The sequence below is a fragment of the Shewanella sp. 1311 genome, assembly GCF_059338235.1.
This window is the reverse complement of sequence record NZ_CM181686.1, coordinates 4,379,441-4,437,111: the sequence shown is the minus strand read 5'-3', so window position 1 is coordinate 4,437,111 and position 57,671 is coordinate 4,379,441. Positions and strand designations below refer to the sequence as shown.

49 protein-coding genes and 4 pseudogenes (2 of these 53 running past the window's edge) are annotated in these 57,671 nt (G+C 45.2%); 16 read left to right on the top strand and 37 right to left on the bottom strand.

Annotated features, from left to right (window positions below; translation table 11 throughout):
- Positions 1-1,286, top strand: partial view of an aerolysin family beta-barrel pore-forming toxin gene (locus AC5YB3_RS19460; RefSeq protein ID WP_259523653.1) — the 3' portion only. Its footprint begins 7 nt before the window's first position; the window shows 1,286 of its 1,293 coding nt (coding positions 8-1,293); its start codon lies beyond the left edge, outside the window; it ends in the stop codon at positions 1,284-1,286.
- A 115-nt stretch (positions 1,287-1,401) separates the two neighbouring features.
- Here the strand turns inward: AC5YB3_RS19460 and AC5YB3_RS19455 are convergent, their stop codons facing one another.
- The 7 genes from AC5YB3_RS19455 to AC5YB3_RS19425 all read right to left on the bottom strand — a co-directional run bounded on the left by AC5YB3_RS19455 (position 1,402) and on the right by AC5YB3_RS19425 (position 8,861).
- Complete coding sequence (locus AC5YB3_RS19455; protein WP_006081090.1) at positions 1,402-2,115, bottom strand: helix-turn-helix transcriptional regulator; 714 nt, start codon at positions 2,113-2,115, stop codon at positions 1,402-1,404.
- A gap of 109 nt (positions 2,116-2,224) precedes the next feature.
- Positions 2,225-2,674: a GyrI-like domain-containing protein gene (locus AC5YB3_RS19450; protein WP_347096826.1), complete on the bottom strand. Its 450-nt coding sequence runs from the start codon at positions 2,672-2,674 to the stop codon at positions 2,225-2,227.
- Between the two features lie 101 nt (positions 2,675-2,775).
- Positions 2,776-3,159, bottom strand: a complete 384-nt coding sequence (locus AC5YB3_RS19445) for a VOC family protein (RefSeq protein WP_006081088.1) — start codon at positions 3,157-3,159, stop codon at positions 2,776-2,778.
- A 173-nt stretch (positions 3,160-3,332) separates the two neighbouring features.
- A complete protein-coding gene (locus tag AC5YB3_RS19440) occupies positions 3,333-5,054 on the bottom strand; it encodes a phospho-sugar mutase (RefSeq protein WP_494525980.1) in 1,722 nt (573 codons plus the stop codon).
- Between the two features lie 170 nt (positions 5,055-5,224).
- The gene (locus AC5YB3_RS19435; RefSeq protein WP_259520930.1) at positions 5,225-6,763 is read right to left on the bottom strand and encodes a hypothetical protein; all 1,539 of its coding nucleotides are present in this window, start codon (positions 6,761-6,763) and stop codon (positions 5,225-5,227) included.
- Positions 6,764-6,997: 234 nt separating this feature from the next.
- Positions 6,998-7,984: a TerC family protein gene (locus tag AC5YB3_RS19430; RefSeq protein ID WP_126492323.1), complete on the bottom strand. Its 987-nt coding sequence runs from the start codon at positions 7,982-7,984 to the stop codon at positions 6,998-7,000.
- Positions 7,985-8,237: 253 nt separating this feature from the next.
- Complete coding sequence (locus AC5YB3_RS19425) at positions 8,238-8,861, bottom strand: hypothetical protein (protein ID WP_494525979.1); 624 nt, start codon at positions 8,859-8,861, stop codon at positions 8,238-8,240.
- 523 nt (positions 8,862-9,384) lie between these two features.
- Here AC5YB3_RS19425 and AC5YB3_RS19420 point away from each other — a divergent pair.
- Complete coding sequence (locus AC5YB3_RS19420; RefSeq protein WP_494525978.1) at positions 9,385-11,004, top strand: peptide MFS transporter; 1,620 nt, start codon at positions 9,385-9,387, stop codon at positions 11,002-11,004.
- 38 nt (positions 11,005-11,042) lie between these two features.
- Here AC5YB3_RS19420 and AC5YB3_RS19415 read toward each other — a convergent pair whose 3' ends face one another.
- From AC5YB3_RS19415 to AC5YB3_RS19390, 6 genes are all read right to left on the bottom strand, one after another.
- A complete protein-coding gene (locus tag AC5YB3_RS19415) occupies positions 11,043-11,282 on the bottom strand; it encodes a DUF3624 domain-containing protein (protein WP_259483168.1) in 240 nt (79 codons plus the stop codon).
- A gap of 105 nt (positions 11,283-11,387) precedes the next feature.
- Positions 11,388-12,596, bottom strand: coding sequence for an NAD-dependent epimerase/dehydratase family protein (locus AC5YB3_RS19410; protein ID WP_494525977.1), 1,209 nt, complete (start codon positions 12,594-12,596; stop codon positions 11,388-11,390).
- Between the two features lie 149 nt (positions 12,597-12,745).
- Complete coding sequence (gene oleC, locus AC5YB3_RS19405) at positions 12,746-14,647, bottom strand: olefin beta-lactone synthetase (RefSeq protein ID WP_494525976.1); 1,902 nt, start codon at positions 14,645-14,647, stop codon at positions 12,746-12,748.
- Positions 14,647-15,555: an alpha/beta fold hydrolase gene (locus tag AC5YB3_RS19400; protein ID WP_494525975.1), complete on the bottom strand. Its 909-nt coding sequence runs from the start codon at positions 15,553-15,555 to the stop codon at positions 14,647-14,649. Before AC5YB3_RS19400 ends, oleC begins: the two co-directional genes overlap by 1 nt.
- 170 nt (positions 15,556-15,725) lie before the next feature.
- A complete protein-coding gene (locus AC5YB3_RS19395; RefSeq protein ID WP_006081078.1) occupies positions 15,726-16,775 on the bottom strand; it encodes a 3-oxoacyl-ACP synthase III in 1,050 nt (349 codons plus the stop codon).
- 253 nt (positions 16,776-17,028) lie between these two features.
- Positions 17,029-18,438 (bottom strand): methyltransferase, encoded by a 1,410-nt coding sequence (locus AC5YB3_RS19390; protein WP_494525974.1) that lies wholly within the window; start codon positions 18,436-18,438, stop codon positions 17,029-17,031.
- Between the two features lie 164 nt (positions 18,439-18,602).
- Between AC5YB3_RS19390 and AC5YB3_RS19385 the strand changes: the two genes are divergently transcribed.
- Positions 18,603-18,836 carry a DUF1289 domain-containing protein gene (locus tag AC5YB3_RS19385; protein WP_006085323.1) on the top strand — a complete coding sequence of 78 codons (234 nt, stop codon included), beginning with the start codon at positions 18,603-18,605 and terminating at the stop codon, positions 18,834-18,836.
- Positions 18,837-18,891: 55 nt separating this feature from the next.
- Here the strand turns inward: AC5YB3_RS19385 and AC5YB3_RS19380 are convergent, their stop codons facing one another.
- From AC5YB3_RS19380 to AC5YB3_RS19370, 3 genes are all read right to left on the bottom strand, one after another.
- Positions 18,892-19,254 (bottom strand): YajD family HNH nuclease, encoded by a 363-nt coding sequence (locus tag AC5YB3_RS19380; protein ID WP_006081075.1) that lies wholly within the window; start codon positions 19,252-19,254, stop codon positions 18,892-18,894.
- 156 nt (positions 19,255-19,410) lie between these two features.
- A complete protein-coding gene (locus tag AC5YB3_RS19375; RefSeq protein WP_006085322.1) occupies positions 19,411-21,387 on the bottom strand; it encodes a BCCT family transporter in 1,977 nt (658 codons plus the stop codon).
- 397 nt (positions 21,388-21,784) lie between these two features.
- Complete coding sequence (locus AC5YB3_RS19370) at positions 21,785-22,366, bottom strand: DUF502 domain-containing protein (RefSeq protein WP_006081073.1); 582 nt, start codon at positions 22,364-22,366, stop codon at positions 21,785-21,787.
- Positions 22,367-22,553: 187 nt separating this feature from the next.
- On the opposite strand from AC5YB3_RS19370, the gene AC5YB3_RS19365 reads away from it, so the two are divergent.
- The 5 genes and pseudogenes from AC5YB3_RS19365 to AC5YB3_RS19345 all read left to right on the top strand — a co-directional run.
- Positions 22,554-22,949, top strand: a complete 396-nt coding sequence (locus tag AC5YB3_RS19365) for a VOC family protein (RefSeq protein ID WP_126492336.1) — start codon at positions 22,554-22,556, stop codon at positions 22,947-22,949.
- 683 nt (positions 22,950-23,632) lie between these two features.
- On the top strand, positions 23,633-24,058 hold the full coding sequence (locus AC5YB3_RS19360; protein WP_063883186.1) for a GNAT family N-acetyltransferase: 426 nt from the start codon (positions 23,633-23,635) through the stop codon (positions 24,056-24,058).
- 119 nt (positions 24,059-24,177) lie between these two features.
- On the top strand, positions 24,178-24,552 hold the full coding sequence (locus tag AC5YB3_RS19355) for a nuclear transport factor 2 family protein (protein WP_494525973.1): 375 nt from the start codon (positions 24,178-24,180) through the stop codon (positions 24,550-24,552).
- 159 nt (positions 24,553-24,711) lie between these two features.
- Positions 24,712-25,143 (top strand): GNAT family N-acetyltransferase, encoded by a 432-nt coding sequence (locus tag AC5YB3_RS19350; protein ID WP_494525972.1) that lies wholly within the window; start codon positions 24,712-24,714, stop codon positions 25,141-25,143.
- Between the two features lie 81 nt (positions 25,144-25,224).
- Positions 25,225-25,485: pseudogene (locus AC5YB3_RS19345) on the top strand (transposase); the annotation flags it as partial.
- Between the two features lie 7 nt (positions 25,486-25,492).
- Here the strand turns inward: AC5YB3_RS19345 and AC5YB3_RS19340 are convergent.
- Positions 25,493-26,670, bottom strand: a protein-coding gene (locus AC5YB3_RS19340; RefSeq protein WP_086010626.1) for an IS3-like element ISSba5 family transposase whose coding sequence is annotated in 2 segments (ribosomal slippage) — positions 25,493-26,412 and positions 26,412-26,670 — 1,179 coding nt in all. Because the reading frame shifts where the segments join, the coding sequence is not laid out codon by codon here.
- Between the two features lie 75 nt (positions 26,671-26,745).
- On the opposite strand from AC5YB3_RS19340, the pseudogene AC5YB3_RS19335 reads away from it, so the two are divergent.
- Positions 26,746-27,465, top strand: a pseudogene (locus AC5YB3_RS19335) (transposase); the annotation flags it as partial.
- 419 nt (positions 27,466-27,884) lie between these two features.
- Here the strand turns inward: AC5YB3_RS19335 and AC5YB3_RS19330 are convergent.
- Positions 27,885-28,757, bottom strand: coding sequence for a hypothetical protein (locus AC5YB3_RS19330; protein ID WP_494525971.1), 873 nt, complete (start codon positions 28,755-28,757; stop codon positions 27,885-27,887).
- 496 nt (positions 28,758-29,253) lie between these two features.
- Positions 29,254-29,488, bottom strand: a pseudogene (locus tag AC5YB3_RS19325) (transposase); the annotation flags it as partial.
- Between the two features lie 65 nt (positions 29,489-29,553).
- On the opposite strand from AC5YB3_RS19325, the gene AC5YB3_RS19320 reads away from it, so the two are divergent.
- Positions 29,554-30,414: a restriction endonuclease gene (locus AC5YB3_RS19320; RefSeq protein ID WP_494525970.1), complete on the top strand. Its 861-nt coding sequence runs from the start codon at positions 29,554-29,556 to the stop codon at positions 30,412-30,414.
- Between the two features lie 460 nt (positions 30,415-30,874).
- Here the strand turns inward: AC5YB3_RS19320 and AC5YB3_RS19315 are convergent, their stop codons facing one another.
- The 5 genes from AC5YB3_RS19315 to AC5YB3_RS19295 form a co-directional block, all read right to left on the bottom strand.
- Entirely contained in the window at positions 30,875-31,957 is a 1,083-nt protein-coding gene (locus AC5YB3_RS19315; RefSeq protein WP_494525969.1) for a DUF3137 domain-containing protein, read from the bottom strand.
- Positions 31,958-32,439: 482 nt separating this feature from the next.
- Complete coding sequence (gene phoU / locus AC5YB3_RS19310) at positions 32,440-33,150, bottom strand: phosphate signaling complex protein PhoU (protein WP_011846414.1); 711 nt, start codon at positions 33,148-33,150, stop codon at positions 32,440-32,442.
- Between the two features lie 81 nt (positions 33,151-33,231).
- Positions 33,232-34,050, bottom strand: coding sequence for a phosphate ABC transporter ATP-binding protein PstB (pstB, locus tag AC5YB3_RS19305; protein WP_006081067.1), 819 nt, complete (start codon positions 34,048-34,050; stop codon positions 33,232-33,234).
- Positions 34,051-34,083: 33 nt separating this feature from the next.
- Positions 34,084-35,742: a phosphate ABC transporter permease PstA gene (gene pstA, locus AC5YB3_RS19300; RefSeq protein ID WP_107947003.1), complete on the bottom strand. Its 1,659-nt coding sequence runs from the start codon at positions 35,740-35,742 to the stop codon at positions 34,084-34,086.
- Positions 35,743-35,801: 59 nt separating this feature from the next.
- On the bottom strand, positions 35,802-38,060 hold the full coding sequence (locus AC5YB3_RS19295; RefSeq protein ID WP_494525968.1) for an ABC transporter permease subunit: 2,259 nt from the start codon (positions 38,058-38,060) through the stop codon (positions 35,802-35,804).
- Positions 38,061-38,260: 200 nt separating this feature from the next.
- Here AC5YB3_RS19295 and AC5YB3_RS19290 point away from each other — a divergent pair, with 200 nt between their 5' ends.
- The gene (locus tag AC5YB3_RS19290; protein ID WP_259520947.1) at positions 38,261-38,761 is read left to right on the top strand and encodes a glycine cleavage system transcriptional repressor; all 501 of its coding nucleotides are present in this window, start codon (positions 38,261-38,263) and stop codon (positions 38,759-38,761) included.
- 130 nt (positions 38,762-38,891) lie between these two features.
- Here the strand turns inward: AC5YB3_RS19290 and AC5YB3_RS19285 are convergent, their stop codons facing one another.
- Both AC5YB3_RS19285 and AC5YB3_RS19280 read right to left on the bottom strand, forming a co-directional pair.
- Positions 38,892-39,779, bottom strand: coding sequence for a DMT family transporter (locus AC5YB3_RS19285; RefSeq protein WP_259215542.1), 888 nt, complete (start codon positions 39,777-39,779; stop codon positions 38,892-38,894).
- Between the two features lie 100 nt (positions 39,780-39,879).
- A complete protein-coding gene (locus tag AC5YB3_RS19280) occupies positions 39,880-41,034 on the bottom strand; it encodes an alpha/beta hydrolase (protein WP_494525967.1) in 1,155 nt (384 codons plus the stop codon).
- A gap of 371 nt (positions 41,035-41,405) precedes the next feature.
- Between AC5YB3_RS19280 and AC5YB3_RS19275 the strand changes: the two genes are divergently transcribed.
- Positions 41,406-42,227 (top strand): DUF2797 domain-containing protein, encoded by an 822-nt coding sequence (locus AC5YB3_RS19275; RefSeq protein WP_259520950.1) that lies wholly within the window; start codon positions 41,406-41,408, stop codon positions 42,225-42,227.
- 218 nt (positions 42,228-42,445) lie between these two features.
- Here the strand turns inward: AC5YB3_RS19275 and AC5YB3_RS19270 are convergent, their stop codons facing one another.
- A complete protein-coding gene (locus AC5YB3_RS19270) occupies positions 42,446-43,165 on the bottom strand; it encodes a DUF4136 domain-containing protein (RefSeq protein ID WP_494525966.1) in 720 nt (239 codons plus the stop codon).
- 401 nt (positions 43,166-43,566) lie between these two features.
- Here AC5YB3_RS19270 and AC5YB3_RS19265 point away from each other — a divergent pair, with 401 nt between their 5' ends.
- Positions 43,567-44,160: a LysE family translocator gene (locus AC5YB3_RS19265; protein ID WP_115335073.1), complete on the top strand. Its 594-nt coding sequence runs from the start codon at positions 43,567-43,569 to the stop codon at positions 44,158-44,160.
- A gap of 27 nt (positions 44,161-44,187) precedes the next feature.
- On the top strand, positions 44,188-44,736 hold the full coding sequence (locus AC5YB3_RS19260; RefSeq protein ID WP_494525965.1) for a DUF1415 domain-containing protein: 549 nt from the start codon (positions 44,188-44,190) through the stop codon (positions 44,734-44,736).
- Positions 44,737-45,355: 619 nt separating this feature from the next.
- Here the strand turns inward: AC5YB3_RS19260 and AC5YB3_RS19255 are convergent.
- From AC5YB3_RS19255 to AC5YB3_RS19235, 5 genes are all read right to left on the bottom strand, one after another.
- The gene (locus AC5YB3_RS19255) at positions 45,356-46,669 is read right to left on the bottom strand and encodes a DUF6844 domain-containing protein (protein ID WP_494525964.1); all 1,314 of its coding nucleotides are present in this window, start codon (positions 46,667-46,669) and stop codon (positions 45,356-45,358) included.
- A gap of 10 nt (positions 46,670-46,679) precedes the next feature.
- Positions 46,680-47,951 (bottom strand): CsgG/HfaB family protein, encoded by a 1,272-nt coding sequence (locus AC5YB3_RS19250; protein WP_494525963.1) that lies wholly within the window; start codon positions 47,949-47,951, stop codon positions 46,680-46,682.
- 74 nt (positions 47,952-48,025) lie between these two features.
- Entirely contained in the window at positions 48,026-48,703 is a 678-nt protein-coding gene (locus AC5YB3_RS19245) for a hypothetical protein (protein ID WP_259542944.1), read from the bottom strand.
- 9 nt (positions 48,704-48,712) lie between these two features.
- Positions 48,713-49,801, bottom strand: coding sequence for a hypothetical protein (locus tag AC5YB3_RS19240; RefSeq protein WP_012088765.1), 1,089 nt, complete (start codon positions 49,799-49,801; stop codon positions 48,713-48,715).
- Positions 49,792-50,406 (bottom strand): hypothetical protein, encoded by a 615-nt coding sequence (locus AC5YB3_RS19235; protein ID WP_494525962.1) that lies wholly within the window; start codon positions 50,404-50,406, stop codon positions 49,792-49,794. The genes AC5YB3_RS19240 and AC5YB3_RS19235 overlap by 10 nt, the downstream gene beginning before the upstream one ends.
- 35 nt (positions 50,407-50,441) lie before the next feature.
- Between AC5YB3_RS19235 and AC5YB3_RS19230 the strand changes: the two are divergent.
- Positions 50,442-51,403: pseudogene (locus tag AC5YB3_RS19230) on the top strand (IS5 family transposase).
- Here AC5YB3_RS19230 and AC5YB3_RS19225 read toward each other — a convergent pair.
- Together AC5YB3_RS19225 and AC5YB3_RS19220 are read right to left on the bottom strand one after the other, a co-directional pair.
- Positions 51,381-51,971 carry a hypothetical protein gene (locus tag AC5YB3_RS19225; protein ID WP_494525961.1) on the bottom strand — a complete coding sequence of 197 codons (591 nt, stop codon included), beginning with the start codon at positions 51,969-51,971 and terminating at the stop codon, positions 51,381-51,383. The pseudogene AC5YB3_RS19230 and the gene AC5YB3_RS19225 sit on opposite strands and share 23 nt — an antisense overlap.
- Before the next feature lie 26 nt (positions 51,972-51,997).
- Positions 51,998-52,357 (bottom strand): hypothetical protein, encoded by a 360-nt coding sequence (locus AC5YB3_RS19220; protein WP_494525960.1) that lies wholly within the window; start codon positions 52,355-52,357, stop codon positions 51,998-52,000.
- Between the two features lie 801 nt (positions 52,358-53,158).
- Here AC5YB3_RS19220 and AC5YB3_RS19215 point away from each other — a divergent pair.
- Positions 53,159-54,391: a serine hydrolase domain-containing protein gene (locus tag AC5YB3_RS19215; RefSeq protein ID WP_494525959.1), complete on the top strand. Its 1,233-nt coding sequence runs from the start codon at positions 53,159-53,161 to the stop codon at positions 54,389-54,391.
- Positions 54,392-54,612: 221 nt separating this feature from the next.
- Here the strand turns inward: AC5YB3_RS19215 and AC5YB3_RS19210 are convergent, their stop codons facing one another.
- The 3 genes from AC5YB3_RS19210 to lepB form a co-directional block, all read right to left on the bottom strand.
- Complete coding sequence (locus AC5YB3_RS19210; protein ID WP_494525958.1) at positions 54,613-55,443, bottom strand: enhanced serine sensitivity protein SseB C-terminal domain-containing protein; 831 nt, start codon at positions 55,441-55,443, stop codon at positions 54,613-54,615.
- A gap of 217 nt (positions 55,444-55,660) precedes the next feature.
- Positions 55,661-56,947 carry an acetyl-CoA hydrolase/transferase family protein gene (locus AC5YB3_RS19205; protein WP_446444487.1) on the bottom strand — a complete coding sequence of 429 codons (1,287 nt, stop codon included), beginning with the start codon at positions 56,945-56,947 and terminating at the stop codon, positions 55,661-55,663.
- Positions 56,948-57,226: 279 nt separating this feature from the next.
- Positions 57,227-57,671 carry the 3' end of a signal peptidase I gene (gene lepB / locus AC5YB3_RS19200; RefSeq protein ID WP_494525957.1) on the bottom strand. It continues 515 nt past the right edge of the window, so only the last 445 of its 960 coding nucleotides appear in the window; its start codon lies beyond the right edge, outside the window; its stop codon occupies positions 57,227-57,229.

Genomic DNA, 57,671 nt, shown 5'->3' with positions numbered 1-57,671 from the left:
CAAAATCTAGCCTGAGTATATTAACTTTATCCTGTTTAACCGCACTTGGAACTGTTTCTTTGTTGGCCGAAGCTGCTATTCCGAATACTATTCCAAAACTGTCAATGGTAGAACACGCTGCCCCTGATCTTGATTCGCTTAAAAATGATGCGATTAACGATCCCTCGTTTATCAGCTCGTTATTCTCCTTGGGACACCATCTTGGATATGCATGGGCTGGCGGTACGGCATCCCAGTATGTTGGTGAAGACATCGAAGTCAGAAGAGAATCGAGCAACGAATACAGTCTTAAAGCCCGCTATAACGGCAATGATCCTTATGCAAGCGGCTACAGAGCGAATGAACGTTTGAAGGTGAATTTACAAAATATCCATTTCGTGACTAATCCTCAAAACCTAAAGTTAGGTTCACCTCAAGTTTATGATCGTGAAACTATTTATACCGCTCCAGTAGTGATTTACAACTGGGGCGATACCGAAGATACCGGTGTAGCCACCCTAAACTATGATTACACCACTAGCTGGGCCAAAACCGATAATTTCTCCTTCTCCGAGAAAATTGGCGTAACCAATAAATATGAAGTGGGTATTCCAGGAATAGGTGGGGCGAGTTCTGAAATCAGTGCCGAATTTTCCGCCAGCCAAGGTTGGAGTGAAACCGACGGTAAAAGTACAACGATTTCTAGTCAGGCACAGTACCGAGCAATTATGCCGCCTCGCAGCAAACGTTATATCTCAATCACTCTGTTTAAACAAAAAGCGGATGTCCCATACACCTCAAGTTTATATATGATGTACGATATAAAATATGAGAACTTCTTAAAATGGGGAGGTAATGCGCATATTAATCATCCGACAAATAGACCTAACTTCCCTTACACCTTTGGCGGAGCGAATGCGAATAATCTTAATGGGCCAGAAGCCTTAGTCGATCAATATCTTCATCAAGATATAAATGGTTATGGTGTTTGGGATTGGCCTGCAGCGATTAATTCGGCACAGTCAAAAAGTGGCTTTGAGTGGCAATTAGCGAATATTGTTAGACAACATGGCGCACCTATCAGCGGTAAATTTACCGCAATAGATTCGAGTCAATTTAATATCGATGCCAGTGAATCCTATCCGCTAACGGATGAAGATATTGCTAATCGTCCTAAAAGCGCTCAAAAATTAGGACTGAGTCGTAATATTCAAGTTGCCGTCGGCGAGATCCAAAATAATGATGAAGATGGTTTAATCAAAAAACTGAATATTTCGCAATCAAGCGAAGTTATGTTAAACAATTAAAATGGTGAGCTTAGGCTCTTAATAATAGCTATGACACTAGTATCAGAGAGATCTCGATACAACTAGCGAATTGCTAGAATGTTACTAGCAAATTAGAAATGTATTAAAAAGCCACTCATTCGAGTGGCTTTTCTTTTGCTTCGGCTCGCGCCTTCGCATGTTCATCCATCAGGCAAATATAATCTTCCAGCTCTTGACCAGGTGCTTGTTCAAAATGACGGTTCAACCGCACAAGGCCTGTGATGCGATCAACCCTGAAATTACGAAAAGCCGAACGCAGCTCACACCAAGTCAGTAAGGTCCAAGTGCCACGCCAAAAATAGATGGCGAGCGGGCGCACTTCACGCTCGGTGACATCGAGTTTGACGTCTTGATAGAAGAGTTTGACGTATTCGCGGCGCTGAGCTGAATTACGCAGCGGATCGAGGAATTGGAACTCATTGGAGTCGAGGTAAAAATCCGGTGAAAACATCAAGGATTGATAGGCTTGTAGTCGTTTTGGTAGTACGGCTTCGACTTTAATCATCGCCTGCCTCGCGGCGCTACCAAGCTCCTTGCCACCCCAAGTTTGCACCATACGCATGCCAACTTGAATCGCTTCGAGTTCGGCTTCGTTAAACATCAAGGGCGGAACATTTACCTCGTGGCGCAACAAATAGCCGACACCCGCCTCCCCTTCAATGGGAATGCCACTTAAACACAAATCCTGCACGTCACGGTAAATCGTGCGCGTGGACACCTCTAACCGTTCAGCCAACTCTTGGGCTGTGGTCAGGCGTTTATGTTTAAGAATTTGCACTATTTGAAATAGGCGGTCGGCGCGGCGCATTGACTGTGATTCAATCCTTTAGTTGCCTATCAGTTGATTAAGCATTGTGAGTTTACATAAATCACTGACATATCCTGATACTCACTTGAGTGATATTTTACGATTTAAATCATAAAATCCCGATATAAATCTCAACCTCAGTGGCGCTGAGATAGACTTCAAAATCAGTTTGATAACGTCGCTGATGCGGACAATCGTTAGCACTAAAATAGCCCCACACTTGTCCCCAAAGATCGATAACACACTGGGGCATGTCACCTTGACCGGTGAATTTAAGGTATTTACCGGCTTCAAGATCCAGCGACGTGAAGTAGTTTGCCTCAACAGGGGCATCAATTGCCTTACCCACCAGCACAGCAAACTCACCATTCATGTCTGACTCATAGTCATAATACACGCCATACATGGGCGAATTGAGCATGGCGGTGAGCTGTGATGATTCAAAAAAAGCTTGCCATAAACTGCCAATTTTAGCGCTATCGGCGGACATTTCGGCCCGATTATTCGTGCGGGTACTCAGTCCAAGTAGTGGTCGAGCATCAATATAAACCACGTCCATCTTTGTTTCTTCCATAGAAATCTAAACCCATGCTTTAGTTAATTGCGTGATTTTAGCGTCGTGCCTTAAGGCCACGACGCTAATACATTAATCACTCGAGACTACTTATCCTTAGACCACAGACCCACTTTGTTACCTTCGCTATCGGCAAATAAGGCGATATAACCACACTCACCGTCTTTTATCGGTGTGACTGGCAGGATAATCGTCACCTCTGCTGCGATAAGTTTATCCACTAAAGGTTGCAATTGTGCGCTGAAATGCAGATACACAGTGCTGCCTTGCATCGATGGCTGGCTCATACTGCATTTGACTAACCCTATGCTCGCCGCGCTCGCATCTTCGGTGACTATAGTCGCATATTCCATGTCTTCCATATCGTCACGTTTAAACTCAACCCCAAAATGCTGCTGATAAAAAGCAACGGCACGGTTCATGTCACTGACAGGAATTTCACCCCAAACTAACGGTGCAATAGATAACATTTTCACTTTCTCCTTGTTGAAAAATATCAATGATTCAAAACCTTTTTTATAAAATTCAGGGCTGAATCATTAACGGGCGACAACAAGAATAAAACAAGGCTACTGACAGCATGATGTCAGTAGCCTTTTAATAAAAGTGAATGTTGAGGGTTTTGGCTTAGCTGTTAAAAGCGTTACTTTGGCAAACTGGCTTGATGGGCCTGAATAAAATCATCCATGGCTTTGCTCGCTCTCGCTTGGGCACTGGCTAAGGTATCCGTATCGACCATAGTTTCGACCACTTCGTAGTAGCACTTAATTTTGGGTTCAGTGCCCGAAGGCCTAACGATTACCCGAGCGCCACCCGCTAAGCAGTAGGTTAATACATCGCTCGGTGGCAAGTCGATTTTCTCAACGCTACCATCGGCAAAACGACGCTCAAGGGCTTTTAAATCATCGGTTGAGAGCACGTCATGCTCACCAATCTTCACGGGGGGATGTTCGCGTAAATAGGCGCCAATATTAGGCGTGTCAGGTTTTAGTGCAATACTCACCTGCGCATTGAGATGGAAGCCATGCTCACGGTAAATTTGCTCGAGTCTGTCCCAAATCGTTTGCCCCTTCGCCACTAGCTCGGCAGTTAATTGGGCAAATGCCACCAGCGCCGACAAGCCATCTTTGTCCCACACCATGCTCCCAACTGTGTAACCAAGGGCTTCTTCATAGGCAAACAGGAACTGATCCTCAGGGGACGTTTTCGCGATACCCACATTCATCAACCACTTAAAGCCGGTGAGCGTGGTAAAGCTTTGCGTGCCAAAACCTTGAGCAATCTTAGATAACAGACTCGATGACACTATCGTGGTACCCGTAAGTCGCTGATTATCTTTAGCATGAGATAACAAATAATGCCCAAAGAGCACACCAACTTGATCGCCCGTTAGCATCTGGTATTCGCCATCCTCACGGCGCACAGCGACCGCAAAACGGTCGGCATCGGGATCGTTAGCACAGGCGAGCATAGCGCCGTGTTTTTTCGCCTCGGCGATCACTAAATCCATCGCGCCCTTTTCTTCCGGATTGGGGAAGTTCACCGTCGGGAAATCCCCATCGGGTTCGCGCTGGGAGGCTACCGAATACACTTGGGTGAAACCCGCATCTTTCAATACGGTTTCAGCCATTTCAGCTCCCACGCCGTGCATGGCGGTATAGGCTAAACTGACCTTTTCTGGAGCCGTATGGTTTTGCAGCACCTCAGCTTGCTGCACGCCATGGCGATAGCTTTGGTAAAAATCGTCCTGCAGGAGTGCCAACTTACCTTGTTTTACCGCCTCATCATGTTTTAAAAACGGAATCGCTTGATTCGCGGCGCGCTCAATTTGCGCGGCAATGCCAGAATCGTGGGGCGGAATAATCTGCGCGCCATTGTCCCAATACACTTTATAGCCATTGTATTGCGGCGGGTTATGACTCGCGGTCACTACAATGCCTGCTGCCGCATTAAAATGTTTCACCCCAAAGGCCACCAGCGGTGTCGGCGCCACTTTAGACGTTAAGCGCACCTTAATGCCCATAGCGGTCAGCACGCTCGCCGCATCATGGGCAAAATTGAATGAGTCGTGGCGACCATCATAACCAATCACCACACCACGCTCGGCGGCATCTTTAATCTGATCAAGTAGATAAGCCCCAAGACCTGCCGAGGTTTGACGGATCACCAGACGGTTCATCCCCATAGGCCCCGCGCCGACAACACCGCGTAATCCTGCGGTACCAAACTCTAAGCGACCAGCAAAGCGCGCCGCGAGTTCGGCTTCATTGCCACTATCGACTAGGGTTTGTAATTGGGATTGAGTGCGAGGGTCAGGATCATTTTCAAGCCAATGGTTTACCTGTAACTGCAGATAGGTATTCATAACACGCCTCATTGAAAATCATTTGCAATCACATTAGGAAAAACAGCGGCGAAGAACAAGCTAATTTGCATTAATTTCAAAATGAGCCAAGGGTATTGCCATAAAAAACGCACAATCTGGTCATTCATGCCGGATAGTGCGTTGGTGTTAACCTTAAACAAACTTCAACATTAGCGAGAAGGTAAAGTGCCCTCGAATACGCGCACTTTGATGTTCTTTTTCAGGTTATCTTGGTCTTCTTGCCATTCTTGCCACTGGGTGAGACTGATGCTGAGCTGTAATGAAAAGTCAGTTGAAATCCACTCTTTTTGCCCTTGGGCATATTTAGGTACGGGGACTATGTTGCTTGGCCCAACAAAAGATGCTGAGCACATAAAGGTTTTGAAATACACTTGGTCAATCGATAAATCGAGGGCGCTGGGCGATGTTAAGCATTGACCACTGCCCGGCTCTTGATACGAGGCAAATTGGTACATGATTGCCGGAGTATTATTAGTGCTATCAGGAACGGATGCGGTTTGATGGCAAGATAAACAGCTACTTAATGCGTTATCCGCGGGGCCATTTAAACGCCCGTTACACCCTAAGTGTCCCGCATTGGTGTGCTCATTCAAGCGGCCAACGACCTCTTGAAATACCGCGCTATCCTTAAGCCCTGTGATTGGGTTTTGAGGGAATGCTGCCGCTCCCACTGTGGCAGGCGGCGTATCATTACCCCACATTAATCCCAGTGGAGAGATACGATCCCAAGGATTTTTCTCTTTCGCTTTAAACTGACCATCGGCGACAAAAGTGCCATAGGCCCAGCCCACGGGCGAGCGGCTGTCACGCACTGCGATGTCAAACTGTAATAAGTACACATCGGCGACAGAGCGCGGGCATTGCTCTGTTTCCTGTTGGAAACTGCAAGCACTGCCATCGGCATTTTTACATTCGCAGAAATCACTGGCGCTGATATTGGCTTGCCAAACGGGTACGTTTTCGAGGAAAGGATAATTATTGGGCGTTGCTGTGGTGAACAGTAATTTGCCGATCACACTGCCTTCATTAAATACAAAGTTTTGCTGCGGCATCACAGGTGACGGCGCTCCCGTCCATACCTTGCCAATGCTATTAGCCGCCTGAGGATTATAAAACCCCACCGCCCACATAGTCGTTTTCAAATCGCCTTGGCCTTTTATCTCCATAGTGACGGGGGCTTCGCGAGTCAAGCCGTGGATAAATTCCCGCCCACTCATAGGATCATAGGTCTGATAGGGGATATGGTACCAAGAGCGTACCTTGTTATTACACAAATCCCAGTCCTTACTGATATCGCCTTTGTCGATGTTCCCCTCTTGAATGTACTTCATCACAGCCCAAAGGTATTTCCACGCTTGGGTATTTTTATCTGTCTCACTCAGACTTTTATCGAAGGGATTGAATTCAAGCCAAGGTGCAGCATTATCTTGCTGCGCACTCGAATAGGCGTCGCTCAAGCTAAAAATAGGTCCCTTCCAGCCCGAATAAGCTTGGTTGATGATGACTTGATTGTCCCACATACCTGTTTTATTGAACGCGGGGTCTTGGAAGTAACTTGGGTAAGCTCCAGTACAAGTGGAAGTTACGTTAGATGCTGTATCAGTTGCTTGTTTGTCTGCAGCTTTTGCACTGACAGTGGTCAATGAACAAACTGAGAGCATGAGTATGGCGGCAATGTTAAGTTTCATAATATCGTCCTTGAAGAGTATTAGTCCTAAAAACTCCCTTTGTGAGTCTCGGCACCAGCGGCGACTCAAAGTAAGCATAGACTAATTTTTAGTATCCTCATTTTTTAACATCCTCTGTAAAGCTCAACGATTCGGATAGTAAAAATATAAAAAAGGCCGTTTAGCATGGGCTAAACGGCCAAGAGATTCGTTATTGGACTCGCCACGAGTCACGCAAACTATTTCTCTATTTCTCTATTTATCGATTTCTTGGCCGCGCGTTTTCCACAACGAGAATAAGACCCCTGCGACTAACAGGCCGAACGTCACCCCAAGAGACAGTGCGGTTGGAATAGTAAAGTCCACTATTCCCTCGTGATTGAAATACACTAAGCCCACTTTCACCCCGATAAATACTAATACCACCGACAACGCGTATTTAAGGTACTCGAAACGGTGCACCATGGCCGCCAAGGCAAAATACAAGGCACGTAACCCCAAAATCGCGAAGATATTCGAGGTATAAACGATGAAAGGATCTTGGGTAATCGCAAAAATGGCTGGAATACTGTCGACCGCAAACACTAAATCTGCGGTTTCCACTAAGATCAACGCTAAAAATAACGGCGTCGCCCACCATCCTTTTGATAACTGATGATCTTCACCCCGTACCCAGAACTTCTCCATATGCAGTGTCGGCGTAAAACGCATCTTAGTGCGTAACCATTTGTAAAACTTATTATCTTGGATATCACTGTGCTCGTCATTGGAGAAGAGCATTTTCACGCCAGTGAAAATCAAGAAGAGTCCAAATAACACAAGTACGCCTTGATACTGGGCAACGAGCACTGCGCCAAGGCCAATCATAATTGCGCGTAGCACTATCACACCCAAAATACCCCAGAAGAGCACTCTGTGTTGGTATAAACGTGGAATGCCTAAACTACTGAAGATTAAGGCGATAACAAAGACGTTATCCATAGACAGCGATTTTTCAATCAAATAACCCGTCAGATATTCCATACCCGCCGTTGAGCCCTTGTACCACCACAGCCAAGCCCCAAACAGTAAGCCCATACAGATATAAAAAGCTGAAAGTTTTAAACTTTCGGCCACAGTAATTTCATGCTGCTCCTTGTGTAATACGCCAAGATCGAAGGCCAATAACGCCAGAACAAAGCCGAAAAACATCAACCAAACCCAAAGCGGGTAACCCACAAATAGGGTGGTAAAAAACTCCATAAGTCTCCTTAACAACCAATAAAACGGCTGAGCGAAATCAGCATAACTGAATCTGAAAACCCATAGGAATCCTAGGTATCAAAACAGTGACTATCCAGATAAATCATTCTTAACATCAAAAGCTAATTGATTAAAATTGCGCTTATATCCACCGCCATTGGCATCTAATACCTATTTCATTCAACACTGTTGTGCAACCGATACGCAAGTCTCTGATGCAGAGCTAAACAAGCCCTTTACCTTGCTTTCGGGCCTAATGTAACGTCCTAACGCTAACGAACGGTTGTTTTACTATTTCTAGTCGCTGCCAAACTTCGACTTCTTTTAACTCACCATTTTCAACTCTTTGAGTATGTAACTCTTGGCCCTTAATGGCATAACTAAACACAAACTCCGCACCTTTAGCTGCACCAAAAGAGTTCAGCTCTGGCCGCTCTGTATACTCAGTCGCCGTTGCCTGATAAGTCCCAGAGCCCGCCGCCCAGAACTGGCTGACACCGTCCACATTCTTCATGGTGGTAAAACTAAAGTGCCGCGCTGATATCACTTTAATTGCACTCAAATTGAGGATCTGATAATCCACCCATTCGTGCTTTTCATTCAAATAACGACCTGAGACTAGTTGCCAACTTCCCACTAACGCAAGAACTTGCGCGGGAACTTGCGCTGCTAATCCAGTGGCCGTATCGACACTCGCTTCAGTGCTCGCTGTTTCAGCACTCATCACTACTGAACTGGCAGTATCAGCATAGGCATTTTGTATCCCAATAAAGCCACTCGCACTGGTGAGCACGGCTAAGAAGGTAAAAGCCTTCACATTCTGGCGAACCGCACTCATCACACTAACAGCACTAATGGCACTAATAGAAAATCCCATGAAAATATCCCTTTATACAAAGTACAAAGCCGCTAGCGCTAAGTTCTCATGTTGTGGAAGTATCTTCAACAGCACAGAATCGATATCAAGCACGCGCTTAAAACAAGGGATAAACAAGAGCTAAACAAAATCTTTAGCAATACTCCCTAAATATCAAATTGGCACAGAATCAAAGCCCTAAAGCCATCTTTAAAAACTGTCGCTGTCAAATTCTGGCCACTATGTAGCACTCATTGATTAACTGAAAATGAATTAATTGAGCCATTTAATCTGACTCAAAAGCAGGTTAAACACAGTTTCAAAGAACGGAAAAATGGTGAAATAAGCAAAATATTCATCAGTTTCAAGCCCCTTGGCTGTTCCATAGCATCCGAGTGTGATTAACTGCAGCTACTGCGGCGTCTTTTAGCAATCAACAAGGCTGCAATAACCACTAATAATGAAAAATAATTAATAAAATTCATTACGATAAAATGAATCAATCGAAGCTTGGTGCATGAAGCGCCAGCAATGGGAGTCTTAAGTGTCAACAGAACAACATCCTCCGCACGCTATGCAAGGCCCACAGGGTTCGCCCCCACCCGAAATGCTCTTTGGGCATCCTAAGGGCTTGTTTGTCTGCTTTTTTACCGAAATGTGGGAACGCTTTTCCTTCTACGGCATGAAAGCGTTACTGTTTCTTTATCTGATTAAATATCATCTGTTTACCGACGAATTTGGCTATAACGTCATTGGTGCTTACGGTGCCTTAGTGTACGCCATGCCCGTGGTCGGTGGTTTATTGGCCGACCGCTATATCGGCATGCGTAAAGCGGTGATCTTCGGTGGTATTTTGTTGGTCCTCGGCCACTTAGGCATGGCCTTTGAAGGCCATCAAGCGGTTATCGTCGCCGGTGAAGTTCAGCGCGATGAGCAAGCACTGCAGGTATTCTATTTATCCCTCGCCTTAATTATTGTCGGAGTGGGCTTTTTAAAACCCAATATTTCCACCATAGTCGGTCAGCTGTATCCAGAGTCATCTCCAAAGCGGGATTCAGGCTTTACCATTTTCTACGCTGGCATCAATTTAGGCGCCACCTTGGCCCCACTGATTTGTGCTTATTTAGGTGAAACCTATGGCTGGAAGTACGGCTTTGGTTTGGCAGGTTTAGGCATGTTAGCGGGGTTGTTGGTGTTTATTCGGGGTAAGAAACACCTGCAAGGTTTCGCCGAACCCAGAGATCCCGCAAGAATTTTGAAGAAAACCGCCGGCATCATCACAGAGCAATGGATTTATTTAAGCGCCATCGGCAGCGTAGTGCTGGTCTGGGGCTTAATTCAAACCCACTCCCTTGTGCTTTCTATTAGCAGTTTATTACCCGCTGTGAGTCCAGTGATCTGGTTCTTGCACTCAGTATCTCTGGTGCTCGCCATCGGGATAGGCTGGTTTATGGTGAAACACTGCAACCCGATTGAACGTCAACAGATGTCGGCCTTACTGCTGTTCATCGTTGCAGGTTTGGTCTTCTTCGGCTTATATGAGCAAACCTACGGCTCATGGGTAGCATTTTCGGACCGCGTGATGGACCGCAACATGCTAGGCCTCGAATGGAGCGCGGGACAGTTAACCTTCCTCGGCGCCTTCTTTGTGATCAGTTTATCGCCCATCTTTGCTTGGCTCTGGCCTGCCCTCGCCCGTAAACATTGCGATCCGAGTAAACCAGTTAAAACGGCACTCGGCATTTTGTTCGCAGGTTTATCCTTTATGGTGCTAGTGCTCGGGATCCAAATGCCGCTAAGCAGTGGCTTAGTGAGTATTTGGTTTTTAGTCGCGGCTTATTTTGTATTAGAAATCGGCGAGTTATTGCTGTCACCCATAGGCTTATCTGCCGTAACTCAGCTGTCGGTAAAACGCGTGGTCAGTCTGATGATGGGCGCTTGGTTCCTCGGCACTTCATACTCTGAAATCTTAGCCGCCGAATTAAACAAGCTCGCCGCGATTGATACCCAAGGCGGCGTAATAAGTGACGTACCGAGTGCGATGGCGCTATATGAGCAACTGTTTATCTTCTCGGCGCAAATTGGCGTGGTAATGGCGTTAGTCTTCTTTGCCCTTGCGCCATTAATGAAGAAAATGATGCACGAGAACACAGCAACAAATTAAGTCTAAGCCCAAGAGTTTAAAAGGAAAGGAAACTTGGCTTACTCTCGCCCTCTGAGGCGACGGTAAGCCAAGACAATAAGATGTAAAGCCAATAACCCCGTAAAAGCGGTGCAGAAAAACAGTAAGGCAATCGAGTTCACATCCCGCGGCGCATCATAATAGAGCCACCACCACAGCGGCCAACCGATAGCCGACAAAGCGGTAAGCTGCCACATACAGCGTTTACAGCGACCAATTTTTTGCCTGAAAATCTCCGTTTTACAATCACCGCAACTCATAAGTCCCCAGCTAAACTATGCCCACAATAAGAGTGCCAATAAGAGTGCAAATAAGAGCATGCATATTGAATATCAAGCACACTCCGAAACTCACGCCTAATAACACTAGAGTGACGCTTTAAGTCTTGCCATCCCTTCATTGATAGAGATAAGTGCACGATAGCCTAAATCTCGCTTGGCTGCGCTGATATCAAAATAATGGCTGCAGGATAACTGCCTTGCCACGAAGCGCGTCATCATGGGCTCTTCTTGCTTCTTTAGCAGAAAATACACAGTTTCCAACACTGCGCCTGCCACATAGGCCACAGATTGCGGCACACGCTTAGTAACTGGCGGCAAAGCATCGCAGGCCAAAATCAGATTGAGCATTTTTGCCATAGTGATGGGTTCATCGTTACTCAAAAAATAAGCTTTCCCCTGGCACTTAGGCTTTGCTTGGCACAGTTCAAGCGCGGCCAGCACATGGGCATAGGCGGCGTTGTCTATGTAGATGGTATCGACCAGCTTATCTTCACGGCCAACTAGTTTAAGCTTATCTAAACGGCCGCGCGCCAGTACTCGAGGTACAAGATGGGGATCACCAGGACCCCAGATCAAATGTGGCCTGAGCGCGACAGTTTTTAACGCATAGAGTGCAGTGGCTTGAGTCGTGACCGGAATAGAGACTTGAGTGCTAGCTGAATTAATGTCTGAAATAGTGGCTGTCGTGGCTTGAGTTGCTTGAGTCACTTGAGTTACAGCGGTATTTTCAACCGATACGTCACCCACTTGATTGGCATCAAGCATCATCTTTTCGGCGATGGCTTTGGAATGGGCGTAATAATTAAGGAAGGATGTGGCATAGGGAGTGGATTCATCTATACCGGATTCATCCTGCCCAGCAAAGGTCACACTCGGGGTACTGGTGTAGACTAACTTATTTATTTTTAATGCCTTACAAGCAGCAATCACATTTGCGGCGCCCTTAACATTCGGGCAAAAATAACTGTCTCTATCGCCCCAAACGCCAGCTTTAGACGCCACATGGAACACGATATCGCAGCCTTGCATCGACTGTTGCAACTGGTCTTTATTGACTAAATCCCCTTGCAACATGACTACGCCCAGCGCTTCAAGTTCGGGATAATGCCCACGGGCAAAACCTGTGACCTTAATGCCCGCGGCTAACAATCTCAAACAAATCGCTTTACCTAAAAATCCCCCCGCTCCCGTCACAAAGGCGTGTTGCACCTTAAGGGCGAGCTGCGCGAGTGCAGTTTGTTCAGCCGCATCAAATTGCGCAAGCGTCGTGCTCTTGATTGGGTTTATCGTCATTTAGGTATCCATTTCAGCACATTTACATGAACTTAAAGTCGGTGTAAGAAGTTTAAAATAAGCACAAGGGCTTAAAAATAAGCGAGTTTGTTCAAATGAACACAGAATATAACGTAAAAAATGCAGGAAAAAAGCCGCGGAGTTTTAAATCAACCTTTCGTTTGTGATTGTGCCCAAACAGCTAATTTTTCTCTAAAAATCTTGGCATTATGCCGCACATCCACAGGGAAATCAGGATGGATAAGAAAACGTCTTATGCCCTGCGTCTGGGCAAATTGCTCAGCGATGGTAATCAAATCTTGATACAGCTGTTGGCTCTTATTGCACACCAATGATTGGTCGAGTTCGATACAGATCAAGGGCTCTATCTCGTTCGCCACTTTCACTCCAACTAAGGCAGAGCGCTTCACATTTGGATGGGTATTAAAAATGCGCTCGCAGGGAATAGAATAATAACGCTTTACCAATTGGCCTTTACGGGTGGCATCGACTCTGTGGGCCTTGCGACCGCACATCCACAGCTGGCCTTGATCATCGAGATACCCGAGATCGCCCATGCGATGCCTAGCGCTATTGGTGGCGGAGTCCCACATCTTGGCCGCCGCAGTCGCGCTATTGCCTTGGCTATCGTGCTGACTATCGTTTTGCCTATCATGTTGACTATTATTTAGATAATAGGACTGACTCACCATAGGCCCTTGCACCACGATTTCGCCGATTTCACCGTTATTCAGCACTAAGGCCTCATCCCACTCGGGGATAACGGCTTCGCTGATGCCGATGATGCGAATCGTCACGCCATCGATAGCGCCGCCGACACAAATTCCGCCGCCGTTATCTGTGATATCTGTGGTGGCAAATAACGCATCGCTGGCAATCATACTAATAGGCAAAGATTCGGTTGCACCGTAGGAATTTAAAATCGGCACGCCTTGGCTCAGCATCTTGCTAAATCGGGCGATGGAAGCAATGGTGGCTGGCGCACCCGCAGAAATGACCCGCTGCACGCTGGGCAGTTTATGCTGTTTTTGTTCACCTGCGCGGCCTAAACGTTCAAGCAAGGCGGGATTAACAAAGATGTTGCTGCATTGATATTTTTCAATCGCGGCAAACAGGAATTCGGGATTGGCAGTGATGGGTTTGCTGGCATCCATTTCTGGAACGATCGACGCCATACCAAGCGCGGGGCCAAAGAGTGAAAACAGCGGAAACGTCGCTAAATCGCGCTCTCCATGGCAAATGCCATAATCGTTTTTTAACGCTTGAATTTGCGCCTCAAACATCCCATGGCTATACACTACGCCCTTAGGCGTGCCGGTACTGCCACTGGTGAATAAAATGGCCGCCATCTCATCAGATTTGAGCATCACCATGGGATATTCAGCATGTTGCGCTGATGCATGTTGCGTCGAGGCGTTTAGTGAAGATGAGTGTCGTGAAGAGCTGTTTTGCAGCAGAGTCGATAAACTGATGGCGCCAGTAGCGATGCGGATTAATCGTGCAGCTAAGCCAGTTTTACCGCCATCAACATTGAGCAATGACTTAATGCTGCCCTTACCCCAACCAAATAAACGTCTGGCGATATGGGCTTTGGGAATGCCGATAAAAGCATCGGGCGCGGCTTCAGCAAAACATTGCTTAAGATTGTTAATACCCATGCCGGGATCAACTAAGATAGGAATAATCCCCGCTTTAAACAGCGCAAAGGTGAGTGCAAAAAACTCCAGACTCGGCGTGACCATAAGCACAGCTTTCATGCCACGCTCAATGCCATGGGCGTTCAGCGCAAAGGCTATCGCATCGCTTTGTCTGTCTAGATTGAGAAAGTCCAACTCGCTGTAACGCAAATTCGCCACAGAAGCGCCCTGAGCACTTTGTACTGCTACTGCAAGATGGTGGGGAATGGCATGGGCGGCTTGCTTGAGATGACGACAAATATTGGCGTCACTGGCCATTGCTGACGCAGAAGTGCCCGTTAAAAGTGACGTATCCAACGGCGTCACTACAGCAGCCAACAAAGGAGTCACTTCAGTCTCAAGCAAGGTCGACATTAACCTGCGGCCTGTTCGGACGGCGCCGCTGCTTGGTCGTCGGCCATAAAGCCCTTGATATGAGCAATCACTTCATCGCTGGCATCTTCCAGAATGTAGTGACCACAATCGGCAAATTCATGCACGGTCGCATGGGGCATGTGCTGACGCCATTTTGCTAAAAAGTGCTTATCGAATACAAAGTCCTTCAGGCCCCAGCAAATCAAAGTCGGCACTTTGGCAAACTGCGGTAAACTCGCAGCGATATCAGAGACTAACTGATAGTTTCTATCGCCTTCACGCAGCGGAATATCCTGCACAAAACGCAGCGTCGAAATGCGATTGGCCCAAGAGTTAAACGGCGCGACATACGCCTCACGAATGTATTTGGACATAGGCTGGCGCTTCACGCCCACATATGAGGCGATAGACGAAAAGGCATTAAAACCACGCACCAGCACTGTGCCTAGCAGGGTATTACGACAGATCCACAGCGGCCAAGGAAACGGCTTAGTCTCGGGCAAATGGAAAGCGCCGGTGTTCAAAATCACTAGGCGTTTAATGCGCTCAGGATGACGCGCCGCATAACCCATACCTATCATGCCGCCCCAGTCGTGTACGACTAAGGTAATGTTTTCTTTCACATTCAGGCTATCGAGCAAAGCTTCGAGATCGTCGATACGGTTCTTAAGGGTATAGTCATAGCCGCTATCGTCGGGCTTATCCGACAGACCACAGCCGATATGATCTGGCACTATGCATTGATGCGTGTCTTTTAAGGCGCTCACGAGATTGCGGTAGTAAAACGACCAGCTAGGATTACCGTGAACCATCACCACAGGTTCGCCTTGGCCCTCGTTGATATAATGCAGCTTGTTGCCATTACGGCTAAGAAAATGACGTTTAAAAGGCAACAGAGTGTCTAACATGACGCTTCCTATCTTTTGTTCAATTTATGAGAGCGAATAATGGTTTATTTTTAGCAGGCTTAGCTTATCGACTGAACGACAGACTGAGCTATCAACTGAATCATGAACTGACTTCATTTACTAGAATGTATGCCAGCCATCAAGCGAAAACGTGAAAGGTGCACCGCACCCTACCACTTAATGCCTAACATCATGCAATTCAATCCACTGCCTATGCCTAAAAAGCTCACTTGATCGCCCACTTGTAAAAAGCCTTGATCGTGCGCCATGGCGGCGGTCACAGGTAACGACACTGTGCCCATATTGCCCAGCAGTTGATACGTAGGAAATTCTTTCTCGGGGGGAATATTTAACGCGCTAAGCACTTGCTTACGGTTTGAGGCGCCCACTTGATGGCAAATCACTTTGTCCACTTGCTCAACCAGCCAATTACGCTGCTCAAGGAAATGCTCCCAAGTATGCTTAGCTAGCTCAACGCCTTCTTTGAGAAGCGTCACCGCATCGGTACGCATAAACTCGCGATACAGATTGTGCCCCACTTCCTGCAGACCCCATTGACACAACTGGTGGTGCTCAGGCGCCGATAAGTGCGATGCACCCAGCAATTGATGCTGACGCACATTTGTCAGCGGCAAACTGCCGTCGGTAAGAATAACTGCCACTGCGCCAGAGCCACCGGTTAAGGTCGCCAGCGACTGGGCAAAATTCTGCATAGTAGGATCGGCCAGCATGTTATCGATAGTGACATCGACAATATCCCGCGCCGATTCACAGGACACCACCATACCCGCCTTGATTTGACCCAACTCAATACGGTTAGCGATATCTAAAATACCCGATAACACCCCAAGACAAGCGTTGCTGATATCGTAAATGGCGGTGTCTTTTGACACGCCCAATTCGGCAGCAACACGACACGCGGTCGCGGGTTCATGTTGATCGCGGCACACGCCGGTATAGACAACAGCACCTAAATCGGCGACATCAATCCCAGTTTCAACCATGGCTTTACGGGCAGCTTTAATCGCACCGTCGGACAATTGATGTCCTTTTGGCCACCAGCGGCGTTCAGTAATCCCAGTCAATGCGGCAAGCTGTCCCATTGGAATACGGAACTTTTGATACAAAGGAGCAAGACGAGACTCTAGCTCACTACTGGAAACCACAACAGGCGCCAGTTCATAGGCCAGGCTATTAATAAATACGCGGGAATATTTCATGAAACTGTTTTATTCGCTCACTAGAATGACTGACCAACAGGTCAGCTTTCAGTTGTTATTCGTCATTAATGCGACATTTGAACAAGAAAAGCCCGATGATTCAATAAAAAACCATCTTCAGTGTAAGACTTGTCTCACAGCGCAGGTTCCAAACACGACGGCCCTGAATTCACTATCACTAAACTTAAATGCGCTAATATAGAAATACTTCATAAAAAACATCACAGTACAGCATATTTTCAGACACTCAAAATTATACTGACATTTTTTGCGCTAAAATCAGCGAATTTCTTGGTGTGACGCTGTTTGCACAAAATTCACCCACGCAAACACCATATCCTTGTTCCTGCAAAAAACAAGCGCGATCTAAGATTAACCATTGCTCGAGTACAGTGCGGAATAAATGCGCCACTAAATCGATACGGCGAGTTAATTGTTGTCTTTGTCGCCCTATCTCAAGCCAAGCCTCAAAATCCTTGTTTTTGGCTAAATTAACCGCCTTAGTCTCGGCCGCCCACAGGCAAAAATCAGTAAAACTGCCGCTCAACTGACTCTGCTTTAACGAGGGCAAAGGTAAATATTCGTCGATTTGCCGACATTGACGTTGCAGTGCATCAAAGCCTAAGCGCCACGTGATTTCTTGATGGCGCAGCGTCTGTTGTTTGGGATTGGCGATCACGCTCTGCTGCAGCGGTAACTGTAAATCATGGCGACTGAGTTTTAGGCTGCTCTGCTGAGCAAGATTGGATAACGGCTGATAATGGCTCGCTTGAATTAAATGATAACAACAGGGAGAAATCGCCAGCGCCTGCGTGCCCGCCTCGGCCGCCAGCGTTAACAGCCGAACATGCAAATCACCGCAGGCATGCAAAGCAACCGCTTGCTGCCGTGCGGTTAAGGGATTCGTTGTTAACGGATTGGCTTTTGCGGCGTGTTCAGCTGGTGCTTCAACTGTCGTTATGGATGTGGATGTGTTTGTCGCAGCATGCTCTGCGCCAATGGCAAAGGCATCGGCGCAAATAAAGGTTTGTGACAACTGCCACTTATCGGCAAAGGCCTGTCCTGCTTCACATAATGGCGCTTGCCATTCTAAGCTCACCACTTCGGCGCCGCGGGCTTTAGCAATCAAGCGGCCCAAATGCCCTTTACCCGCACACCATTCCAGCACAGGTAAATTAAGCTGGGGTAAATGCTGCACAAAGGCGGTAATTTGCTGCCATTTACGGCCTTTGATGTGCGCACTGAAATGCGCTTCATCGTCAAAGGACAAGCCGCCTTGCTGCGCTGCGGTGCTATCCGCAAGCGACGGTTCAGCCACGCCAGCCTTATCATTAACTGTCTTATCATTAAAAACCGTGCGTTCGGCAATGGATGCGGTGAGCAATGACAAGTCCCAATCTTGGCCTAATGCCCTAAGATCTTGGTTTAATGCTGGTGACAATGCCTTGACCAGCAAAGATTGCTCGGCGTCGAGTCCATCAAGCTCATCGTCAGCCAGCGCCCACACAGCTTCGGCCAACTGAGGAAAATCCTGTGCCCAAGGTAAAGCGTTCACTTCAAATGCACGCACTTGCCACAGGGCTGCACTCTGTTCAAGCAACTGATTAAGTTCGCTAAATCGCTGTGAGTAAGTGAGTTGTTGCTGCAGATTATCTTGGTTCACGTCATGCCCAGTGTAAAAAATACTTGTCTCACCTTAGGCCAAGGGAATGCGCCCTAAAGATGACTTTATGCGAAAAAATGTTAGTATCGCGGCCTTTAAACACTCAACCATATCGTTAACTGAGAAGACTCGGTTAACTAACCATAAGGCTCCAAAGGACACCTATGCTTTCACCTTGCGTCGCACGCTGCGGTTTAAATGACGAAGACTACTGCATGGGCTGCTTTCGACATATCGATGAAATCGTCAGTTGGCGCACGAGTAGCGAAGCGCAACAGGCGGCTATTTGTCAGCAACTCCCCGCCCGTAAAGCTTTATTTGAAGGCAGTGAAAATCAGCATATTTTAAGCCGTGATAAATGGTTAGCTGCCGAGGCGCGTTTAACCGACAAGGACTAAACCCGTCCGCTAACGCTACCCTCTGCACAATCTCATCCAGCTAAAGCCAGCAAGACTATTTTTTCAGCATTGATTTCAAGTCGGCAAAGGGATTGTAGGTCGCCGCCGCTTGCTTGGTTTCTGTGGTGCTGCCGTAACGGATCAATTCCTCGAAACGAGAATGTTCGTTATCGTGGCAATACAGGCACAATAATTCCCAGTTTGAACCGTCTGACGGGTTGTTATCGTGGTTATGATCGCGATGATGCACTGTCAGTTCACTTAAGTTTTTCGGGGTAAACTCGCGGGTACAGCGGCCACACACCCAAGGATAAAGTTTTAACGCCTGCTCACGGTAACCGCCCTCACGCTTAGCTTTGTACTCCCGCGCATCGGCTAATACTTTGTCTAACTTACTCTGGCCTGGCACTGACGACATAGTGTAATCCCTAAAACAAACCCTAAAAAAATTGCCCCAAGGATAATCCGAGTTATCACTTGGGGCAATATATCCCGCACTTTGCGGGCTAATGGTGCGCGATTTGTAGACGTAAATGGCTAAGCCGACCTAGGTTACTGGCTTAGCTTACGTTACTTAGCTTATATGGGCATGATCGGCATTCGACAGATGCAAGTAGTGTAAGTATTTTTCATACTGAGTCACCACATCCGCGAGGATTTGCTCTTCGGTATACCCCATCACATCGTAATGCTGACCACCTTGTTCTAAATACACTTCGGCGCGGTAATACAAGGTATTGCCCTGCTCGATTTCAGTCCCTATAGGGTTAGTGATTTCGAAACAACGGGTGCGTACTCCGTAAACAAAGGGCAAGTTCACCTCATTGCTGATCACCAAACGTACGCGGCCATCTAAGTATTCGAGATCCGCCACTATACCTTTGGTCATAAAGTGTTGGCACACCTTAGATAAAGCAGGCGTCGCGACATTATTCAAGAACACTTGCGCTTCTTCATGGGTGGGATGCGACACGAGCACCCCAATGCGTTCTTCCCAGCTCATATTCGTTTTGGCGTATTGCACACTGGTATTGTGTAATTGCACGCTGTTGATCTTAAGCCAGTCATTCTTCAGGGCTTTAAATAATCCCAGACACATGAATAACATCACCACGAGGAACGGCATGGCGCTGGCGATCGCCGCCGTTTGCAGCGCCTGTAAACCACCGGCTAACAACAATACCGAGGCCACAACCCCTTGCAACAGTGCCCAGAAGATCCTCTGCCATACGGGCGCATTGTTATCGCCTCCCGAGGTCAGATTATCAATCACTAAGGATCCCGAATCCGACGAGGTCACAAAGAAGGTCACGACTAAACAAATCGCAATCCCTGAGAGTAAGGTCGGGAACGGCATGTGCTCGAAAAACACAAATAAGGCCACTGACACATCGGTATTCACCGCTTCAGCAAGGTAGGTCGCGCCTTGATTCATAATCGAATCAATCGCCGAATTACCAAACACTGTCATCCACAGGAAGGTCAGCGCCGATGGCACAAATAACACACCAATCAAAAACTCACGGATGGTACGACCACGACTCACACGCGCAATAAAGGTACCGACAAAAGGTGACCAAGAAATCCACCAGCCCCAATAGAGCAAGGTCCAGCCGCCGAGCCAATCTTCCTTATGTTGATAGGCGTACAAGTTAAAGGTTTTACCAACCAAATCACTTAAGTAACTGCCGGTGTTTTGCACAAAGGCCTGCAATAGCATGACTGTAGGGCCCAAGATCAAGACGATAAGCAACAAGATAATCGCGAGGCCAAGATTGAGTTCGCTTAAGCGTTTGACGCCTTTGTCGAGGCCAGAAAACACCGACAGCGTCGCGAGCAAGGTAATGCCGATGATCAAGCACACTTGCACTACAGCATTATTAGGTAAACCTTCAAATAGATAACTCAGACCCGAGTTAACCTGCAACACCCCAAAGCCCAGTGATGTCGCCACCCCAAACATAGTGCCGAGCACGGCAAAGGTATCGACAATATGGCCAATAGGACCATAAATACGTTCACCAATTAAGGGATAAAGGGCACTTCGTGGCAGTAGCGGTAACTTATGACGATAGGAAAAGTAGGCCAGACTCAATGCCACGACGGCATAAATCGCCCAAGCATGTAGTCCCCAATGGAAGAAAGTAATCTTCATCGCCTCTTTTGCGGCGGCGAGACTCTCAGGTGTAGCATCTGGCGGCGCCAGATAGTGCATTACAGGTTCGGCGACCCCAAAAAACATCAGACCAATACCCATACCTGCCGAAAACAACATGGCAATCCAGCTTTTATAGCTGTAATCCGGCACAGAATGATCTGGCCCGAGTTTGATATCGCCGAAGCGACTGACCATGACGAAGATGATAAAAATCAGGAAAAACGCCACGCTCAGAATGTAAAGCCAACCGGCTTTCACTTCTATCCATGACTGTATTGATCTAAAAACGGTGTTAGCCTCTGTGGGCCATACTGCACAAATCATCACCATCAAGATGATGAAAAAGACCGACGAATAAAATACCGGCGGATTAATACTCGACTTGATCGACATTGACTCTCCCTATTTCTAGCGGGTTCACTCTCCAAATATCTCAGCGCACCAACGGAGAGATAGAACAAAACTTATACTCAAAATATGTTTAATGCTGCGGGGCTCATCTATGACCAGTATGGGCTCAATCCCACAGTTCAATGCAACGACTCGCTATGGCTAAACGTGACAGGATCTGAAAAACGGGATTAACAACACACGACTTTGACAGCCGATGATTGATGGATAAATAGCGTGAACACCACTAAGGCAGTCAAAGCATGCCTTTAGCATAAAACAAATTTATAATTAGAATATTCAGCACAAAAAATGGCGACCATATTGGTCGCCAAAAAATTATACCACAAAAATCATCAAATTTAATTTTAAACGCTAAAACGCTTGAACCAACATCCGATTACTTAGTCGGTGTCTGCGAAATGCCAGCGGTTAAATTAAAGCGCATCGCCTCTTCAAACGACCAGTCGACCATGATTAAATCGTCCCGTTTGATCAAGCTAGTCACGCCCGCCATTTGGTAACTCAATTGGAACAACACAGGCACCCAATCGCCCTCAGGCAACGCATCTAACAATGGCTGCGGCGGCGTATCTGTCATGATAAATCCCACCACAAAACTGCCATTCGCCTGCTTCACTAACACTGTCTTTTGGCTTGTCGGCTTGCCATCACGATTCATCAAAGAGGCGATATCACGGATACTGCCATAAACCGATTTAAACAATGGGAAACGCATCAACTGGCGCTCAAGCCAGCCATAAAGCCACACAATCGGACTGACTGAAAACAACAGACCCACCGCAAAAACTAATGCCACCACCAGCATAAAACCGGCGCCGACAAAGTGTTGGTTAATCCCTACCAACTCTAAAATCACAATTCCTAAACCATCTAACGATACAAACAACGACCAAAACAGCCACAAACTCAAGGCCATAGGTAATAGATTCATTAAGCCGCGGGCTAAGGTTTTCTTCATCACACTCTCATTCGGTCATAGGGATATAGTAGGCACAAAATATTTACGCAAAAAAACGCCACAAATGCTACCACAGAGTCACTTTTGCACCAGCACATGATGTAAGGTATCTGACTCTTATTCGTCTCAAGCATAGAGATAGCGTTCAAAATCAGAGCCCACTCTGAGCCATTCTAAGGAAAGTAAAATGCGCGTAACCCGCTTAGATCATTTGGTCTTAACCGTAAAAGACATCGCCGTCAGCGTCGAATTTTATCAAGCCGTGCTCGGGATGAAAAAAGTGGTATTTGGCAATCAGCGTATTGCGTTAAGTTTTGGCGATCAAAAGATTAATCTGCACCAAGCGGGCGCCGAATTTGAACCTAAAGCCGCGACAGCCACGCCCGGCAGTGCCGATCTGTGTTTTGTAGTCAGCCATAAAATAGAAGAAGTGATCGCGCATTTAAACGCACTTCAGATTGAAATCATTGAAGGACCAGTGCTACGAACTGGCGCCACAGGCCGGATAAACTCTGTCTATATCCGCGACCCCGATTGCAACCTGCTTGAGTTATCAGAATATCTACCCGCCTGCACTGGGTAAGCGAAGTTAAAAACTTCATTTGAATTTTTTAATCAAAGTCAAAGTCGTGGGGCTTCACCCCACACCCGACCAAGGAGGACTGCTCGTCCTATCAAAAACGTCCATGTTAAATAGCCAGCTCGATATCCCTATCTCGCGCTCAAAGCGGCCGTGGGCCTTCGCCCTTGGATGCTCCAAGACGCCCCTACGGAGTTGAAAGCCCCTTGTGCTCATTGACAAATTTGCTATCGCTTCCGAAGTCCTCGCTTTACATCCCTGTAAAGCAACCCAGTTCAGCAATCCATACCTCTCGCTCATAAGCTTGAAAATCATTTATTTTCATTCGCCCCTGCACCTGCGAAAGCTAGTTCGGCATCCATACCGAGACTCACGCACTCTTTATTAAATCAAGAGCTCTATTCGCCCTGCGGCAACTCCGAGGGGAGGTGTATTCCTTGGAGTTTTGAGTCGTTAAATAGCGATTCATCAGCAAAATAAGCGCGAAAAATGAGAAAGCTAAAACGATATCAAGTGATTACCCATCAAACTGTATAAAAAACCGCTACCGCAAAAAAGCAAATTCCTATAGCATCATTTTTACCAATTGACTTGGATGTGGCAGCGGCCAAGTCCAACAAGCGAGTTATGCCCTGCAGACAGCGCAGCGCATAAATACTAAGACGTTAGTGCTCTAGAGGAAACCGATGAAATTTGAGTTTCAACAAGCCACAAAATCAGATCGAGATTATCTACTAGGTCTGCGCAAGTTAACTATGGTTGAGCATTTAGAAAAATCTGGTCAATTCTTGTCTGATAAAGAGCATGAAATTAGGCTTGATGATAAATATCATTGTTCGTATTTGGTGCATTATAAAAACGCATTAGTCGGTACTCTCAAATACGATTCAACTGAACTCGAAGTTGAGATAATGCAAATTCAAATACATCCTGACCATCAAAATAAAGGTTATGGGCGAGGCATTATTCAGCAAGTATTGAATGGTGCTCAGTCAAAGATCGTGTCACTCACAGTGTTAAAGGAGAATCCTGCATTGCAACTATATTTACGATTGGGTTTCAAAATTGTCAGTGAGGACATGTATGAGTATCATATGCAAATCAAGCACTAAAAAGTTACTCAAACCGGACTCCATAAACTGTGGCGCTTTTTGCATTTCTGCTTCGCAGGCATAAATCCCCCCAATTTACTCCACAGTTTAGTAAAGCGTTAGGGTTACTTGGAGATTTGGTGGCAAATTTAAAGGCGAAGCTCATCGAATTAGAAGAGCATTTATTTAAGGCTGAGACCAGAGCTTCATACGGCGAATTGGATGAACTAATTGCGGATGTGTTCACTGAAATTGGTGGTTCTGGAGTTCGATTTGGAAAAAAAGAAGCTCTGGAGCGTCTGCCATCAGAATTGCCTCCTAAGATCAGTGCGTCTGAATATGAATTGAGACATTTAGCGCCAAATTGTGCCCAGTTACTTTATAAAGCTGTAATGGTAAAAGGTGGTGAGACAACCGCTATTTACTCATTACGATGTTCAATATGGTCTTTGATAAATGGGAGATGGCAAATGATCTTCCATCAGGGCACCTTATGTAAAGCATTTGAGTCGTAACCCTAACAAGGCCATTAATTACGCTCCCTACAGTCGCGTGGCTTATGGCGGCGTTATAAAGCAGAATAAACTCCGGCACTAGTAAGTAGAAAGTAAAAAGCTTTTGAGGTGGTTTAGCTGTACTTAGTTAACTCAAAATCAATGAGATAGGAAGGATCTATGAATTTAAGAAAGTTTGTAGCTCAAGACTCAACGGAAGTCATTTCATGGTTCTCAACTGAAAAGGAATCCCTACTTTGGGGTGGTTGGATGTTCGGTTGGCCACTTTCGGAAACTGAAATGGTAAACCGTAGTCAGCTTCCTGAAGTTGAGTTTATGGTTTTATCTAGTGGTAATGACAAGCTTGGCTTTATTGAGCTTCAGCACATCAGTGAAACTGAAATACGCCTGTGTCGAATTGTCATTAATCCCGAATATCGTGGGCTTGGATATGGTAGGTCTTTAATCGCACTTTCTATCGCACTTTCTATCGCACTTTCTATCGCACTTTCTATCGCAGAAGTTAGGAAACGTGAACAGTTCAAAATTGCTACCTTAGCTGTATTTGCTGAAAACGTAGCAGCTTATAATTGCTACAAGTCATATTGGTAGTAAAAGTGGACACCCAGCCTTAATAGCGCAGTAGTTAACCTCCGACTATGCTTGGGTTAAGCATTAAACAAGGAGGTTTGTATGCCGCGCCCTCGCAGAACTCAGATAAGTGTTGAAGACACGCCCTATTACCATTGCTGTAGCCGCGTTGTTCGGCGTGCGTTTTTGTGTGGCGTTGATGCCTATTCTGGAAAAAACTATGACCATCGCCGTGGTTGGGTTGAGTCACTACTGTTTGAACTTGAAGCGGTTTTTGCTATTGATGTGGCAGCCTTTGCGGTAATGTCGAATCATCTGCATGTGGTGCTGCGGGTCGATATCGACAGTGCAAATTGTTGGACTGTAGTGGTCAAGTAAAATTGGCCACGGTTTTAGAGTCATTCCAATATAAACGTTCTGACTCATTTGGCGTTAACCCACCATTATATTGATGGGGTCTGGTCTCACTGTAATATCCAGTGATGTAATTTGTGATCTCTTTATCTGCTTCTGTAAAATTCCCATAACCACTGGCGGGTATCCACTCAGATTTCAAACTTCTAAAGAAACGCTCCATTGGTGCGTTATCCCAACAATTCCCGCGACGACTCATACTTTGCTCAATCTGAAGACGCCATATTAATTGTCTGAATTTCAAGCTCGTGTAATGTGAACCTTGATCGCTGTGATATATCACATTCTCAGGCTTACCCCTTAACTCAAATGCCATTTTCAAAGCTTTACAGGTCAGCTCACTATCTGGTGATAATGACAAAGCCCATCCAACAGGTTTGCGGGAAAATAAGTCTAAAACAACGGCTAGATAGGCCCAGCGATTACCGACCCAAACATACGTCACGTCGCCACACCACACTTGATCTGGTTGAGTTACTGCAAACTGTCGATTAAGCGTATTGGGGATTGCAACATGCTCTTGTGTCGCTTTCCGATAAGAATGCTTAGGCTGCTGACAGCTTAATAACCCAAGCTTTTTCATTAGATTACGGGCTCGATAACGACTGAGACCAATCCCTTTGTTAGTCACTAATTGCGCTATCGTTCGCGCACCGGCAGAGCCATGACTAATGCGATGTGCGGCCTTCACTTCACTGCATAAAATAGTAAAGTCTGCATCAATATGTTCTTTTCTTTTTAGCCAATACTTATAGCTACTTCGATGCACTTTGAATGCATTACAAATTGTGAGAATAGAGTGGCTCTGCTTGAGTGCGCTGATTAGCGTAAATTGTTCATCGAGTCTGACATCAAGAGAGCGGTAGCCTTTTTTAGGATAAGATTGTGCTCCTCAAGACGAGCTATTTGCTTCTTCAGCTCACGGATTTCAATTTGTTCAGGGGTAATCGGAGATGCTTTTGGTGTGCCACCCTGGCGTTCTAGTTTTAACTGTCTCACCCATTTATCCATAGTGGACTTACCTACGTTCATCGCCTTTGCAGCTTCGATGATACTATGGTTTTTATCGAGGACTAATTGGGCTGCTTCAAGTTTGAATTCAGCACTAAATGTTTTTCTGGTTGTCGATCTCATGTGTTCACCTAAAGTCATCTACGAGGTAATAATATCACCTCTATTTAGGTGGCCAATATTAGTGTGCCACTACAGACTGACCGCGAAGTACTTGAGCAATGGCATAAGCTGTTTAAAGGCGATGAGTTAACGCAAAAATTTGCGCAAGGAGAGCTTGTTGAGGCGCATGAGGTCAACAGATTAAGGCATTCAATCGCCATTTATCGCAGTCGATTATGCGATATTTCATGGTTTATGCGCTGCCTTAATGAAACGATAGCAAGACAAGCAAATCAAGAAGATAACTGTACTGGTCGTTTTTGGGAAGGACGCTTTAAATCCCAAGCCTTACTTGATGAAGCTGCCGTTTTAGCCTGCATGGCTTACGTTGATTTAAATCCCATCAGAGCGCAACTGGCTGATACGCTAGAACAATCCGACCATACCAGTATTCAGCTGCGCATTCGGGCCGCATTAAAAGGTGAACAACCTAAAAATTTACTACCTTTTATCGGTAATGAGCGCGTGAACCAGCCCAATGGCATTGCGTTTTCCTTAACGGATTATCTCGAATTAGTGGATGATACAGGCCGAATCATCCGCAATGATAAACGTGGGACAATAAGTGCAAATAGCGCTAAGTTACTGACAAGATTAAATATCCCACATGACAATTGGCTCAAGATGTCCACTGAATTTGGCAAGCTATTTCATGGTCCGGTGGGTACGCTGCAAGAACTCACTGATTACTGTGAACATCTAGAAAAGCGACGACGGCACTTTGCGTCAAGCTGTCAGCACTTTCACAGCAACTAACTGTAATACTGCTTAACCAAACCAATCACTGCCCATTTGTTTTATTGGGTGGGTTAGCATGTCTTAAATACACCATTTTTTAATGAATTAGCTCATTTTTATGCATCAGCTCTTCAACTTTTGATGACTCTCATTTAAGCAATTTTAGCTCGTACAAGTTGTAGACAAACCAAAAGTGCATTATGTTGTTGATCTAAAATGGATGGCCAGATTTTATTCGCTTTAGCCAACACCGCCCCGCTGTATTTGCCACAAGTCCGCTTTTTATGACACAGAAGGCAATCGTGCACGCTAACTTGCACAATTGACTATCCCTCTTACGCGAGATACAGCTTGTTATATTAAAGTTGGATGGCACCATTAATTGCCAGGATGGCACCATTAATTGCCATTAATTTCTAGGATGGCACCATTAATTTCTAATCCAAGTCAGAACGTAATGTAACTCTAACTTCTTTACGTTTAATTGCATCACTTGCTGGTATGGTTGAACTTCTCAAGTGACTAAATGGCAAGTCTTTACCATTATAAAAAACACCATTCCCATGATAACCGGAAACAGAAATATCGGTATATCCACGATCCCAAACTTCCTCACTAATTAATTCAACTAAAGACATATTTTTTCCAAAAATAATATCACTAAGAAAACTAGTCTTTGAATTAGCTTCAATGATATCTTCAGGAGACATGCTCTTTGGTGAGGTCTTATCTGCAGATTTACAACTAGTAACCCTCAAATCTTTAATTTTATTTAAGATATTGTTTTCCTCCAGAGTGTCAACAATTTCTTTTACATTAAAAGTTTTATCTCCACTTTTTATAAAGTCAACTCCAGCACCACCATGGCCTAAAATATATAGTTTACTAAAATCACTTAAGTTTACATCTCGGAGGGAGGAGTTTATCTGTTTTTTTGCAGTTTGGTTCAGAGCATACGCAAGCTTTCCATCCTTATCTAGAGAACTGTAATTTTCACTTGATAACTCAGACTGAAAAATTTTCTTGTAGCATTCAATTGACTCATTGAAACTGTTCTTAGCGCTGTCATCTATAAATGCAGCTATGTAAGGATCTTTCCCATTCATTATTCTAGGAACTTGCTGACCTAAAATATGTAAAGAATCTTTACTTACGCCCTGATTTCCTATTATAAGCATTAATCCTAGAGATTCTTTTTTTGTATGACGAACTCTAGCTATATTAATTTTATTTACTAAATAATCATCAGCATTATTAGTTTTATTACTAAATATGTATTTATTTGATACGCAAGATGTAGTTATAGGCATTTTTATTCCCTTCCATTTCATTCAACGGCACTGCTAGGGTTGTAATGCTACCGACAACTCAAATGCAGTATAAGTATATGCATAGGCACATAGTGAGCATAAGCATATTTAGATTTAAATATGCCCTGCAATAAGACCTTTGACTACTGAGTAAACATTCCTTTTTATGACAAATTCAGGCAGAGAGAAGGGCTGTTCTGGTCTAATTTCCATCAGACACTTAATTTGGTTCTGTCGCAAAGTTGACGATAAGAGTTTCAGAGTCTGATAAATCAGGCGATCCATTGTAAAACAACAACATAATTCACTTTCGGTTTGGGTTAAAGTGACTGAAAGTCACTTAGCAGCGCAAAGGCTGACAAGGTATGGATCAAATGGATGATGATCGACTAAATCTGGCTATTTGACTGAAAAAACGTAATTTTTTGCAAGAGTCATCCAGACCATTGTCTGGTTGTCCATTTTGAAAGGTAAATCCGATAAAATAGGCTTGAGTTCAGCCCGTTTTGAGATGGTGGGAGCATTTAGCAAAGTGCCGTCGTCGCTTCTCTAAGTGTTCACAGTAATCGGTAAGTTCTTGCAACGTACTTACACAAACTCAGTGGTTAGCTTAAGCCAGTTGTCTTAGAGATATCTAACCTTGTGAGCAACTTAGTACTCGTTTCACTGATTGAACCGCGTTTGTCCACTAGAATAATTCGCCTAGTACCCTCAACCAACTCAAGATGATTGACCCAATTTCATTAATGATACAAAGTGTCCACTATTACTGGATCAAATCATTTAGGCAAAATGAATGAGTACTCTCAGTCTGATAGAAAAGGAGAAATTAGAGCGTGAACTAGGTATGTCGAGTGGCCACGTGCTTGATTTTTCAAACCGTACCTTCAATGACTTTTTCAGAGAAATTGTCGATGTTTCGATTTACGACTCTTACTATGACCAAGCATCAGGCTCAAAAGCGCATAGAACACGTTCATTTTGGCGACTAGCAACGGATGATCAAGTGTTGTTATTTTTGAATGGTCTGCTCGAAGGCTGGGAATTCTATTCAAATGAACCTATTCCAGATTCTGCGGAAAAACTTCTAAAGCAAATAATCCGAAGGTTGAAAGGACATAACGAACCTGCTACTCAGCCAAAAAATGAAGAGCCGCGAGTTCAAATAGATGAAAATCTAACCCAGCGCATCTTCTCTCAACTTATTGAATTGGCAAATTTAACTCCACAGAATCGCGGATTTGCCTTTGAGCGGTTCCTAAAAGACCTATTTGATGCTTACAGTCTTTCTGCAAGGTCTTCGTTTCGCCTCGTCGGCGAACAGATAGATGGTAGCTTTGTACTAAATAATGAAACTTACTTATTGGAAGCAAAGTGGCAAAATGCTCCTACAGGAGCCGCAGATCTACATACCTTTGAAGGTAAGTTAAGCCAGAAAGCTTTCTGGTCCCGAGGTTTATTCTTGAGTAACAGTGGTTTCTCCTGTGAAGGCCTACAAGCTTTCGGTAAAGGAAAACGGATCGTTTGTATGGACGGTTTTGATTTGTCAGAAATGCTCAGACTAAAGCTCTCCGTGGTAGATGTTTTGGAAGCAAAAATTCGGCGAGCGGCTGAAACAGGGAACCCGTTTATATCTGTCCGTGAGCTATTTATCTAAAAATGAGCAAGCCTAACAATTACAGTTCATTCTGTTCTTGATAGCCCTCAACTTGACGCTCTTTTCTCCTCTTAGCAGCCAAAAGAGAAGGTCATCGTTGAAAAGGCATTAATCTCAATTCACAATCATTTTTGTAGCCCAATACAAATTTGAGCTGTAAATCATTTCTATTTTTAAATGTGCTGTGTATTTTTTTTAGCCTTAATAAAACCACTTTTATAAAAAACATATTCCTAAATTTATAGATGTTTGGTTATAAAGAACAAACTATCAGGTTTATGAAGGGCTTATAGTCATTAAGCACTGTCATGGAAGTGACCGTTAGCGGCATGGATGCCGCTGTCGAGCCTATAGGGATATATTCACGGCGAGTCACTGGAATGATAGTGCTTAATAGCGACATACACACTAACCTCACTATTTTCGAGATTTTTAGAACGCACAATGAATACAGCTCTAGTTAACCCGCTAGCGTCTTAATCCTCTCAAGTGTCTGCTGTGTCGCCAGATTTTGTGCGGCTAGATAATCCAATTTTAGCTGTTTGATGATGCCAGTAATCAAGACTAACTCCTGCTGTAGCTGCGGGATTTTCGACATATCATGGGTGGGTAAATTGATATCGACAGTATCAAATAAATTGCCAAAATAGCTCGCCATGATCAGCACTTTATTGGCCTTAAATTCGATACTCAGCCCCGACCCGCACGCCGTTTTACGAAATAACTGTTCGAGTTCAACGAGGCGTTCCATCACGGCAGGAGACAACAGATATCGCGCATAATGTTGGTCATGGGAATACACTTCAAACATCGCTTCAAAGGTCACGCTTTCGAGTTTCACTCTGGGTTTCTTTATGCCTGCCATGGTGTTACCAAGGGAGCCATAGTCTTGGCTGACGACGGTATGGGATTCAAAGCTAAAGGGCATCGTCATGATCACGACCCCACCTTTAAATTGGATCTTGTCTGACTTGCTGCCGCGGGATTTTAAGGTTAATTCGCAAAATTCGAAGCTGATATCCTCTACCTTGCCGCGAATATGATCCTCTGATTGTTGCTTGCTAAAACGGGGCATAAGTTCGAAATCGGCCACTGAATCAAGGTTGACACAGGAGTCGGGGCTATAACGGTAGTCCCCTAGTTTTTTAAGTAAAACAGGCAAGATTTTATATTTGTAATGGCGCTTATATTGCATTTCAGGCAGATGAACCCACACCAAAATGCCGGCGAGGACGATCAGGCTCAAAATGGTTGGATCATGGTTAGAGGCTAACGAGATTAAATCAAAGGCCAGTGCGGGCAGGCACACTAGCCAACCTAAACGCTTCGCCCATTTTTTACGGGAGAGTTTAGTTTCAAGCTTTTCAATACGATAGGCTTCTAGCGGCGCTAATAGCTGCAATAGCTCGGCTTTAGCGTCCTCGGACAGTGGCGGTAATTCAGCGCGGGGGAAATCAGCGGGTAAATTCGCTTCAGAAATATGATTTCGAATACTTTTAAGGGCTTCGAAACCTTGCTTTAAAGAATACAATAATGGGCTCATCAACTTATCCATGTTATCGCCGACACAGCGCCCATTCCGTTGCGCTGCTAACCCCAAACCATAGCGGTAATAAATAGGGTGGCGGTAAAATCCTGAGGTTAACATGCTGTGATATCAATCTCACAGCTAAACACAAAATAGGCTTCGACTTCTTTCACTATCTAGATCTGCCGCCCTTTTCTACCATCTAAACTTGTTGCAAGCATCAGATTAAACAAAGGTTAATTTATTGTAAACACAAAAATGACCTTCTTTATTCGCGGTACTGCTCCAGAATGCCAGTTCACACTCCAATTTAACTATTCAACTTAGCTATCCAATTTCACAATCCATAGCCCAAAATCCTAGCTCGCTTCTCTATCTCACGATCCTAGCTCACTATCCTAATCAACGATCCTAGCTCAGCATCCTAAAAGCAAAACGCTCCACAGAGACTGCGGAGCGTTGTATTCAGGCATTACAACAGCAGATTAATGCGTGTGTTAGCTTTTCATGTCCTTTTCCATATCTTCGTAGGAAGTATGGCGAACGTCTTTGCCTTTCACGTAGTAGATGATGTATTCACAGATATTTTTACAACGGTCGCCAACACGCTCAACCGCACGCGCCGCCCACAGTACGTCTAAGACGTCTGGGATAGAACGCGGATCTTCCATCATATAAGTCATTAACTGGCGGATAATGCCTTCGTATTCACGGTCAAGCTTAGCATCTTCTTTGTGCAGCTCTAACGCAGTATCGGCATCCATACGGGCCAAAGCATCTAAGGTCGCGTGCAACATACGGGTCGCGTGACGGCCCATATTTTCAATGCTAACCAGTAAAGGTTGTTGATTATTCAAACGCTTATCTAACGCTGCTTTAGCGATACGCACGCAGGCATCACCAATACGCTCAAGATCGGCGATGGTTTTTGAGATGGCGATAATCAGGCGTAAATCGCTGGCCGCAGGTTGACGCTTGGCGATAATGCGCGTGCACTCTTCGTCGATAGACACTTCCATGCCATTGACCTTGTGATCGCCCTCGATAACACGCTGGGCGAGTTCCGCATCCAGTGCACTGAGTGCGTCAATGGCTTGCTCGAGCTGACGTTCAACCAAGCCACCCATAGCGAGTACGCGGTTACGGATATCATCCAGCTCAGCGGTAAACTGTCCTGAGATGTGCTTACTTAAATTCATGTTTTCCATTTAGCCAACCTTTTACTTAACTGTTTACCAAGCATGCTCAAAGCCTGCGGTTGCGGCTTTATCCGATAGCGACCGAGCTGATTAACCGTAACGTCCTGTGATGTAATCTTCGGTCTTACGTTTTTTCGGCGTGGTGAAAATCGTATTGGTATCAGCGTATTCAATCAATTCACCCATATACATAAAGGCCGTTTGATCCGATACCCGCGCCGCCTGTTGCATGTTGTGAGTCACGATAACCACAGTGTATTTAGTCTTAAGCTCGGTGATCAGCTCTTCAATCGTCAATGTCGAAATAGGATCGAGTGCCGATGTGGGTTCATCGAGTAATAACACTTCAGGCTCGATGGCAATGGCACGGGCAATTACCAGACGTTGTTGCTGACCGCCAGATAAACCAAAAGCGTTATCGTGCAATCTGTCTTTCACTTCGTCCCAAATCGCCGCGCCGCGCAGTGAACGCTCGGCCGCTTCGTCGAGTTCACGACGATTATTCAGCCCTTGCAATCTCAAACCATAAACGACGTTTTCATAAATCGACTTAGGAAACGGATTCGGGCGCTGGAACACCATGCCCACGTTACGGCGTAGGGCCGCGACGTCGATTTTCTTGTCGTAAATATTCTGGCCGTGCAGCAAAATTTCACCGTCAATATGGCAGTTATCCACCAAGTCGTTCATGCGGTTAATACAACGCAGCAGCGTCGATTTACCACAACCACTGGGGCCGATAAAGGCGGTCACTTGCTTCTTGGGGATCTTCATCGATACATTAAACAGCGCTTGTTTACTGCCATAGCGCAAGTCTAAGTTACGGATCTCCAACGCGGTGTCGGTCTGGCTTAAGTTCGCTAAATCAAAGTTGTTGGTTTTCATTGCTGTCGAATCTATAGAAATCATATTCAGTCCTAATACTTTCAGGATAATCGCTGATTAGTGCTCAAGCGAACGATATTTTTCACGCAAGTGGTTACGTACGCCAATGGCCGTCAAGTTGAGTGCCACAATCACAGACACCAGCAAGAAGGAAGTCGCATACACCAGAGGACGTGCCGCTTCAACGTTAGGACTCTGGAAGCCCACATCATAAATATGGAACCCTAAGTGCATGAACTTACGTTCTAAATGCACAAACGGGAAGTTAAAGTCCAGTGGTAATGTTGGGGCTAATTTCACTACACCCACCAACATCAGTGGTGCCACTTCACCGGCGGCGCGGGCGACCGCTAGAATCAAACCCGTCATGATAGCTGGGCTCGCCATTGGGATCACAATGCGCCACAGTGTCTCAGCTTTCGTTGCGCCCAGTGCCAAACTACCTTGACGCACCGCACTTGGGATTCGGCTCAAACCTTCTTCGGTCGAAACGATAACCACAGGCAGAGTCAAAATGGCTAAGGTCAATGCCGACCAAATCACCCCTGGCGAACCAAAGGTCGGTGACGGTAATGCTTCAGCGTAAAACAGTTGGTCGATAGAGCCGCCCATCATGTAGACGAAGAAACCTAAACCAAACACGCCATACACAATTGATGGCACACCCGCTAAGTTGATTACCGCAATACGGATCATCTTAGTGATTGGGCCTTTCTTAGCGTATTCATGTAAATAAACCGCCGCGACCACACCAAATGGCGTCACGATAACGGCCATCAACATCACCATAAACACAGTACCGAAAATCGCCGGGAACACGCCGCCCTCAGTGTTGGCTTCACGCGGGTCGTCACTCACAAAACGGCCGATACCGATGAACCATTTACCAATTTTACCAATTAGGCTTAAGTGGTTAACATAAGTCACATCCAGCACTGTATCTAGCTTAAGCTCAACTTCTTCACCGCGCATATCACGCACGATTACTGAATCTCGCGCCGCGTCATCACGCAGGGCAAATAACTCTTTTTCAAGCACTAAGTAATCTTTTTGCAGTTGCGCTCGCTTGGCCACCAAGTCAGCTTTATTGCTGTCGGTCAGTTCGCCATCAAGCTCGTAACGACGCTCCTGTAAACGCAGCTTTTCAATGGCGTAGTTAATCGAGCCAATGTCTTGCTTCTGCAAATCGACCGCTTTGTCCGATAAGGCTACTGCACGGTCGATATGCTCCATTAAAGAAGATTCAATCGCATCGTTGACTAAATCGAGACGCTTGCCATTTTCAATCACTGCGATTGGATAACCGTAGAAGTTACCGTTTTTAGCCCGTTCAATCATGGCGACATCGCTTGGCGTTGAACGGCTCAGAATGTCAGTGCCTAATATCCAGCGGAAATCTAGCCCTACAAATTCGCGGTTACCGGTTTTCACTAAGTAACGGGTCACGAACTCGCCAGGATGTTCCTTAAACACATGGCCCGCAGCAATCAAACGCTCAGTCGGTACTTCTTCCCTATCGTAAACTTCACCAATTAAGGTCGAACGTACACCCGTGTTATCTTCGAGTTCCCACTGGTAAACCGTTGCTGGCCAAAAGTAACTTAAGCCACGCCAAGCGATTAACAGTAATAAGCCTAAGACGGCAATCAAACTGATGCTCACCGCACCGCCCGTCATCCATATCCATGGCGAGCCTGATTTTACCCACTTACCCATTGCACAAACCTCTCAAGGTCACTGGCGAAATAGTATTTAATGTCATTGTCTTATCCCCGTTACAGCGAGCTATAGCGTTCACGTAGACGCTGTCTCACCACTTCTGCAATGGTGTTAAAGAAGAATGTAAAGATGAATAGCACGAACGCCGCGAGGAAGAGCACACGGTAATGCGAACTACCGATAGCCGACTCAGGCATTTCAACCGCAATGTTTGCTGCCAAGGTTCGCATCCCTTCGAACACGCTCCATTCCATAATGGCGGTGTTACCGGTTGCCATCAGTACGATCATGGTCTCGCCCACAGCGCGGCCTAGGCCCATCATGATGGCCGAGAAAATACCCGGACTTGCGGTTAACAACACCACGCGGGTCAGTGTCTGCCAAGGCGTCGCACCTAAGGCTAAGCTGCCGTTCGATAAATGACGTGGCACAGAGAAAATCGCATCTTCCGCGATAGAGAAAATCGTAGGAATAACCGCAAAGCCCATGGCGATACCTACTACCAGCGCGTTACGTTGGTCGAAGGTGATGCCCAGTTCGTTAGTGATAAATTGACGGGTATTACCATCAAACAGTGCCACTTCGATGATAGGGCTGACCGCAAAAGAGAACCAACCCACGAAACAGACCACAGGGATCAACATCAGCTCTTGGTACACTTCGGGTAAACGTTGTTTCCAAGCTGCAGGTAACTTACTCCAGCCATAGGCCGAAGCGAGAATCGAGGTCGGCAACAGGGTCAGTAAAATCAAAATGCCGGGGAGATGTTCTTCAATCAGCGGCGCTAACCACAGACCCGCCAAGAAACCTAAGATAACCGTCGGTAAGGCTTCCATGATTTCGATGGTCGGTTTAACGAAACCGCGCACCTTAGGCGACATAAAGTAAGCAGTGTAAATCGCACCGGCAATGGCTAAAGGCACGGCAAACAACATGGCATAAAATGCCGCTTTCATCGTACCGTAGGCCAATGGCATTAAGCTCAGCTTAGCTTCGAAATCATCAGACCCCGAAGTCGATTGCCATACGTATTTAGGCTCTGGATAACCCTCATACCATACCTTGTCCCACATGGCGCTCCATGACACTTCTGGGTGGGAGTTTTCCACACTGAAGATATGCAGCTTTTTGTCCGCCTCAACGACTATGCCGTTTGAGCGTGGGGTAAAGCCCATTTTACCGGGGTTTTTAAGGTCGAATTTTTCGTCAAACAGTTCACGATGACTCGTGGTGTAGAGCAATGTCAGCTCGCCCTCAGGGCTCACAGTCGCAAAACTCTTACGGTAGAATTCAGAGGTAATGGACTCAATAGGCGGTAAGTCATCAAACTGGCGGATTTCTTGGTATAAACGCCCTTTGGGACCACTGACTTGGAAGTACTGGGCCACAATACCTGTGTCGTAGCTGACCAGTAACGAACTCGCGCCCGCCAGCAAAGCCACGTTATTCACTTGGGCTTTAGCACGTTCAACATCAATCACCTGCAGCAGATCTAAGCTGTCAGTATCACGGATGTCGTACACGAAGATTTTATTGCCAGTTTGCAACATCAATTGACGTTGATCGGGCGTCATCAGCTCATGGGAGACTTTCTTCGGAGCATCTTGAATCTGTGACGTTGTAGAAACCCACTCCACTTCTTCAGTCATCATGTTCTCTTGCCCTTCGAGGCGAGTCAGGCGCCAAACGCCGCTCTCATCTTGATAGGCAAAGCTCATTTTGTCTGAACTGTAGGTGAAGGTCAGTTTATGAATCGCACTGCCCGTTTCATCGACTGTAATTGGGGTTTCGCCTGCGGGATAACGCAGTTTAGGCGTGATTAAGCGCTTGTTGTTTGGATAACTTAAACCAAACTCTAGGCCAGCCACTAGCACCTGACCATTACTTAATCCCAGCGCAAAACGCTGTTCGCTCGGCACGGCAACGGCGGCACTGGTCACAGTCACGCCCGCTGGCAACGGCGGTGTAAAGCTAGAAAGTAGGCTACCGTCGGCAACGGTATAGAAGTCCACTTGGCCATCAACGGCCACACGGTACATCACCTCATTTTGCTCTTCAGCGCCCACCATTAAAGTAGGTACATCCGCGTGTTGATAGCTCACCGTTTTAACCGGCGTGACATCAGCACTATCGAAAATGGGTTTAATCACATACAACAGATAAAAGAAGATCAACAATAAGGCGACAAACACCATAGTGCCGCCGATAGTAACGCCGATTTGCGCCGCTTTATCCTTAAATGCCCTGCGATTCGAGCGTCCGCCTTTAAGCATACTGTGCGATGCAGGACCAGGTTGAGTGACCTGACTTTCCATTAAGAACCTCTATTATTAATAGCCAGCGAGTTTTTTCGCTAGGATTTGCCGAGTGCTATGCTTACACTGTTTGAACGTAAACTGAGCAATAACAACATCCTTTATTCTAAGTGCGTTGGATTATATGACGCAAAGATGACAGTTGTGTTACACCCCGTTTTAAAACAGGTGCCTTTTACAAAAAATAGGAGTCAGTCACTATGCTACGATATTTGATCACACTACAAGCACCTGATAGAAAAGGATTAGTAGAACAAATCGCCCATGCGGTGAGCCGTCACGGCGGCAACTGGCTCGACTCGGAATTGCGCCATATCGACGGTATCTTTGCCGCTATTCTGTTACTTGAAGTGCCTTCACTGCGTATGGATGAGCTTATTGAGGCGCTGGAGTGCATCGATAGCCTCACCCTCACCTACGCCAAAACCTCGGTCGCGCTTAAACCCATCAAACGCCTAAGCTACAACCTAGTGGCCTATGACAGACCCGGACTCGTGCTCGATATCTCAAATAAGATCAACGCCCTTGGCATCAATATCGAGCAGTTTAGTAGCCAATATGAAACCGCTGGCCACACAGGTATAGCCCTGTTTCGGGCGACTATCGGCCTTGGACTCACAGATCTCGCCCAAGAAGATCAACTAGTAACATCCCTCTATGCCCTGGGTGATGATCTCGTGCTCGATAGATTAAGCCGTTAACCTTTACGACGAGCGAACGCTTTGCACGCCCACACATTTAGATCGTGCATTTACAGGCAGCACTTAAAGCGCTTTTTAAAAAGTGCATAAAATAGAAACGCCGCTAAGCAGATGCCAGCGGCGTTTTTGTTTAAGTCACTTTTTGATGCCGAGATTTGACTAAGTAACGCAGCGGCACTTGGGAGATCAGCATCCCCAGCAACATCAAGCCACAGCCGAATAATGCCCGCACACTCAAACTCTCATCGAGGAAGATAATACCGCCAATGGCCGCAAATACGGTTTCTAAACTGAGGATAATCGCCGCATGGGCAGGATGCGCATTTTTCTGCGCCAACACTTGCAAGGTATAAGCAATCCCTACCGAAATCAGCCCAGCATAGAAGAGTGAACCCCAAGCCGCCAACACGCCATCGAGCGTGGTGACTTCAATTACCGCCGACACCATCAAACTCAGCACGCCGCAGACAAAAAACTGCATCATGGCTAACACCACGGGCGAGATCCGCTTGGCAAAATGATCGACTGCCAAAATGTGCAATGCCCAAAACAAGGCGCCCACCAACTGCAAGGCATCGCCATAACCTATGCTCATGCCATCTTTAACGCTTAAAAAATACAAACCGACCGCGGCAATCGCGCAGCCAAGCCAAGTATTCAAGCCGGTCGTATGTTTTAGCGCTAACCCAAGCACAGGCACTAACACTATATATAGGCCAGTGATAAAGCCCGCGTTCGCCGCCGTGGTGTATTGCAAACCGACCTGTTGAAATGACGCGCCCGCAAACAGTAAAACCCCAACCAGCAAACTGCCGCGCACTAAATCCTTTGGCGCACTCACATGCAGCTTATTTTGCCGACGCAAGTACCACACCAAAGGCACTAAGCTAAACGTCCCCATTAAAAAGCGAATACCATTAAACGCAAAGGGGGAAAGATGTTCCATGCCTAAGGTTTGGGCGACAAATCCAAAGCCCCAAATCGCGGCGGCAAGCAGTAATAACAGGTTGGCAGGCAAGATAAATTCTCAGCGAACAAAAAGATCACAAGATTACCTAGCCGCGTGAGACTTGTCCAAACATGTTGCAACTTTGTAGTTAAGCCCTCTCTTGGAGCGGTTACTTTTTCGCTCGCAACTGCAAGTGTTTAGCTTGACTGAGGATCTCATTTAAAAACACGGAATCCGTTTGTTTTGCCAGTAGCACGGCTTTATCGGAGGCTTTTATCGCCTGCTCAAGCTGCCCATCCAGATCATAGGCGGTCGCTAAACTGTCCCATAACACCTCTGAATTGGGGAACGCGCGCGTCCCCTCTGCGAGAATTTCAACGCCCCAAGCCGTTTTTTGTTCATAAGTCGCTTTGAGCCCATAAACATTATATTGCTGAGCAAAGAGTGGAAATTCATAGCCAAACTCAGCGCTCTTTTGTCGATAGAAGTGTTTTAGGTCCTTGAGTGGCATAACGGCAATTTCAGGCACAGCATTCCAACCGGCAAAAAGGGTCTTTAACGCCTCAATATTGCCAACAAGCGGTGTACTGTCGTGGGTTTCATCGGGGAAATGTTTGTAAAACCAATACAGTTGCTTTGATGCGTTACCCGTTGAGTTTGCACCTAAGCCGTCTTGCAACTGCTTAATTTGCGCCGCAAACGCGCTTGCCATTTCATTGGGTTCACTTGCCATACTCAAAAACCAGCGCAGTGGTTTTGCACGCTTAGCTGGTAATAACTCTGCCGACTTAAGCACTAGCCAATTACTGTCCCACCATAAACTGGGACTGATTGAAATCACCGCATCAAATTGGCTATTAGGCGTCATAGCCACATAACTGCTAAACAGCCCAGCGAAGGAGTGACCCGTGAGTATTTGATAATCCGAGGTGCGGTATTTTTTGCCTAATGTACTGAGTAGCTCTTGCTCTAAAAATTGCCTGAACTGTTCAGCACCACCGGAGCTGTCTTTAAATTTATCGATTTGAGTCGGCGTAAAATACTTCATCCGTTGATCCGAACTCACGCCAACGGTGATCATTTCCGGAATAATGGCATAAGTACTTAAAAAACCGACATTCGCCGCCACATGCTCAAATTGGGTAGAGCCATCTAATACGATTAATACCGGATAGTTAAAGTCGTTGGAATGCGCATAGGTATCTGGCAAATGGATTTGTAAGCTTATGTCATCATTCAAGATTTCTGAATGAATTACCGTCTTATCCGTCTGTGCGAAGACCGCCGTTGAAAAGAAAAACATCAGCACTAAAACCAACCGCATAAGTACACCTCCATTTGTAATGCTGGGTAACTTACTGGTTTTCATCATAAGACTCAAATCATTACCCTCAAAAAAGTCTGATTAAGATGATGGAGTTGAGTACAGTTTACAAAAACTCACTCAATCAGCTCATTCAATCGACTAATTCAATCGACTCAGGTCATTAACGCCATTAATCGGCTCGCTTATCGACTGACTTATCGATTCGCTTATCGATTCACTTATCGCCTTACTTATCGAAAAATCCTATCTAAACTGGCTTGGATAATCTTGTATACTGACGGCCACGCAATGACGATATAACGAAAGTGTGCACTAGACCGCATGATGAGCGACTAAGCTGCACCAGAACGCAACACATTAGGATTACCATGTTAGGAACGCTAAAGAAGATGCGCGTACAGTTAGATGACGCGCAACAAGTGCAATATCAACTCGTTGTCGGTGATGAGTTACTCCCGCTCAATCCATTGATAGGCAAGCAATTAACCTTGACCCACACGGGCAATATCTTCTGCTGCAACTGCGGTAAAAAGAGCAAGAAGAGTTACTCGCAGGGCCACTGTTTTGTCTGTATGCAAAAGCTGGCGAGTTGCGATATGTGCATCATGAAGCCGGAAACTTGTCATTACGACCAAGGCACTTGCCGCGAACCCGAGTGGGCCCAGAGCCACTGTTTTGTGCCGCATTATGTGTATTTGGCCAATACATCGGGCATTAAAGTCGGCATTACCCGCCACACGCAACTGCCCACCCGTTGGATTGACCAAGGTGCCACCCAAGGTTTGCCGATTTTTAAAGTGTCAACAAGACAACTCTCAGGTCTGGTCGAAGTAGAATTGGCGAAACTGGTCAACGATAAAACCCATTGGCAAGCCATGTTAAAGGGCCACGCCGACGATATCGATTTGAATGCGAAAGCCGCAGAACTGATCCCGCAAATTGAGGCTAAGCTGCACGAAATCGGTATGCAGAAAGGCGATTACAGTATCGAGCGTTTAGATGAAACGATTCAGCCGATTCATTATCCCATCGACACCTTTCCGAAGAAGATCACTTCCCACAACTTCGATAAAAATGGGGTGGTGAGCGGGATTTTGCAGGGGATTAAAGGTCAGTATTTAATGTTTGATACCGGCGTGATTAATATTCGTAAGTTTTCATCCTACGAGATCAGCGTCGAGCACGACTGATAGCCTGAAATCGAAACGGGACTTACCCCGTTAAAATGAAAAAGCGCGGCAGTTTTCACTGTCGCGCCCTTTATTGAGATGGCTGTCACTAAAATACCATGCCTCACCATTCAAAAATGGGAGCTAGCGCCACAAATGTGGGACCGAGCCGCTCAATTAAGCACTAATGCCGTTTACTAATCCCGTTTATCTGACGAATGCTCCTATCAAGATGCTGACTAAGGTGCCACATTAACCGATGGCATGTTAGCCACCATGCTGGCAATTAAACTGTCGAAGTTTTCGGTTAGCTCATCCATCTTTTTAATGTTGCCAAAACCTTGGGCAAGCACACGCCAAATGGGTTCGTCATCGCCGCCCTTTATTTTAGTCGGCTTAAACAGTGCTATCACCACTGTGCCCTTGTCATACTTTTTAGTGTTCACACCGTCGGTCGAAAGCCCAGCAACCAAGCCTGTTACCGCCAGAATTTGCTCATCGCTCATTTCAGTGCCCATGGCGACACCAAACCCGACCTGAAAATCCGCCAGTTGTGGGTCTTCAACCCAGCGATATCCTTTATTTTGCAAGCTTTGCTTTAAGACATCTTGCATGTGCTGTAACACTTGCTGCGGCTCTAAGCGCTTGTCTGTGATAATTTTTTGAAACTTGGGATGCCAAGTGTACGTCATGGCGGTTGGTGGTAATTCACTGAGATCGCCAGACATCACGACTGTGGTTCGCAGCGGCTGCGCCGCGTTATCCGTCACAGTCACGCACCCAGTAAGACCTAAAACGCCCGTGAACAGCAGCACTAACACAGCTAAATACCTATTGAGCACTCGGCTAATATCTAGATTTAGTCCTCGACTTAGGCTTAGATCCTGCCTTCGACTTAGGCCCCGATTAAGCTCTCCACTTCGCTCTCGATGTAACGTGTTATGCAGCGAATTAATCATGCACTGTTCCCTCATTTTATAAAATTCTGTCTAAGGATAGTCGCTATTGCTAAAACTGAAAGTTGATATGCATCATAGTGTTAAATCAGCATACTCCAATATAGATTGATGTTCTCGCCATCACTGGGAAATTACCAGCCTGCGCTAATACTCTCCATTCAATATTGAGCCTGTTAGTGCTTCAACCTATTTTGTTATTCTTTTCGTTTATAAACTCGCTATGCCGTATAGGCGCGGCAATATTTAACCGCTAGAATGCCTCGCCTGCGCTGCAATCAAACGCCGCAAAAACCCTGCTAGCCACACAGTATTGCGCAGGCAGATGATGCGACGGCCGCAGCCGAAATATCGCCATTAATCACAATGCCATACAACGAAAATGAAAGGTGTGAGATCTATCTATGGAGTTAATACTCGCTATCGCGCTATTCGCCTTCTCATCGGGGATCACCCCAGGGCCGAACAATATAATGCTGATGACCTCAGGGGTTAACTTTGGCGTAAAACGCAGTATTCCGCACCTGATGGGAATAAGCCTTGGCTTCCCAACCATGATCCTCGCGATCGGCTTGGGCTTAAGCGCGCTCTTCCAAAGCTATCCTATCATCCATCAAGTGATTAAAGTCGTCGGTATAGGTTACCTTTTGTATCTGTCTTGGCTAATCGCCAACAGCAGTAGCAAGATGGAAGGCAAAGCCATTGCCAAACCCTTTAGTTTTATTCAAGCCGCAGCGTTTCAATGGGTGAATCCTAAGGGCTGGATCATGGCGGTGGGCGCAATTGCAACATTCACGTCAGTGCAGCAAGATTTAACTCCGCAAGTGATTACTATCGCAACGGTATTTTTATGTGTCGCCTTCCCCTGCGCCATTGTTTGGCTCGGTTTTGGCGTGGCCCTTAAGCGCATTTTAAAAAATGAGCGCCAACAGAAGATCTTCAATATCACTATGGCAGTCTTGCTTGTGGCGTCTATCATCCCTATGATCGCCCCCTAATTTTTGTCAGCACGAGCCACGACCACCATGAACGAAATCGACATGATCATTGAACAAACCGACAACTGGGTCAAAAAAGTGATCATGAAATACAATATTTGCCCCTTCGCCAGACAAGAAGTCGAACGCGGCAGTATTCGGTATCTAGTGGTGGAACAAACCAAAGTCAAACAAGTGCTTAAGGTATTGATTGAAGAGTGCCAATACCTCGACGCACACCCCGAAGCCGAAACCACGCTGTTTATTCTGCCCCGAGGTTTTGAGGGCTTTTATGCCTATCTTGACCTCGTCGACATGGCAACCGATACGCTTATCGAACACGAGTACGAAGGCACATATCAACTCGCCACCTTCCACCCAGACTATTGTTTCGATGGCGAACCACAGGACGGGGCAGCCAACTTCACCAACCGCGCGCCCTATCCAACCCTGCACATCATCCGCGAAGCCAGCATGGAGTTAGCCCTTGCTAACTACAACGATCCCGAAACCATCCCAGAACGTAATATTGCCTTTTGCGAACGCAAAGGCAGCGACTTTTTCGTTAAGTTGTTAGCAGAGTGCATGGGGAAATAGCTTGAGCGCCTCAGAAATAACTGAGAGAGATGGTAAATATAAGAAGTTGTAGAGTAATCACTTAACCTTGGTATCCAAAAATTAAGCACTGTCACTCCAGTGACACGCCGTAAACTCGTCCCTGAGGGCTCGACGACGACATCTGCTGTACATGGAAGTGCGAATGCCGCGATCACATGGTCAATTATGTTCCCGACATAATACTGTAGTGGTCAACTAAAACCGTGGCCAGTTTTAGTTGACCACTACATACATCGAGTTCAGGTAAACAAGTTTCAGTTGTCAGTCAGAGCAAAGATGTAACCCTGTTAGCCAAATTTTACAAAAGTTTGCCTGTCAACTCTTTTGCTTTCATCTATAGCCAATTACAACTTTCTCCATGTTCGCTGCAGTTTCATTCACCTCAACCAAGACGTTAAGAGCCGTCGCATCGACAACAATACGCCTTGTTAGTCTACGACTGGGGGAAGGTATAATTACCTTGCAAAAAGCGACGCCAAGGATAGTTGATTTAAATCTCCATAAATTAAATATTACTTATAAATCCTACTTTGACGCTAGCCCGTAATTCGATAACATAACTTTCAAATATATTTAAATGGCCTACACCTTATAGAATTTACCATGACTCTTCAGGATCAAGATCCCCAGAGCTAGAATTGACTTTGCTTTTATGTTGTTTAGTTGAGATTTCCTGAATAAGATCGGATAGTTCAGGCGTCCAAGCTCTAATGACACCAATAGTTTCCCCACCATACTTATTCATAAGCGACCATTTCTTGATTACGGTCGAGCCGGAAACTTTTGCGCTAGCTGTAATTTTGAGCTTACTTGCGTATTCGTCAATTAATGTAGATTTTTCTTGTTCGGTTTGGTTCTTGCAGTCAGTTTCAATATATCGGTGGATATATTCACCTGCGATTAGCTCTGATTGCTGAGATAATTTACCACTTAGAAATTCAGTGATTAGTTGCGAAGCTTGCATATCGGCTTTTTTGAACGCTGCATCTCTTGAACGCTCGCTTTGTCGTGAATCATTACCTTGATAGGCGCTGTTCCATTGGGCGTATGCGAGAATTACGGGCCTATTTTGCTCATCAAACACTAAGCGAGGTCCGAAATTTGCTATTAGCTCTGACTCCGGAAGGTTGACGTAGGTGCTGACAGGTTTCCCAGGTTTTTTACCTCGTAATGACGGTGTTTTTCCCACACGTATATCGTTTGCGACATCAACAAGCTCCGGTGCATGAACCATGACAACACCAACTTTGGGAGTCCCTTTCGTATCAATGGCATAGAACGATTTAACGGGTAGTATACCGACAATCTCGCCATTTGCTCTGCGACTAATTGTCTCAATACTTTTATCGATGAACAAATCCTTACGTGCAGTCTCTGGCGTTGATTTAAATGCTACGGGGTCTACACCATTATCCTCAAGCGCTTTATCTAATTCACTCTCGGCTAATGCGATAATTTTGTCATAAATCGACTCTAGTTTAGACTTCTCGCACATCTCAGGGTTAAACGTGTCCCGGTCACTATTTCCATTTTCGTATAGCTCCGCATATGTCTTACTAGTTTCTCTTCCAAATCTGTCAAAAATAAATTCTGCACGAGCGTTATTAAATGCTTTGTCGAACGCAATCTGCAACGCTTTAGGGAAGTCAGGGCTTTCAGGACTAACAGAGACAGTCTGAGTTGCCGAATAATAAGTTTTACCAGTTGCGGATGGTAAACCTGGTGATGCTTTTATCGAGCGAAAGTACGCTGAAATCTGCTCATCTAGAACTGAGCCAACAGATTTAAATGGTTCGACGTCTTTATCATAAGCTTCTACATTTACTGCAGTTTCTTCCGAAGCATGTGAGGTAAATGGATGTAGTGTTATAAAAATTGTGGCAAATGCCAAAGCAATATTTGTCAGTTTCATGATATTTCCCTTACCAGTCTTTACTTTCTTTTGGGGTAATTGGTTTTTGCGCAGAAGTTGGCTTCTTAGATATGATATTTGTTTTCTTAATTTCTCTAAGCATTAATGTTTTAGGCTTTATCGATTCAGGTAATTCCATTTTCAACTTTGAGAGTGTTCCATATGAAAGTCTTGTAGTGACGCGTGTTATCTGAACTTCGCAGCAAAATTCTTCCGACCAACCGATGAGTTCATTGGTGTATGGGTCAACAACTTTCTCTAATCGACGAAAAACCTGATATTGCTGTCCTTCTTTTAGCGTAGAACTACCTTCGGAAACTATAACTTCATCACCTTGTCGACCAACAATGGTTAGAGGATAAATTTGATCAGTAGTATCACGCACAATCGACGCTGCAATTTTAGAGTTGAACTGTTGAATTATTTCGGTTGCAGAGGTTTGCACGCCATTCGCCAGATTTTTATCAGTTAATTCAGAACTTGCTGACCCACTAAGGACAATTTGTGAGGTGGCGACTTCAATTAGACGAAATGAAACTTTGATGCGCCCTTGACCACTGACAAATTTCTTATCTGAGGTCCTCATTGTTCGTTCATAAAGGTCAAAATTTAAGGCATCTATAGCACCGACTAATACATAGTCGGCTATCAGCCCTTGAGTAAGGCGGGAGAATTCTGCGGGGGCCACATCGCCAGTGCTAATCCTAGCCAATTCACTTTTTGTCGACTCATCAAAATCTCGGTCTAGAATCGCAAATTTGCGCGTAGTTACCAGCCTCTCAATAACAGAAGAACTTAAAGTGTTTGCTACGGTTTCGGCCTTTGTACTTTGTCCAGCCAAACTAAATGCCTGCTTTGTAGTTTTAAATGGAAGTACTGCAATACGTTGTCTATCTGCACTTTCTGACTTCTTATAGTCGGCAACCTGAACTTTAACTAATACAGACCATTTATTGTCAGATATTTGTTCTGAATTTAAAACTTCAAACCCTAAAACCATGCCTTCAGTTTTTTCTCTAATTTGGCTTTGATATGCGTCACCGGAGAGATAGTCTTGCTGGGCACCGTCAGCTACAGACACCTCGACAGATTCTGAAAGCTTTTCTGAAGAAATTTGTTTTCCGTGTACTCTTGATATGGCGTCTACTAATGCTTCGTTGACTGCAGATTGATACGAAGTACCTTGAGACTCTATTTCAATTTCTCTAGTTGCGGTCTTTGTTGCAGCCGATAAAGGCATGCTGATCGCTAAAACAGCCGACAATAAGAATAATCGATACATAAATACGTCCCTGTAGCCGTAAATGACAAGGTTGGTATAGGACCAGCCTTGTCATAAATACTGGCTATTTGCAATTAGTTAAAAGACATACCTGATAATGCTTTTGTTGCATCTGCCGGAACTTCGATATCATTACTTTTTGCGAAAGAAATCATTAAGTTTGAGGTGTCCCAAAGAGATTTGGCGTATGCAGGTATTTCCTTGGCAACATACATTCCATCTTCAAGCTTGCCTGTAACTGAAAGCTTTTCTGTCATAGATGCTGAAGATATAGTATCTTTTGCTGAGCTCAAAAATCCAGGCGCACTATCAACTACAGATTTAGTTTGAACCAAACCGACGGAATACTGAACAAGCGCTTCTAGATATAACTTTTTCGAATCAGCGTCTAACTTAACACCATCATTCATCGCTTTTTCTATTGCACTATTAAGATTACTTCCAGTTTCTTTTGCAGTTTTAAGTTGTTCTACAGACTGGCCATCTTTTGCTTTTCTTTCAGCTTCAATTTTTGCAGCCATTTCATCTAGATTTAGCGATTTAGCCGCCAACAACTGGGCGTCAGTAATTGTTTTTGATGAAGAAACAAACTGTGCTAAAAATGCATTTTGAGATTCTATAGCTCCATTTTGAGTTGTTTTATTATTATCGCCACCCAATAAACTAGCCGCTTTCGACCAATCAGCGATAACTGGGGTTGATGCAATTAATGCAGTAACTAATGATGCTAATACCACTTTTTTGTTTTTCATGATGTTTCCTTACTTGATTGATTTTGAATTCAATTGATTCACTAGCTCTGTAGCTGCTCTCTCAGAAGCGACTTTCAAAGCATTTTTCTCAGCTTCTGTGGATGTTGGACCAACCCCCGCAATCTGAACTGGGCCTACTGCAGCGATTGTTTTAGGAAATCGCCCGTTTAAGCCGATTAATTTGCCTGTAACAGTAACTGCAACACGTTTTAAACCGGTAGATGAGTCATCTTCAGCAAGTCCGATATCGAGGGTGCCAACTGCGAGATAGGGCAGATCGATCATTTTTGCCCCTTTAGCAGCGTTTCGTTGCGTGGTTCCACTAATATCATCTCCGGAGCTGAAATCAGCTTTGAAGTTGTCAACTTTAAGAAGTCCTGCGGTTTCTTCTTCAATATATTCTGCTTCTACGACTTCAAAACCAGCGTTACTAAAAACTTCTGTCATCGTGATATTGATTTCTGATGCTGAAGCAACTTTATATGTAATATTGTCTGCTTTTCGTGTTGAGCTTCCACCTACGGTGACTTCATCGCTTGATGTAGATTTAGAGTTGAAGGAGACATCTGAGCCATTATTTATTTCAGTTTCCGCACCATCCGCATATGAACTTCGGTCTTCCCTTTTAAATACCTTTTTATCAAATTGCTGGATAGAATCCTGCCGGCGAGATACAAAAACAAATGTCAAAAGTGATTTTTCAGCTGCATTTGTATTCGCAACCGTTGAGGAATCATTAACAAAATTAAGTAGTCGAGTATCATCAAGAGTAACCTTTACAACCATATTGAATCGTTTGGTTTCTTTATCAAGCACCTCAGTGATTACTGTCGATGTGATTACATAATCAGCAAGCCTATCTTCAATTTGACTTCTTACTAAGTCATAATTCTTCAAAAAACTTGCACCTTGCTGAGAAGCCCATCGCGATAAGGCCGCGTTTTCTGCTTTTTTCTTGAGAGTTTGTGTTTCTTCGGCAGAAGGTTTACCCCAACCGTCGTAAACGGTTTCAGCAGAACCTTTAATATTTATTTCTGATACAGAAAAAAATGAAATAAATAATAAACCCAATAGGCAGACCTGTCTTTTCAACGGCATGACTCAATAACCTCCTTTAATTTTTTTAATTCCTTGAATTTGTCGCTAGACTGCGCGTGAATGCTCAGCCAGTTACGATCCGGTATATCTATTTGCTTTGTGAACTGATCAAACAATAAGAAGAGTGATTCTTGGTAAACAGGCCATTCCACAATATTTTTTTGGCTTGCTGGGATAATTTTTGTTATCCCATTAAAAAGGTATTCTTCAAATATATTTTGCCCGCTTAGAGGTTCATAAAATCTGAAGCGACCTCTAGCCACATAGATCCATGATGTCCCTGCAGATTTTGTATCATGAATTTTCTTAACGAAGTGAGTCACTTCGATATCAATTGCATAATTAGGCTCTGGTAGTTCCAGTGAGTAAACCCTACCGTCAGAGAATTTCCCAGCAAGCTTATTGCCTACCGCATGGCCTTTAACAAAAGGGAGCATTGTGATCCCTTGGTTCGATGAAAGAAATTGAGTGAAATTTTCTCCTGCTTTTTGCGATATTTCCTTTGGAGTAGCAGTTGTAGGAATGACCTGAAGTGCTGCGTCACTAATTTTTACAGATGCTACCGGCGTTGTTGCACAAATCAGTGAACTAATCGGTGTTGCCATGATCAGATCTCCTGACTCACCTTCAGGACGGCAACATGGGCAAATCAATACGTAAAATCGTTAATTGGAAGCAATACAACCAAGCGTTAGTGAACCGTGGTTCGCTCACCTTCTGGGTGGATGAAGCTGCAGTAAAAGCGTGGTACTGCCATGAGCATCATGGCGGGCGTGGACGCGGGTTTAGCTATAGTGATGTGGCGATTGAAACCGCGTTGATGGTCAAAGGCATCTTTAATTTATCGTTGCGTGCGCTAGAAGGCTTTCTCAACTCATTATTTACATTGATGAATGTTCCACTAACATCACCTGATTACACCTCTATCAGTAAACGCGCTAAGACAATCAATATCAAGTACCGCAACCCCAGTCGCGGACCGATAACGCATGTGGTTGTCGATGCCACGGGCCTGAAAGTGTTTGGTGAAGGGGAATGGAAAACGCGCAAGCATGGCAGCGAAAAACGCCGCACATGGCGCAAGTTGCACTTAGCCATAGATGCAAGCACTCACGAAGTCGTTGCAGCTGAAGTCAGTCTTGTGTCAGTAGGCGATAATGAAGTATTGCCGACCTTGCTCAATCCTTTACGGCGAAAGATAACGCAGGTATCGGCAGATGGGGCTTATGATACAAAGGGTTGTTATCAATTACTGCGACGTAAAGGCTGTAAAGCTACCATCCCACCGCGCTCAAATGCGGGGTTATGGGAAAAGGGGCATCCACGTAATGAAGCGGTAGAAGCACTGAAAGCGGGTCAGCTGAAACAATGGAAAATCGATAACGGCTATCACCAGCGCTCTCTAGCAGAGACCGCCATGGGCCGATATAAACAGTTGAATAGTCCAATGCTAAGTTTACGTGATTACAATGGGCAAGTTGCAGAGGCGTTGGCTGGTGTGAAGGCGATGAACAAAGTCATTAGACTGGGTATGCCCGTTCGCCAGCAAGTTGCTTAATCGGCAGAAGTCTTGGAACGATTACGTTCTATGAAATGATTTAATCAACAACGCCGATGCTACCTGAACAGTGTTCTTGCCACTATTGTTTAATTTTAGCCTCGACAAAGCATTTGATAGTTCAAGCATTCCTAATGAGTTTTGTGAAAAAAACTGTTCTCTAAATACATTTAAAATTAGTTCTTCGCTTGGTGCCTCTGGGTAAACTTCAACATAGGAAAGTGCTATTGGTTGATTCGCAACTATTTGCATTTTCTTGAAATCGAAAATAAATACTTGTGCTAAAACTTGAATCCAAAGCCGGTGGGAGTCATCAATCTGTTCTATTGAAGTGCTTTCAGAAGAAATGGCCAGAGTCATCGTCAACTGATTTTCATTATTGAGATCTGCTAATGAATTGGTATTGACAGAGTATAAAGGGTTATTAGTCTGCTTGACTATTTCCCTAGTCAGCTTATCAAGGACAAATTGCCCCTCTAAGTTTTCGTTAATTTTGCTAGTAAATGGGTAAGATTTCGTAATGTATTGGCTGTCGCCAAGATAAGATACTCCAGCATAAAAAATCTCAATATCATTTGCATATGTATTGTAACTAAATACAAATATCGACAATGTAACGCAAAGCGACCTCAAATAAATCATTGTGTCTTAACCAAAGTTGCACCGAAAATTGGCATTGAAAGGCGCGCAGCTGGTGGCGAATTTGTTATAACCCAATTGTTGGAAGTATTTAGCTCAAACTCGACGCCTGAGATTCGCGGTTGATTTGCTTTGAGTAAAATCATTTTTTTTTCGTTGACTTGGTATCGACCACTAATTTCCTTCAATTCGGAGAAAAGCATGAATTCATTAGCATCTAGATGTGTAATTTCTACAGGGTATGTAGTTTTACCAACATATAATACCCAATGACCTTGCAGTGGAGATATGGAGGTGCAAGATACCAACAATAATAAAATTACAGCCGAGAAGAACCAAGGTGAGAAAATTTTGCGCATATTCCAGTATTCCGTTACCTATATTTTTGGAATTGATTATGCAATAGCAAAATCTTTCCCATTTGAGGCGTGCATAAATAGTGCTAGCCATCTAATACAAATTAGCTATATAAATGTGAATTTTTCGACATTTAATGTGTAAAAAAGACCATCGAGGTGAAACTTGATAGCACCACTTTTGACGTTCATCACAATACTTGACTAAAACCTCGAGAAAACTCCAAATCCAGAAATGGCTTAGACTCAATTATTCAGACAAGACAATTTAAATGTGCGCGTAATTTAGCATGACTAACTCTTATTTTTCAACAAATTATTCACATAAAACCTTGATCTATATCCCAAGAAAACTTATAAAAAAATATTGATAACTCTCAGAATACTTATCACTAAAATCGAATGTAGGAGCTGACGAGACCTTCGATGACATGGATGGCTTCACGGCGTGTCACGGAAGCAACTGCACTCGATTTACAACTGACAACGATTCAGATTCATGAAACAACTCAAAGAAGTCTTAATCCACAAAGTCTCGCCGCGTTGAATTAAAGCAGCGGCATCATACGCAATGGCAAATAGCTAAATACCTATTGGTAACTAAAGCGTGTCATCATTAGTTACACCTGCGAGATTGCAACTGTAACCACAGTCCAATATGTTCAGTTCATCAGGCTGTTACGAAACAAATCCACACTCAGTGATGCGCCACGCTAAATACTGCCGTTTGTTTTGACAAACGAACACCGGAAAAAGACCTATTTCGCCAAGGATTTTCAACATTTGATAAAGGACTAAAATCACATGCTCAATATGCTAAATCCGCTACGTAACGCGTTGGCTTTATTGATGTTCGGCTGTTGTTATCTGGGAGCATTATCAGCCGCGACTGCCACTCAAGATGATGTGGCGCAAAATGACAGCATTAGCCGCGTCGAGCACGGGCTTTCCAGCTTAGTGGTTGCTAAAGGCGCCTCAGCGCAAAAGATGAACCTTGTGGATCGGATGCAATATTATCGGGTGCCTGCGGTCAGTATTGCGGTCGTCAATAATGGCCGCATTGAATGGGCTCGGGCTTATGGCGTCAATATTGCGGGGAAAGACGGCGCTAACGATGCGCAAAGCACGACACCAACAACATTATTTCAGGCCGCTTCCATCAGTAAATCCCTCACCGCGCTAGCAGCATTGCATCTGGTTGAACAAGGAAAACTGCAACTGGACGGTGATATCAATAACCAATTGCTCAGCTGGAAGCTGCCTGACAATGAATTTACCAAAGAGCACAAAGTCAGCCTACGACAATTGCTTAACCACAGTGGCGGCATCAATGTTCATGGCTTTAAAGGTTATGCCGATGGGCAGCCTCTGCCCGACTTACTGGCGGTGCTAAACGGTATTGCTCCGTCCAATACCGATGCGATTCGGGTCGAAGCCGTACCAGGCACCCAATGGAGCTATTCTGGTGGTGGTTACACTATCGCCCAATTGATGATGATTGAGGCCAGCAAACAGGATTTTCCGCAATTGCTGCAACAAACCCTCTTTTCTCCTTTAGATATGCAGCACAGTTTCTTCGCACAAACCTTACCAGCCGAAGCGCGCAGCAATGCCGCTGCAGGACATGATGAAAATGGCGCTGCAATTGCGGGTCTGTGGCATCAAAACCCCGAGCTGGCGGCAGCAGGTCTGTGGACGACGGCGACGGATTTAGCCAAAGTCATCATTGAAGTGCAACAGTCGGAGGCGGGAACGTCCAATAAAATACTCTCAACGGATGTGACCAAAACCATGTTAACCCGACTATTGGGTGAAACCGGTCTTGGCTTTTTTGTTGAACAACTGCCTGACCGGATAAGCTTTAGCCATAGTGGCGGCAATGAAGGCTTCCGCAGCCAATTATATGGTTATACCCAAACCGGACAGGGAGCAGTTGTGCTGACCAACGGCGATAATGGTGCCGCCTTAATAAAGGAAATTCTGGCCAGTATTTCAGCCGAATATGACTGGCCAGAATTTAAAGTGACAGAAAAGTAAGCTGCTTAAATAAGGCATTAAATAAGGCATTAAATAACAGCACATTGAGCAGTAATGCGAAGAGAAACAGTACATTGCCAGACGCCAGACTAAAACCCATTTAGCTGGCGGCTCGCTTTAAAATTGCGGCGACAAAATAGCAGCGATGATCGCCACAGAAAGCGCGAATAAGCCTTAACTCATTCAATTAGCAGGTAAAAAGATAAGCCTGTTATTTATGATTAGGCAAACCAGCGCTTCATTTTTGCAAACAACGACTGACGGTAAAAAGGCTCGGCTTTTTCAACACAAAACTGTCCGAGGGGTTCTTGAACATCTGCGCGCATTTGATGCACTTTCACCTCCCAACTATTGGGGTCCATTTTACGCTGCATTCTATCCACATCTGCCCTTACCCGACTTAAATCATCGGCATCATCAGCGACAAACTGCACCATCAAACAGAGCGCATGATCTGTGCAACTCCTACCAAAGTTCAACGAGTTGGACTCGATAAGATAGGCTTTCTGGACACTCTTATAGTTTGAGAGTATTTCCTTTAACTCCGCAAAAATGGGCAGTTCATCACTGAAGACTTTGCCCAGAATAACCAGTTCGCCCCTTTGTTCAACCAAAGAAAAATCCGGTAATAGCATATAGCGGATCTCATCTTCATCTAAGGTTTTCGACATATTACTGTTGGGATTCAGCGCCATATCGTTGCCCGACTGCAATAGCAGCTGAAAAATCGTGGCCGCTTCGAGTTCCATCACGCCATGGTACTCAGTGCCTTCGCTTTTCATCAGCTCAATGGCTTTATCAACCGCGATTTGGGAGGTAAAAATAGGGGTGAAAGGATGATCGCTGCCATCTTCTAAGGGGATATACCATTGCTTGATGCTGATAGCGATAGCGCCATCGCCCGCCTGCGGCGCATGCTCGCTACCCTCACTCAAGATAAAGAGTTTTGCTTGGCTCAATTGCTGATAAAACGCCTCAGCATACGCATTATTGCTTAATGCCTTTTCAAAACATTGTTCGAGTGGATTGGTCGCTTCTAAGTGGTACAGCATTGACAAACATCCTTTTATTTAGCAGTTCAGTCCTTTCTTATCAAAGCGTTAAAATACTTTAAGCAATTCAATTAACACTGAACAGATAATATCGTGCGGGCATATTAAAACATTGAGCGCGGGGGATCTAGTACGCCCAGCCTACCTCTCTTTATGTTTATGCTTGCCATCAATGAAGACTGAGCGACAGATCAGAACGAGGGATCAACCTAAAAAACTACAGTCTTAATCCCCACACATCGAAGGCATCACGGCTCAATTGTTCCCTAAAATCTGGGTGAGCGATAGCGATCAACGCTTGTGCCCGTTCGCGCAATGAACGGCCGCGTAGATTGGCAGCGCCATATTCGGTCACAATGTAATGCACATGGGCCCGAGTGGTAACGACACCCGCGCCGGGTGATAACACACTGGCAATACGGGAAATCGTGCCGCCCGCAGCCGTGCTGGGTAGCGCAATCACAGAGCGCCCACCTTCGGATAACCCAGCGCCGCGGATAAAATCCATCTGGCCGCCGACGCCAGAATAGATTTTAGTGCCAATCGAATCGGCGCACACTTGGCCAGAAAGGTCGACCTGCAGCGCCGAGTTAATCGCCATCACATTAGGGTTTTTACGGATAATGGACGTGTCGTTGACTTGCTCTATGTCCATAAAGATAACCGCAGGATTATCATCAACATAGTCGTATAATTTCTGGCTACCCAGGGCGAAACCTGTGACGAGTTTCCCCGGATAAAAACGCTTCTTGCTGTTGTTAATCACGCCCTTTTCAACCAGTTGTAATATACCGTCAGAAAATAGCTCAGTGTGAACGCCCAAATCCTTATGGTCGGTTAAGCAAGATAAAACGGCATCGGGGATTGCGCCTATGCCCATCTGCAGGCAATCGCCATCGCGTACCAATTGGGCGACATTTTTGCCAATGGCCAGACTCACGGCATCGCCCGTGCCGAAAGAATGGATCGGCAAGGCCGCACTTTCTTCATACACAGCAGCAAAACGGTCGATATGCATAAACCCATCACCGTGGGTGCGTGGCATTTGTGGATTGATATGGGCGATGATCTTGCCCGCCACTTGGCAGGCCGCAAGCGTGGCTTCGACCGAGATCCCTAAGGAACACATGCCGTGCTTATCGGGCGGCGACACTTGGATAATCGCAGTATCAATTTTTTGCTCGCCGGAGCGAAATAACTTAGGCACTTCAGACAGGAAAATCGGCACATAATCCGCATCACCACTTTGCAATAATGCCCGCGTCGGCAGACCACCGAAAAAACATCGATGGCGTAAATGTCCCTGTAAACTCGGATGGCTTAAGGATTCAGCGCCTTCGGTATGTAACTGTAATAAGGTGAGATTGTCTTTAGTGAGTGCGTGCTGCGCCAACGCATCGAGTAAGATACGCGGCGTGGCGCCCATGGAATGCGTCCACAGCGTCTCGCCACTTTGAATTAATGCAACGGCTTCGAGCGCGCTATGACAAATGATTGCAGGCATAATGAATTCCCTTCCCTAAGCATGATGGCGGCAATGGCCATAGCGGTAGTGTAAGGGATATCCTAATTAAGCAATATCGATTTCAATGGCTTAGCGCGACTGTTTATCTATAGTTTGCGCTATATCAAACTCTGGATTATTAATTGGATCTCAAAATACACATTCAACCTATTTTGGCACTAGAGGTTAATAAAGCCTCTGGCTAAAATGCTTTGCAACAGTTTGATTAGGGATAACACCAATAAGCCCGTATTAGGTTATCCCCATCAGCACTCAGCCTTACCAAATATATATCACTTTACCAATAATCAAGTCTTGAGGAATAAACCCAAAATATCGACTATCTAAGCTATTGTCTCTGTTATCACCTAAGACGAAATACTGACCAGCGGGAACTAACCATTCATCCCTTAATGTGTTTTCTTGCACATAATAGCGATCAACAAGTTCTTTCTGATGGCGGAGTAATAATACCTGATAGCGAATATCATCCAACGACTCTTGGTAAACAGCTTGAGTCTCAGTACTCAACTCGGGTAATAAGGTTTTATCGATAAGATCGTATTGAGAGTCCAATCCTGCACAGGCTTCCCTCGATACATTGCAGGCTTTCTGCACAAAAATGGTTTTGTCGCGATAGATAATCCTATCGCCGGGTAGACCAATGACACGTTTTACATTGTCAATCGTCGGGTTTGCAGGGTATTGAAATACCAATATATCC

Excerpts from the sequence above, each read along its gene's own strand:
- AC5YB3_RS19455 (WP_006081090.1), bottom strand. The coding sequence starts at position 2,115 with ATGCGCCGCGCCGACCGCCTATTTCAAATAGTGCAAATTCTTAAACAT.
- AC5YB3_RS19450 (WP_347096826.1), bottom strand. The coding sequence starts at position 2,674 with ATGGACGTGGTTTATATTGATGCTCGACCACTACTTGGACTGAGTACC.
- AC5YB3_RS19445 (WP_006081088.1), bottom strand. The coding sequence starts at position 3,159 with ATGTTATCTATTGCACCGTTAGTTTGGGGTGAAATTCCTGTCAGTGAC.
- AC5YB3_RS19440 (WP_494525980.1), bottom strand. The coding sequence starts at position 5,054 with ATGAATACCTATCTGCAGTTACAGGTAAACCATTGGCTTGAAAATGAT.
- AC5YB3_RS19435 (WP_259520930.1), bottom strand. The coding sequence starts at position 6,763 with ATGAAACTTAACATTGCCGCCATACTCATGCTCTCAGTTTGTTCATTG.
- AC5YB3_RS19430 (WP_126492323.1), bottom strand. The coding sequence starts at position 7,984 with ATGGAGTTTTTTACCACCCTATTTGTGGGTTACCCGCTTTGGGTTTGG.
- AC5YB3_RS19425 (WP_494525979.1), bottom strand. The coding sequence starts at position 8,861 with ATGGGATTTTCTATTAGTGCCATTAGTGCTGTTAGTGTGATGAGTGCG.
- AC5YB3_RS19415 (WP_259483168.1), bottom strand. The coding sequence starts at position 11,282 with ATGAGTTGCGGTGATTGTAAAACGGAGATTTTCAGGCAAAAAATTGGT.
- AC5YB3_RS19410 (WP_494525977.1), bottom strand. The coding sequence starts at position 12,596 with ATGACGATAAACCCAATCAAGAGCACGACGCTTGCGCAATTTGATGCG.
- oleC (WP_494525976.1), bottom strand. The coding sequence starts at position 14,647 with ATGTCGACCTTGCTTGAGACTGAAGTGACTCCTTTGTTGGCTGCTGTA.
- AC5YB3_RS19400 (WP_494525975.1), bottom strand. The coding sequence starts at position 15,555 with ATGTTAGACACTCTGTTGCCTTTTAAACGTCATTTTCTTAGCCGTAAT.
- AC5YB3_RS19395 (WP_006081078.1), bottom strand. The coding sequence starts at position 16,775 with ATGAAATATTCCCGCGTATTTATTAATAGCCTGGCCTATGAACTGGCG.
- AC5YB3_RS19385 (WP_006085323.1), top strand. The coding sequence starts at position 18,603 with ATGCTTTCACCTTGCGTCGCACGCTGCGGTTTAAATGACGAAGACTAC.
- AC5YB3_RS19380 (WP_006081075.1), bottom strand. The coding sequence starts at position 19,254 with ATGTCGTCAGTGCCAGGCCAGAGTAAGTTAGACAAAGTATTAGCCGAT.
- AC5YB3_RS19375 (WP_006085322.1), bottom strand. The coding sequence starts at position 21,387 with ATGTCGATCAAGTCGAGTATTAATCCGCCGGTATTTTATTCGTCGGTC.
- AC5YB3_RS19370 (WP_006081073.1), bottom strand. The coding sequence starts at position 22,366 with ATGAAGAAAACCTTAGCCCGCGGCTTAATGAATCTATTACCTATGGCC.
- AC5YB3_RS19365 (WP_126492336.1), top strand. The coding sequence starts at position 22,554 with ATGCGCGTAACCCGCTTAGATCATTTGGTCTTAACCGTAAAAGACATC.
- AC5YB3_RS19360 (WP_063883186.1), top strand. The coding sequence starts at position 23,633 with ATGAAATTTGAGTTTCAACAAGCCACAAAATCAGATCGAGATTATCTA.
- AC5YB3_RS19350 (WP_494525972.1), top strand. The coding sequence starts at position 24,712 with ATGAATTTAAGAAAGTTTGTAGCTCAAGACTCAACGGAAGTCATTTCA.
- AC5YB3_RS19330 (WP_494525971.1), bottom strand. The coding sequence starts at position 28,757 with ATGCCTATAACTACATCTTGCGTATCAAATAAATACATATTTAGTAAT.
- AC5YB3_RS19320 (WP_494525970.1), top strand. The coding sequence starts at position 29,554 with ATGAGTACTCTCAGTCTGATAGAAAAGGAGAAATTAGAGCGTGAACTA.
- AC5YB3_RS19315 (WP_494525969.1), bottom strand. The coding sequence starts at position 31,957 with ATGAGCCCATTATTGTATTCTTTAAAGCAAGGTTTCGAAGCCCTTAAA.
- phoU (WP_011846414.1), bottom strand. The coding sequence starts at position 33,150 with ATGGAAAACATGAATTTAAGTAAGCACATCTCAGGACAGTTTACCGCT.
- pstB (WP_006081067.1), bottom strand. The coding sequence starts at position 34,050 with ATGATTTCTATAGATTCGACAGCAATGAAAACCAACAACTTTGATTTA.
- pstA (WP_107947003.1), bottom strand. The coding sequence starts at position 35,742 with ATGGGTAAGTGGGTAAAATCAGGCTCGCCATGGATATGGATGACGGGC.
- AC5YB3_RS19295 (WP_494525968.1), bottom strand. The coding sequence starts at position 38,060 with ATGGAAAGTCAGGTCACTCAACCTGGTCCTGCATCGCACAGTATGCTT.
- AC5YB3_RS19290 (WP_259520947.1), top strand. The coding sequence starts at position 38,261 with ATGCTACGATATTTGATCACACTACAAGCACCTGATAGAAAAGGATTA.
- AC5YB3_RS19280 (WP_494525967.1), bottom strand. The coding sequence starts at position 41,034 with ATGCGGTTGGTTTTAGTGCTGATGTTTTTCTTTTCAACGGCGGTCTTC.
- AC5YB3_RS19275 (WP_259520950.1), top strand. The coding sequence starts at position 41,406 with ATGTTAGGAACGCTAAAGAAGATGCGCGTACAGTTAGATGACGCGCAA.
- AC5YB3_RS19270 (WP_494525966.1), bottom strand. The coding sequence starts at position 43,165 with ATGATTAATTCGCTGCATAACACGTTACATCGAGAGCGAAGTGGAGAG.
- AC5YB3_RS19265 (WP_115335073.1), top strand. The coding sequence starts at position 43,567 with ATGGAGTTAATACTCGCTATCGCGCTATTCGCCTTCTCATCGGGGATC.
- AC5YB3_RS19260 (WP_494525965.1), top strand. The coding sequence starts at position 44,188 with ATGAACGAAATCGACATGATCATTGAACAAACCGACAACTGGGTCAAA.
- AC5YB3_RS19255 (WP_494525964.1), bottom strand. The coding sequence starts at position 46,669 with ATGAAACTGACAAATATTGCTTTGGCATTTGCCACAATTTTTATAACA.
- AC5YB3_RS19250 (WP_494525963.1), bottom strand. The coding sequence starts at position 47,951 with ATGTATCGATTATTCTTATTGTCGGCTGTTTTAGCGATCAGCATGCCT.
- AC5YB3_RS19245 (WP_259542944.1), bottom strand. The coding sequence starts at position 48,703 with ATGAAAAACAAAAAAGTGGTATTAGCATCATTAGTTACTGCATTAATT.
- AC5YB3_RS19240 (WP_012088765.1), bottom strand. The coding sequence starts at position 49,801 with ATGCCGTTGAAAAGACAGGTCTGCCTATTGGGTTTATTATTTATTTCA.
- AC5YB3_RS19235 (WP_494525962.1), bottom strand. The coding sequence starts at position 50,406 with ATGGCAACACCGATTAGTTCACTGATTTGTGCAACAACGCCGGTAGCA.
- AC5YB3_RS19220 (WP_494525960.1), bottom strand. The coding sequence starts at position 52,357 with ATGCGCAAAATTTTCTCACCTTGGTTCTTCTCGGCTGTAATTTTATTA.
- AC5YB3_RS19215 (WP_494525959.1), top strand. The coding sequence starts at position 53,159 with ATGCTCAATATGCTAAATCCGCTACGTAACGCGTTGGCTTTATTGATG.
- AC5YB3_RS19210 (WP_494525958.1), bottom strand. The coding sequence starts at position 55,443 with ATGCTGTACCACTTAGAAGCGACCAATCCACTCGAACAATGTTTTGAA.
- AC5YB3_RS19205 (WP_446444487.1), bottom strand. The coding sequence starts at position 56,947 with ATGCCTGCAATCATTTGTCATAGCGCGCTCGAAGCCGTTGCATTAATT.